Consider the following 57,671-nt stretch of genomic DNA (forward strand, 5'->3'; position numbering starts at 1 on the left):
AAGTGGATTTTGTATGCTTAAATTTTGCTAACGGAGATATGGTTGGACATACGGGAGTTTTTGAAGCTGCAGTGAAGGCTTGTGAAACAGTAGATACTTGTGTTAAAGACGTTGTTACATCTGCTTTAAATAATGACTATACCACTATTTTAATTGCCGATCATGGTAACTGTGAAACAATGATAAACCCTGACGGAACTCCACACACAGCGCACACCACTAATCCAGTGCCAATGATTTTAATTGACAAAGAATTAAAATCTATAGAAAATGGAGTATTAGGCGACATTGCTCCAACAATATTAAAACTAATGGGAGTAAATCAACCAAAAGAAATGACACAACATTCACTTATTTAAAACAATAATGATGAGAAAAATCGCATACATACTTTTTACAGCTTTTATAGTTTCATGTGCTTCTGCTCCTAAACAAAAACAATTAGCTACTAAAGATAAAGACGGAAATTTAGTTGGTATTGCTACTAAAAAAGACTTCCAACAAGAACCATACGGTTCAGAATGGTTTAATGATTTTTATAGTTATTATGAAACAGATCAAAACACCATTAATAAATTAAAACCATATTTAAAAGATGTAAAAATTAAAGGTTTTATGGGAACTTGGTGTGGAGATAGCAAAAGAGAAATTCCTAACTTCTACAAACTACTAGACGAAGCTGGATTCAACTATAAAAACTTAGAATTGGTAACCGTTAATCGAAGTAAAAAAGCAAATGGTTTGGAAGAAGGATTCAATATTCTTAGAGTCCCAACTTTTATTTTTTATAAGGACGGAAAAGAGATTGGTAGATTTGTAGAACATGCTATAGATGGCAGTACAATAGAAGACGATATTTTAAAAATCGTTTCTGGACAACCTTACACACATCCATATCAAAAATAACCGTAAATTTGCGCTTCAATATTTTTAACATGATCAAATCAAAAACTAGAGAAGAAATAGAATTAATGCGCGAAAGCGCATTGGTAGTGTCTAAAACTTTAGGAATGCTTGCTAAAGAAGTAAAACCTGGAGTAACTACTTTATATTTAGATAAACTTGCTGAAGAATTTATTCGTGAGCAAGGTGCTATCCCTGGTTTTTTAGGACTTTACGATTTCCCTAACACACTTTGTATGAGCCCAAACTCGCAAGTTGTACATGGGATTCCAAACAAAACTCCTTTACAAGAAGGAGATATTATTTCTATTGATTGTGGCGCTATTAAAAATGACTTTTATGGAGATCACGCTTACACATTTGCTGTAGGTGAAATAGCTCCTGAAACTCAAAAATTATTAGACGTAACAAAAGAAAGCTTATACGTTGGTATTCGTGAATTAAAAGTTGGAAATCGTGTTGGAGATGTAGGTTTTGCTATTCAAAACTACACAGAAAAACACGGATACGGTGTTGTTCGTGAATTAGTTGGTCACGGATTAGGAAAAGTAATGCATGAAGATCCAGAAATGCCAAACTATGGTCGTAGAGGTCGTGGTAAAAAATTTATTGAAGGAATGGTAGTTGCCATAGAACCTATGATAAATATGGGAACTCAAAAAATACTACAACATAAAGATGGATGGACAATTACCACTTTAGATGGTAAGCCTTCTGCTCACTTTGAACATGATGTAGCAATTGTAGATGGTAAACCAGAATTACTTTCAACTTTTAAATACATTTACGAAGCTTTAGGTATTGAAAGCAATGAAGAGGATGAGTTTAGACAACAACCTTTAGTTTTATAAAGTGTCCTTATTTAAAGCCATACTAAACACAATACCTAGACCCATTTTAATAAAAGCTAGTTATTGGGCGCGCCCAGTAATAGCTTGGTGGTTAAAAGGTGATAAATTTACCGATCCTATAGACGGTAAATCATTTCGCAAGTTTTTACCATATGGATATGGTATACAAAGAGAAAATGCATTATCACCATCAACCCTCTCACTAGAAAGGCATCGTTTGTTATGGCTCTATTTACAAAACGAATCTGATTTTTTTTCTTCCGAAAAGAAATTAAAAGTACTTCATATTGCTCCTGAACAATGCTTTCTCGATATTTTTAGAAGGCAAAAAAACTTAGAATACATTACTTCAGATTTAGAATCGCCAATAGCAGATGTAAAAGCAGATATTTGCGACTTACCTTTTGAAGAAAATTCTTTTGATATTATTTTCTGTAATCATGTTTTAGAACATATTCCAAATGACACCAAAGCAATGCAGGAGTTATACAGAGTAATGAAAAGTGGTGGTTTCGGAATTTTTCAAATACCACAAGACCTTAATAGAGAAACTACTTTTGAAGACGATTCTATTACCGATCCAAAAGAACGCGCAAAAATATTTGGACAATACGATCATGTACGAGTGTATGGACGTGACTATTTTAACAAACTTCGCTCTATAGGATTTAAAGTCGATGAAATTGATTTTACAAAAAAAATCGCTCCAGAAAAACTAGAACGATTTGCTTTAATGAAAGGCGAAATTTTACCTGTTTGTTTCAAGAGTTAATTTACATACTCCTGTAATTCATTGTTTTTATCGTTATACAACAAAACAACTTTCAACTCAGGATGTTTTGTTAAGAATTCTTTAGTTTTTTCTAATCCCATAGCTAAAAAAGCAGTCGCATAAGCATCTACATCAGCACAATCCCCCTTCATTCTTACTGATACACTTAATAAATTACTTTCTTGAGCCAATCCTGTTTTAGGGTTTACTGTATGTACAATCTTCTCTCCCTTATCGTTAATTTTATACTTTCTGTAATTTCCAGAAGTAGCCATAGACTCATCTATCAAATTAATTTCTTTTTGAACAGACCTCGTACCATCTACATTTGGTTTTTCTATTGCCACTCTCCAAGGCTTACCTTTTTTACTACCACGAGCTCTAATTTCCCCACCAATTTCAACAATGTAGTTCTTAATATTTTTTTGTTCTAAAAACCTTCCTATAACATCAACTCCATAACCTTTTGCAAAAGCATTTACATTCAATTCAATATTAGAGTTATCTCTGTAAATCTTTCTCTCTTTTAATGTAACCTTATCAAAACCTACTCCAAACATAAGCTCTTTAATCTCTTCTTCAGACAAGTTTTTCTTTTCTTTCCCAGAACCAAAACCATACGCATTAATTAATCTACCAATAGTAGGATCAAAATACCCATCAGTTTCATTATAAATCTTTCTAGCTTTTTCAAAAACTTCTACAAAAAAATCATCAACAACTACAGTGCTATCGCCTTTATTAATTTTAGAAATATCTGAAGTCGGCATATAAGTAGATAATGACTTATTTATCAAATTAAACAAACTATCGATTGATTTCTGGTGATTTATCTCATTCAAATAAGTAATATGATATGTTGTACCAAAAACATTCCCTTGCAACCTTGTTTTATTTAACTTCTGTTCTTGCTTACATGAAACAAGCAAAAACATTACTATACTAGCTGTGTAAATTATATTTTTTAACATCTTTCAAATTTAACTGCAAAAATAATTCATTCTTACTTCATAAAAGATTGTTAATTCTCTTTTTTGTATCATCATTTTTTTAAATTTGCTTTATCATTATATGTAACATTACATCTGAAAAATCAGAATAACATGAAGAAAATATTTTTATTTCTTACCGCAACTCTTTTATTAGCATCTTGTGCTTCAACAAAAGAATTAGATGCTTTGAAAACAAAGCACGAAAAAACAAAAGAAGAATTATTAGCTGTAAAAGCTAACTTAACAAAATGTTTAGTTGAAAAAGAAGGTTTCCAAGATAAGGTTTCAAACTTAGAAGCTACAGTTAGTGACTTGAAAAAAGACAAACAAAACACATTACAACAAGTTGAAAATCTAACTGTTTTAACTAAAGGAGCAACTGACAACATCAAAGAAACACTAACTCAATTAAGTAAAAAGGACAAATACATAAACAGAATTAGAGCAGCTGCTTCTAAAAAAGATTCATTAAACTTAGTTGTAGCATTTCATTTAAAGAAAGAATTACAACAAGGTATTGATGATCAAGATATCGAAGTAAATGTTGAAAAAACAGTTGTTTTCATTTCTATTTCTGATAAGTTATTATTCAAAAGCGGAAGCTATACAGTATCAGACAAAGCTTCAAAAGTTTTAGAAAAAGTAGCTACAGTTGTAAACGGACAACCAGAAATGGATGTAATGATTGAAGGGCATACAGACAACACACCTGTTGCTTCTGGATCTTCTCTAAAAGACAACTGGGGATTAAGTGTTTTACGTGCAACTTCAATTGTTCGTGAATTACAAGACAAATACAAAGTAGCTTCTAGTAGATTAATTGCTGCAGGTAGAGGAAGTTTTGCTCCATTAGTAGCAAATGACACTCCTGCCAACAGAGCAAAAAACAGAAGAACTAAGATTATTATCTTACCAAGATTGAACCAATTTTTTGAATTACTAGAACAAAAAGCAGAGTAATTTAAAAGTTCTATTTATATAAAATAAAAAACGTGCAATTTGCACGTTTTTTTTATATCCAAAAATTAAACTAACCTACTATTTGTCAATCAAATAATTAATCGTACATTTGCACACCTTTTTTAAGGATTAAATTATATATTAATAAACAAAAACTAATCGTGTAATTATGAACACATTAAGTTACAAAACAGTATCGGCTAACAAAAACACTGTTAACAAAGAGTGGGTTTTAGTTGATGCGGACGGGCAAACGTTGGGTCGTCTAGCTTCTAAAGTAGCAATGCTAATTAGAGGTAAATACAAACCAAACTATACTCCTCACGTAGATTGTGGAGATAACGTGGTTATTATCAACGCAGAAAAAATTAACTTAACTGGAAAAAAGTGGACTGACAAGTCTTACATCCGTCACACAGGATATCCAGGAGGTCAAAGATCATTAACTGCTACAGAAATGTTCGAAAAAGATCCTACAAGATTAATCGAAAAAGCAGTAAAAGGAATGTTACCTAAAAACAAATTAGGTAGTGCGTTATTCAGAAATTTATATGTTTACGCAGGTACAGAGCACAAACAAGACGCTCAAAACCCAAAAGCTATTAACCTTAACGATCTTAAATAATGGAAACTGTTCACAAAATAGGTAGAAGAAAAACAGCTGTTGCACGTGTTTACGTTTCTCAAGGAAGTGGAAACATCACTGTTAACAAAAAAGATTTAAATAACTATTTAACAACTCCTACTTTACAATATAAAGTAAAGCAGCCTTTAATGTTAACAGACAACTTAGAGTCTTATGATATTAAAGTAAATGTTTATGGTGGAGGTGTTACTGGTCAAGCAGAAGCTATCCGTTTAGCAATTACTAGAGCATTAGTAGCTATCAACGAAGAGCACAAAGCAATCTTAAAACCAGAAGGATTATTAACTCGTGATCCAAGAATGGTTGAGCGTAAGAAATTCGGTCAGAAGAAAGCACGTAAGAAATTCCAGTTCTCTAAACGTTAATCGTTTATCAGAGCTGTTATTTATAAAACAATTTATAACAAACAGTTTAGTATCTAAATATTTCAGACTTTATAAACTACTGAAATATTGCGAAAACAGAACGTAAACACATTTATTAAAATGGCAAACATTCAAGAATTATTAGAAAGTGGCGTTCACTTTGGTCACTTAACAAGAAAATGGAACCCAAACATGGCTCCATACATTTATACAGAACGTAATGGTGTTCACATCATCGATTTGTATAAAACATCAGCTAAAATTGAGGAAGCAGCAAATGCTTTACAAAAAATAGCTAATTCTGGACGTAAAATCTTATTCGTTGCTACTAAGAAGCAAGCTAAAGATATCGTTGCAGATCGTGCAACAAACGTAAACATGCCTTACATTACTGAGCGTTGGCCAGGTGGTATGTTAACTAACTTTGTTACTATCCGTAAAGCTATTAAGAAAATGGCTACTATTGATAGAATGAAGCAAGATGGTTCTTTTGATGCATTATCTAAAAGAGAAAAATTACAAATCAACCGTCAGAGAGCTAAATTAGAAAAGAACTTAGGATCTATTTCTGATATGACTCGTTTACCTGCTGCTTTATTTGTAATTGATGTAAAGAAAGAGCACATTGCAGTTGCTGAAGCACAAAAATTAAACATTCCAATCTTTGCAATGGTTGATACGAACTCTGATCCAAGACCAGTAGATTACGTAATCCCTGCAAATGATGATGCTTCTAAGTCTATTGATAAAGTTTTATCATATGTAACTGATGCTATCGCTGAAGGTTTATCAGAAAGAAAAGCTGATAAAGAAAAAGCAAAAGCTGAAAAAGCCCCAGCTAAAGAAGAAACAACTTCAACTGAGGTTAAAGAAGAAGCAAAATAATTTAAATTTAAAGGTTTCATTACATTGGAACCTTTAAATTTTTACAACTTTGTACAATAAAATATTTACAACTAAAAAATAACAATAGAGATGTCAGTAAAAATTAGCGCTGCAGACGTAAAAAAATTAAGAGAAAGTACCGGAGCTGGTATGATGGATTGTAAAAATGCATTAGTAGAAGCTGGTGGTGATTTCGATAAAGCAATTGAAATTTTACGTAAAAAAGGACAAAAGATCGCTGCTAAAAGAGCAGATAGAGAGTCTACTGAAGGTGTAGCAATTACTAAAATTAGTGATGACAACACTTACGGTGTTGCTATTGTATTAGCATGTGAAACAGATTTCGTTGCTAAAAATGATTCTTTCAAAGATTTAGCTTCTCAATTTGTTGATATTGCTTTTAACACAAAAACTAAAGAAGAATTTTTAGCTGCTGACTTCGGTGGAATTACTGTTGCTGAAAAGTTAATCGAGCAAACTGGAGTTATCGGTGAGAAGATTGATATCACTTCATTCGAAAGAATTGAAGCACCATTCGTAGGAGCTTATACTCACGTTGGTAAGATTGCTGCAATGGTTGGTTTAACTGCACCAGTTGAAAACTCTGCTGTTTTAACTAAAGATTTAGCTATGCAAGCTGCTTCAATGGGAGCTACTTCATTATCTTACAAAGATTTTGATCCTGCATATGTTCAGTCTGAAACTGAAGCAAGAATTGCTGCTATTGTAAAAGATAACGAAGAATTAGTTCGTTTAGGTAAAACTTTAAAGAACGTACCTCAATTCGTATCTAGATTACAATTAACTGATGAAGCTTTAGCTAATGCTGAAGAAGCTGCTAAAGAGCAATTAAAAGCTGAAGGTAAACCAGAGCAAATCTGGGATAAAATCTTACCAGGTAAAATGGAAAGATTTATTTCTGATAACACAACTTTAGATCAAGAACAATGTTTATTAGATCAAAAGTTTATCAAAGACGAAAAGAAAACTGTTGCTGAATACGTTGCTTCTTTTGGTGATGTAGAAGTTAAAAACTTCGTAAGAGTTACTTTAGGATAATTCTCAACAGAAATTTTATATAAAACCATCCATTTTTTGGATGGTTTTTTATTTTATAAAAAAACAAACTCAAAAAAAATACGTAGTTTTGCACAACTTTCAACAAGACTATGCAATATAAAAGAATCCTTTTAAAATTAAGCGGAGAAGCTTTAATGGGAGAACGTCAATATGGTATTGACCCAAAAAGACTTAAAGAATACGCTCAAGAAATTAAACAAGTAGTAGACAGAAACATTCAAGTTGCCATTGTTATTGGTGGTGGTAATATTTTTAGAGGTGTTGCTGGTGAGCTTAACGGTATGGATCGTGTACAAGGAGATCATATGGGGATGCTTGCAACCTGCATTAATGGTTTAGCACTACAAAGTGCTTTAGAAGACGAGGGTATTCAAACAAGATTACAAACAGCTATCGAAATTAAAGAAATAGCAGAACCATACATTAAAAGACGTGCAAATCGTCATTTAGAAAAAGGTCGTGTTGTTATTTTTGGAGGAGGAACTGGAAATCCTTATTTTACAACAGATACTGCTGCTGTTTTAAGAGCTATTGAAATTAATGCAGATGCTATCTTAAAAGGAACTAGAGTTGATGGTATTTACAATACCGACCCAGAAAAAGATAAAGACGCAATAAAATACAACAATATATCTTTTAAAGATGTTATTGAAAAAGGCTTAAAAGTAATGGATATGACAGCCTTTACTTTAAGTGAAGAGAACAAATTACCAATTATTGTTTTTGATATGAATACTAACGGTAACTTATTAAAGTTAGTTTCTGGTGAACAAATTGGAACAATAGTTGATAACGAATAAACCGAAATAACCTCTTTCAAAAACAGAGGTCAATAAATACGAACAAAATGAACGAAGAAATTGATTTTATTTTAGATTCGGCCAAAGAGGCAATGAATAATGCTATTGAGCACTTAATAAAAGAACTACGTAGTATTAGAGCTGGTAAAGCTTCTCCATCGATGTTAGCTAACGTACAAGTTGACTATTATGGTTCTGCTACTCCTTTAGGACAAGTTGCTAATGTTAGTACTCCTGATGCGAGAACAATCACTATTCAACCATGGGAAAAAAACATGTTGCAAGAAATAGAAAAAGCTATTATGATTGCAAACTTAGGCTTTAACCCTATGAATAATGGTGATAACATTATTATTAGCGTTCCTCCATTAACTGAAGAGCGTCGTAAAGATCTTGCAAAACAAGCAAAGGCTGAGGCAGAACATGCTAAAGTTGGTGTTCGTAATGCTCGTAAAGACGCTAACAATGAAATCAAGAAAACTGAAGCTTCTGATGATATGAAGAAAAATGCAGAAGCAAGCGTTCAGGATTTAACAGATAGTTTTGTTAAAAATATTGATGAAAAATATTCTGTAAAAGAAAAAGAAATTATGACTGTTTAGGTCTCTTTATAAACATTATAAAAAAGAGTGTTTTTAAGACACTCTTTTTTTTCGTTTAATTGTTTCATTTACCCTAACTTTGCTAAAATTTTTTTGAATGACTTTTTGGACTAAAATCGCAGGATTTTTACTACGAAACCGATACTTGGTTTTAATTACTATAGCTGTTATTACGGGACTTTTAGTCACTCAGATGAAGTATATGCGTTTTTCATATACTGAGGCAAATTTGCTTCCTAAAGATCACGAAGCAAACATTCAATACGACAAGTTTTTAGAAATTTTTGGTGAGGAAGGAAATTTAGTTATCCTAGGTGTAAAAGATTCAACAATTTTTACCCCTAAAAAGTTTAACGCTTGGAATAAACTTGTAAAGAGTTTAGATAGTGTAAAACAAGTTGATTTTACTGTTTCAATAGCTGATGTAAAACAACTAAAAGCAGATAGAAAAAAAAGAAAATTTGTTTTAGAACCTTTATTTGACAAAGTTCCTTCAACTGATGAAGAAGTTAATAAAATAAAGAAACAATTATTTGAAAAACTTCCTTTTTACGATAATTTATTATACAACGATCAAGGTACTTTACAAACTGCTATTTATATTAATAAAGACATTGTAAATACTCCAGCTAGGAGAGATTTTATCGCTGAAATTTTAATTCCTACTATAGACAAATTTGAGAAAGATAATAACATAGATGTTCGTGTTTCTGGAATGCCTTATATACGTACAGTAAATTCCCAAAACATTATTAATGAAATGGGAATATTTGTAGTTGGTGCACTACTAATTACCGCTATTATATTCTTTTTCTTTTTCCGTTCGTTTAGAGCAACGTTCATAACCCTATTAGTAGTAGGTATTGGTGTAGTATGGGCATTTGGATTTATTGGTTTATTCAGATATGAAATTACGGTACTTTCTGCATTAATTCCTCCATTAATTATTGTAATTGGTGTACCAAATGCGGTATTTTTAATTAACAAATACCAGCAAGAAATAAAAAAACACGGTAATCAAGCAAAGTCTTTACAACGTGTAATTTCAAAAATTGGTAATGCTACCTTAATGACAAACATAACAACGGCTTCTGGTTTTGCAACCTTTGTTTTTGTTAAGAGTCAATTATTAAGAGAATTTGGTATTCTAGCATCGGTTAATATTATCAGTATTTTCATACTTGCTTTATTAATTATTCCAATCTTATACAGTTTTATGCCTCTTCCAGAGAAAAAGCATTTAAACCATTTAGAAAAAAGATGGATGGGGAATGTAGTTTCTTGGATGGAACGCATGGTAAAGCAACAAAGAATTGCAATTTATATTACTACAGTAATCGTTATCATATTAAGTATGATAGGATTATTTCAAATCCGAGTTTCTGGTAGTTTAATTGAAGACATGCCAAAAGGTATGCAGTTTTATAAGGACATCAAATTTTTTGAAAGCGAATTTGGAGGTATTATGCCTTTAGAAATTTTAATAGACACCAAAAGAGAAAAAGGTGTTATGAAACTTTCTACTTTGAAAAAGATGGAAAAGTTAAATGAAACTATTGAAACTTTCCCTGAGTTATCAAAACCTATTTCAGTAACTAACTTAGTTAAATATTCTAAGCAAGCATATTATAAAGGAAATCCAAAATATTATCAACTACCAACGAGTCAGGAAAAAGCACACATTTTTGCTTATACTAAAAACTCAAATAGTAACGCTGGTATGTTGAAAAACTTTGTAGACGAAACTGGTCGTTATGCACGTATCACTACTTTTATGAAAGATATTGGTACAGATAAAATGGACATTATTCAGGATCGTTTACAAGCTGTTATAAAGAAGCAGTTTCCAGACGAAAAGTTTAACGTTTCTATGACTGGTAAAGCATTGGTATTTTTAAAAGGAACTAACTATTTAATTAAAAACCTAGTTATTTCTTTATCATTAGCCATATTATTGATTTCAATCTTTATGGCATGGATGTTCCGTTCTTACAAAATGATATTTATATCATTAATACCAAATATACTTCCTTTATTAATTACTGCTGGATTAATGGGATTCTTTAGTATCCCTATTAAACCTTCAACAATTTTAGTATTTAGTATTGCTTTTGGTATTTCAGTTGACGATACAATTCACTTTTTAGCTAAATATCGTCAAGAATTACTAGCTAACAACTGGAAAATAAAGCCAGCGGTGTATGCTGCTCTCCGCGAAACAGGAGTTAGTATGTTTTATACTTCAATAGTATTATTTTTCGGTTTCTTAGTTTTTACAGTTTCTAGTTTTGGAGGAACAATTGCCTTAGGAGGTCTTGTCTCTGTTACTCTTTTATTAGCAATGGTATCAAACTTATTATTACTACCTTCTCTATTACTTTCTTTTGAGAAAAAGATTGCGAATAAAAAGGTTTTAAAAGAAACTAACTTTAAAATTTTGCCTCCAAAAGAAGACAAATAAAAGTTTACTCGCATTTTATAGATCAACATTGCTCAATTCTTTGTAAAAAAGTATCTTTGCTCTTCAATTTTTAAAAGATGAAAAGAAGTAGCGTTAAAGAATTATTACATTCTGAAAAATTTTTACAAGAAGTACATGTAAAAGGATGGGTTAGAACTTTTAGAAGCAATCGTTTTATTGCTCTAAATGATGGTTCTACTATTAATAATATTCAATGTGTTGTCGATTTTGAAAATACAAATGAAGAACTTTTAAAAAGAATAAATACTGGCGCTGCAGTTAGCATTACAGGTACCTTAGAAGAAAGTCAAGGAAAAGGACAAAAAGTTGAAATTCAAGTAACAGATTTAGAAATCTTAGGTGATTCTAATCCTGATGAATATCCAATTCAACCAAAAAGACATAGCCTTGAGTTTTTACGTGAAAATGCACATTTACGCATTAGAACAAATACATTTAGTGCTGTTATGAGAGTACGTTCAGCTTTATCTTTTGCTGTTCACAAATATTTCCAAGAAAATGGTTTTAACTATGTAAATACACCAATTATTACTGGATCTGATGCTGAAGGTGCTGGTGAAATGTTTCATGTTACAAACTTCGAAGCTAACAAAGCTCCATTAAATGAAGATGGTAATGTAGATTATACTCAAGATTTTTTTGGTAAGGAAACAAACTTAACAGTATCTGGTCAATTAGAAGCTGAGACTTATGCAATGGCATTAGGTAAGGTATACACTTTTGGACCTACATTTAGAGCTGAAAATTCTAATACAACACGTCACTTAGCTGAATTTTGGATGATTGAACCTGAGGTTGCATTCAATGATTTAGATGCTAACATGGACCTATCTGAAGATTTTATCAAGTCAGTTTTAAAATATGTATTAGATAACTGTAAAGATGATTTAGCCTTTTTAGATAGCCGTTTAACTCAAGAGGAGAAATCTAAGCCTCAAGCGCAACGTAGTGAAATGACTTTAATTGAAAAGTTAAACTTCGTTGTAGATAATAACTTTAAACGTGTTTCTTATACAGAAGCCATAGATATATTACGTAACTCTAAGCCTAATAAAAAGAAAAAATTCCAATTCCCTGTGAACGAATGGGGTGTTGATTTACAATCGGAGCACGAGCGTTATTTAGTTGAAAAACACTTTAAATGTCCAGTAATCTTATTTGATTACCCTGCAGATATTAAAGCATTCTATATGCGTTTAAATGAAGATGGAAAAACTGTACGTGCTATGGATGTTTTATTCCCTGGTATTGGAGAAATGGTTGGAGGATCACAGCGTGAGGAGCGTTTAGATGTATTAAAAGAGAAAATGGCTGCTTTAGATATTCCAGAAGAGGAATTATGGTGGTATTTAGATACTCGTAAATTTGGTACAGCTGTGCATTCAGGTTTTGGTTTAGGATTTGAACGTTTAGTATTATTTACTACAGGTATGAGTAATATTAGAGATGTTATACCATTTCCTAGAACACCTCAAAACGCAGAGTTTTAAAAAAATCATAAAACTTATAAACACAATCGTCATTCCTTATAGAATGGCGATTTTTTTTTAAGCCTTTTCTTATATTTGTAAATATGCTAAAACAAGGTTTACATCATAAATTATTACAAAAATTATCTCCTCAACAAATTCAGTTGATGAAACTAATTCAATTGCCTACGCAAGCATTTGAAGAACGTTTAAAACAAGAAATAGAAGAAAATCCAGCTTTAGATACTGGTAAAGAAGAACCTGAGAGTTTTGAAGATACTTTATCTAATGATTCTGACTATGATGATACTGGAAACGAAAAAATTGAAACAGACGATATTAATATCGATGAGTATTTAAGTGACGATGAATTTCCTAGCTATAAAACTCAAGCAAATAACTATTCATCTGATGATGATGAGAAACAAGTTCCTTATGCAGCTGGAACTACCTTTCATCAATCCTTAAAAAATCAATTAAACACTTTTAGAATTGACGATGAGGAACGTGCTATTGCTGAATTTTTAGTTGGAAGTATTGACGATAGTGGTTATATCCGTAGGGATATTATTGATTTAGTAGATGATTTAGCTTTTACTCAAAACGTATTTACTACCGAAGAAAAAGTAACAACTGTTTTAAAAACTGTAGTTCAACGATTAGACCCTATTGGTGTTGGCGCTTTAGATTTGAAAGAATGTTTAATTATTCAACTTAAATCTAAACCAGAAAAGAAAAGTATTTCATTAGCGATAAATATTCTCGAAAATGCTTTTGATCATTTTGTAAAGAAGCATTACAAAAAGCTTCTCGAAAAATTTGACATCGATGAGGAACAATTAAAAGAAGTAATTGCTGAAATAAGTAAATTAAATCCAAAACCTGGAAGTTCTTATGCTGGTAATAATAAAATAGCAGAACAAATTGTTCCAGATTTCTCTATACGCATTATTGACGGTAATTTAGAACTTACTTTAAATTCTCGAAATGCTCCTGAATTACATGTTTCTAGAGAATACAACAATATGTTAAAAGGATACAGTAAATCTAAAGAGAAAAGCAAAGCTCAGAAAGACGCTGTATTATTTATAAAACAAAAATTAGATGCTGCTAAATGGTTTATTGATGCTATAAAACAACGTCAACAAACACTTTTAGTTACTATGAATGCTATTATGCATCGCCAAGAAGAGTATTTCTTAACTGGTGATGAACGTAAGTTAAAACCGATGATTTTAAAGGACATTGCTGATGAAATTCAAATGGATGTATCAACAGTATCGCGAGTTGCTAATAGTAAATATGTTTCTACGCCTTATGGAACTAAATTAATTAAAGATTTCTTCTCTGAATCAATGAAAAATGATCAAGGAGAAGATGTTTCAACCAGGGAAATTAAAAAGATTTTAGAAACTGTTATCAATGAGGAAGAAAAAAGGAAACCTCTAACTGATGAGAAATTATCAAAACTTTTGAAAGAAAAAGGATACCCTATTGCTAGAAGAACTGTAGCTAAATATAGAGAACAGTTAGATATTCCAGTAGCTAGATTACGTAAAGAAATATAATGGAACGTTGGCATAAATTCATATCAACCATTCTTCACCCAATTGTAATGCCTACGATTGGGATTATTCTTTATTTTATCTTAACCCCAATTAATTTAAGTTCGCGACAACAATATACCATATTGGGAATTGTTTTTATTGCTACTTATATTATCCCACTTCTTTTATTAGTTTTTTTAAAACGTATAAACTATATAAAATCATTTCAAGTACATGGAATTAAAGAACGACGAATTCCAATATTTTTTATGATGACATTATTGTTTATGGTTGGTAAGTTCTTTGCTGAAATAAGTATTATAAGGGATTTATCTTATTTATTTTTTGGTGTTGTATTAGGATTAATTGTAATTTATTTACTCTTTATATCAAAAATAAAAAGCAGCTTACATTTATTATCAATGGGAGCAGCAACCGGTTATTTTTTATTATTCCAACAAATACATAGTATCAATATCCTACCTTTAATTATAGTTTTTATTTTACTTTCTGGGATATTAGCAGCCTCAAGATTGCATTTAAAGGCTCATACTAGCAGGGAAGTGTATATTGGTTTTTTTATTGGCTTAATTAGCCCTTTTTTAGCTTTCTATATTTTATAACAGGTAAAAACTCAATCCAAACTTAATTACCTTAGTATTTATTGGATTTCCGTTTAATACAGCATTTTTAAACATAGATGTTAAGCCATAATAGGCATGAAAGTTAAAAGTACCATATCCAGCTGATAATATTAAACCTGCTTGAAATTTATTGAACTGAGAAATGTTTGAAAAACTTACAGTAGTACCAGCTGCATTATTATAACGAAAAACATTACTAAAATTATAACTTAGTTTAACACCTGTATAAACTCTCCAAAAAGAATAAGTTTTAGCCGTTGAAGTTCTCCATCTAAACTGAATAGGCATTTCAACAGCATGTGTTTTTAATTTATTAGCTGTTATTGTATTGTTAACTTCAAACACATTCCTATCAGTTTCAGAAATATTCAAACTATGATTAAAAGAATCAAAAGCATATCCTAAACCTACTCCAATAGCTATTTGTCCACTTTTAACAAGGGGAATATCTTTTATATAACCTCCAGAAAAACCAAAAGAAAAACCACTTTTAGCTACTTCTAATGGCTGTTTATTTAACACATTATATGTTACATCAATATACAACTGATCTTCCCAATACTTATCTCCAACTTGTAAAGAATCCTTTTGAGAATAAGCAGTGATAGTTAAAAATAGTACAAAAAATATTTGAATATAGTTTTTCATAATTATCTAACGCTAAATATAGTTTTTTGGTATAAAAAAAGAGCAACCATAGGATTGCTCTTTTTTAATTTATTTAAAAGTAATTACTTTTGAATTTCACTTGCTTTGTGAGTAGATAAACTTAATTTAAGAGCATTAACATCTCTTAATTTCTCACGAATATCAGCTAAAGTACCAACACTCGATTCTTTATCTGCCTTAATAGAAGTTGTCATAAAAGGAACTTCAGCTTCTGATACATTACCTCTTTCTAAGAAAATGAAAGCTGGTACGTCATCAGGTGTAGCGATTTTATCATTTAACTGAATTCTGTTATAACTAGTTCCATACTTAGCATCTTTTGCCTTACCTACGTAAATTGTACTTACCAAACTTTTACGTTCAAGCTTTTTAACTTCACTTGCGCTTGGTAAACGAGGTGCTTCAATAGATAAATCTGTTTCTCTCATTACAGTTGTTACCATAAAAAAGAATAATAACATGAAAACAATATCAGGAAGTGAAGAAGTATTCACTGCTGGCATCTCTTTTTTCTTCTTTTTAAACTTAGACATACTTATATTGTTTTATTATTATTGAACATTAGTTGGTTCACTATCAGATATAATCTGTGGATAACTACTTTTTATATCTTCAACCTTCTTTCTTAATGACTCATCTTTTCTTGCACTCGCTTTAAAAGCTTTATCTAATTCTGTAAAACTCATACCATATTTTTGTTGGCATAATTTATTACGTAATTCAGAATAAGCTTTTAATAACTCGTTTTGTACAGCTACATAAATCCCATATTCAGTACCTCTATCACTCTCTACAGAAATAATAGCCTTATTAGGGTGATCTGAAGATGTTGGATCTTTAGCTCCATTACAGTAGTTACAAGGTGCTCCTGCATCTTTCCCAGGCATTGGATTACCAGTACCTCCACCATTGTCTATAAATTTAATAGCAGCATCTTTTAAGTCTTTTAACTCCATAGCCTCATCCTCTACAAGTAATTGGTTATTTCTGTTAATACTAACTTGAAAAATATTTTTTTGCTTTACAATTGGCGGTTCAACATCCGTTTTTTCAGCTAACTTTTTAGGGATACCTGAATCCACATCCATTGTTGTTGTTACAAGGAAAAAGATTAGTAGCAAGAATGCAATATCTGCCATCGAACCTGCATTAATTTCTGGGCTTTCTCTTCTTGCCATAATTTTTTATGATTTAACGATTCCTTTTAATAAATCCACTACAAAAAAGCCTCCAGCGATAACTCCTAAAATCATGCTAAAGCTAATTCCTGTTCCTACCCATTTAGAAGTTCCTCCTTGCGCTGCTAATACACCACCATCTGCACCTATAACTTGTGCATCTGAAGACATAAAGTAAGAAATTGCAAAAAGTACTCCTAAAGCTACTAGTCCTAATAATGTTTTCTTTAATGCTGCAGGGTTTTTAAACATTCCCCATAAAGAAGCAACTATAGCCACTACAACTACTCCTATTAATAACCAAGTTGAATAACTAACCAACGGTCCAACAGCACCAGAAAGCGCCTCGACGTCTTCCTTATCTATTCTAACAACGTTTACAAATAGCCCTGCACCAATAATTGATATCGCAGCTATAAGTAATGTTAATACTTTACTATTCATATGATTTATTATTTTTTATACTTAGCTAATAAGTCGATTAAAGAAATTGAAGCATCTTCCATGTTGTTTACGATACTATCAATTTTAGATACGATATAGTTGTAAAAAATCTGTAATATAATTGCTACAACAAGACCAAATACTGTTGTTAAAAGTGCAATCTTAATACCACCTGCTACTACCGCTGGAGAAATATCGTTTGCTACAGCAATCTTATCAAATGCTTCAATCATACCAATTACAGTTCCCATGAATCCTAACATTGGCGCTAATGCGATAAATAAAGATAACCAAGAAACGTTTTTCTCTAATAATCCCATTTGAACTCCACCATATCCAACTACAGCTTTCTCAGCAGCTTCTAAACCTTCGTCTGCTCTTTCTAATCCTTGATAAAAGATAGATGCAACAGGTCCTTTTGTATTTCTACAAACTTCTTTTGCAGCTTCTATACCTCCTGAACTTAAAGCATCATCAACACTAGCTACTAATTTTTTAGTATTAGTTGTAGCCATGTTTAAGTAAATGATTCTTTCAATTGCAATAGCTAAACCTAATATTAAAGCTACCAATACAATCCCCATAAATTTAGGATCTCCTTCAATAAAACGTTGCTTTAACTCTTGGTGAAAAGTTTTTTCAGCATCAGCTGCCTGAGCATAAGTTGACTGAATAGCTCCTAAAAACATAAATCCTGTAATAGTTAGGATATTTACTACTTTTTTCATTTTGTTATAATTAATTTTAAATAGTTAACGGTTTAAAAATACAAATTTTACTGTGAACTACTTATTTTTTTATCAATAAGTAATTCTTTTCTTGTACTTATTACACTTTTTTATTTTTTCAGAGTGCCAAGTAACAAAAAATTGTTGGGACATTAAAAAAAAACAGTAGTATTTATATACTTACGGCTCATTTTTATTCTTTTAACTACTATTTCAAGCAGTTATAACGGTAAATTTAACGATTTATTTACAAATTAATCAATTTCTCCTCTTAATGAAGTTTCGAAATAGTGCTTAAATTCGTCTTTTGACAACTTTTCACCTAGTAAATACATCATTTTTGCAACCGCCGTTTCGGTTGTAATGTCTTTTCCGTCTACAATTCCTATACGTTTTAACTCTGAACTTGTCTCATAATGCCCCATAATAATGCTTCCCCCAGCACATTGGGTTACGTTTACAATATAAATGCCTTTATCAACAGCTTTTTCTAGTAAGTTTACAAACCATTTTTCTGTTGGTGCATTACCAGATCCATATGTTTCTAAAATAATCCCTTTTAAATTAGGTATATCTATAAAACTGTTTACAACTGACTCTGTAATACCTGGAAATAACTTTAAAATAGCAACATTATTGTCTAGCTTCTTTCTAAAAACCAATTTCTCTTCTTTCTTATTAGGTTTTAGTAAGAGAGGATAATTAAAATTTAAATGAACTCCACTTTCTGCTAAAGGGGGATAATTCATAGATGCAAATGCTTCAAATTGTTCTGCATTAATTTTTGTTGTTCTATTTGCTCTATACAATTTATATTCAAAATACAACCCTACTTCCTGTATTACAGGCATGTTATTTTCAAAAGTAGAAGCCACCTGTATAGATGTAATTAAGTTTTCTTTTGCATCTGTTCGTAAATCACCTATAGGTAATTGCGACCCAGTAAAAATTACAGGCTTTTGTAAATTTTCAAACATAAAACTAATAGCTGATGATGTGTACGACATCGTATCGGACCCTGTTAATATCACAAATCCATCAAACTTATCATAGTTATCAGAAATAATTTCAGCTATATTTATATAATAATTCACATTCATGTTTGAAGAATCAATAGGCTCTTCAAAAGATATAGTAGAAATATCGCAATGTAATTGTTGTAATTCTGGAATCTTACTTGAAATTTGACTAAAATCAAAAGCTTTTAGAGCTCCTGTTTTATAATCTTTAACCATTCCAATAGTTCCCCCTGTATATACAATTAAAATTTTAGGCTTATTTGTCATTTTGACATCTTATATTATTAAATTCTAAAATGGAATAATTTATGTTGTAAATTTATCAAACAAAAATGACACAAAAATTTTAAACAATACTATATTATGATAGGTTTTTATGCAATAATTGGTGTTATTACATTATTTAGTTGGCTAGTAAGTAATACGCTACAAAGAAAGTTCAAAAAATATTCTCGAGTACACTTAAGAAACGGGATGAGTGGTGCTGAAATTGCTGAGAAAATGTTAGCTGATCATGGAATTTCTAACGTAAGAGTAATTTCTACTCCAGGTAGACTTACCGATCATTATAATCCAGTAAACAGAACTGTTAATTTAAGTGAGGCTGTATATAATCAAAGAAATGCTGCTGCTGCTGCTGTTGCTGCACACGAAGTTGGCCATGCTGTACAACATGCTCAAGCATATCAATGGTTACAAATGCGTTCAAAACTAGTACCAATAGTTAGCATTTCATCTCGATTTTCTCATTGGATGATTGTAGGTGGTATTTTATTAGGTGCTGGTGCTGGTCAGCCAGGTATTGGACAATTGATAGCTGTAGGTGGTTTAATATTTATGGCTTTAGGTACTTTATTTAGCTTCATCACTTTACCTGTTGAATATGACGCTAGTAATAGAGCCTTAGCATGGTTAGAAAATAAACATATGGTAACAAGAGAAGAATTAGCAGGATCTAAAGATGCTTTAAAATGGGCTGCTAGAACTTATTTAGTAGCCGCTTTGGGGTCTTTGGCTATGCTATTATACTGGGCACTAAGAATATTAGGCAACAGAGATTAACAAAAATTAGACTTATTAAAACATCCAAAGCTTCGAATATATTTCGAAGCTTTTTTTATGACTTCAGAAAACCTTTTTTTATCTAATTGCGTCTTTAAGGTTATAGGAAATAAAAATCTATTCATCGGAAATTTAACCCGTTTTATCAGATTTCTATTTTTTAATTTTCAATAAGAATACACTTTTGAAGTGTTAAATAAAAAAGATATGAAAGCTATTACCACTATTTTATTCGTATTAATTACAATAATCACTGCTCATGCTCAATATAGCATAAGTGGAAAAATTGTTGATAATCAGAAAAACCCATTACCCTATATTAATGTTATACTATATAATGTAGATAATCCTGGACAACCTAAAGGGACTATTTCAGGTGAAGATGGAAATTATTCTATAAAAAACATAGAAAAAGGAAAGTACCGAATAACTGTTACTACTTTAGGATTTAAAAGTGAAAAAGTAGCGGAATTTCAGCTATCAGCTAATAAAACTTTCAACTTTACTTTGCAAGAAGAAAGTCAAACTTTAAATGAAGTTGTTGTAAAATCTAAAAGACCTGTAATAAAACAAACTGCTGAAAAATTGGTAGTTGATTTAGAAAAAACCGAAATGGTTAATTCTAACTTACAAGATGTAATGCGTAAAGTTCCTGGGGTATTAGTTACAAACAATGGAATTACAATAGCTGGAAAAAGCGGTGTAAGAATTCTAATTAACGGAAAAACTACCGAATACATGGATGTTCAGAGTTTACTTCGTGATTTTCCTGCTGATAATATTGCTAAAGTTGAAGTAGTAGAACAGCCCGGTGCCGAATATGATGCTTCTGGTTCTGGAGCCATCATAAATATTATTTTAAAGAAAAATGTTCGTTTAGGTACCCATGGAAGTTTAACTGGATGGATTGGTGAAGACGAAGGTTTTGAATATGGAACTAGAGCCTCTATAGCTAGTTATAAAAACAAATTAAATTGGCAAACAAGTATTAGTCATTCACAACCTACATGGAGAGATGATTTGTTTTTAGTTAGAACTGTTGAAAACGAAACCTATGACCAAGTAACTAAAGAACCCTACAAACCAAACAACCTTACTTTTAGTGGTAACATAGATTATTACATAAACGACAAACATTCTTTTGGGATTGGTGGACGTTGGAACAACAGAAAATCCGACAGAATTGCAACTAGTAAAACTATTATTTCTAGCAGTTCAACAACAAATACCCTTTTTTCAGAAAATACTTTTGACAGAGATAGAATAGATTTCAATATTAACCCATATTATGAATATAAATCTGATACCGATAAACTATTTATAGATTTTAATTACATCGATTATAAAAATGATAACACCAATACTTTATCTGACATAACAGGAAGTACGCTTCCTTTTCAAGACAGAAGATATATACAAGATGGAAAATATACTATTAAAACTTATAAAATAGATTATAGTAAAACTGTTTCTGATAATTTTAAATTCAGTGTAGGAAGTAAATATGCTATGGTAAAAACTGATAGTGATTTAAAGTCATTTTTAGAAAACAACTCAAATGGTTTTGATTTAGACCAAACCAACAGTAGTCAGTTTTTAGTAGACGAAAAAATATTTGCAATTTACTCAAAAGTTAATGCTACTGCAGGGAAATGGACCTTTTCTGGAGGATTACGTTATGAAGATAGTAACACTGACGGAACATCTATTTTTTTAAAAAACGGTCAAATGGTAAACGAAGTAAAGAAAAGACCTATTAGCAAACTATTTCCTAGCGCATCAGTTAGTAGAAAAATAACAGAAAGTATTGGAGCTAGTTTATCTTATAGCTATCGAATTAGAAGGCCTTCATATAATAGCTTGAATTCATTTGCTACTTTCTTAGACCCTTTTTCTGCTGGTGAAGGAAATCCAAGTTTAAGACCTGCTTTTACAAATAATTATCAATTTAACTTAACTTACGATGGACAACCGTTTTTTACAGTAGGCTACAGTAAAACAAACGATGTTATTTTCGACTTAATAAAGCAAAACAATACAACTGCTCAAATTAGACAACAGGCAGTAAATGTTGAAGATTTCACTAATTGGAACTTTAGATTATTCGCTCCTTTGAGTTTTATTAAAGGTTTAGAAGGTTATACAGGATTTATCGTTAATAAAAACTCTTACAACTCAGCAATACACAATGTAAACTTATCTAAATGGAACTTATTTTGGTTTGCTCAAGCAAATTATAAACTACCTTGGGATGTAAACTTTGAGGTAAGCGCGAATTATGGAACTGGAGCTTTAGAAGGTCAAATAGAAGTTGATTGGTTAGCTGGTTTAGATTTTTCTTTCGGAAAAAAATTCTTAGACAACAAGTTAAAAGTAAATCTTGGGTTTAATAAAATGTTAGACCGTGGATTTAACGGAAAAATCGATTACGGTAATGGTACAGCCAGAGTAGAAAGTAATGGGTCTCGTCAAAACATACAATTGAGACTTGTATATAGCTTTGGATCTAAATTCGGAAAGAAAAAATCAAAACGTAATTCTTCTAGAGATGAAGAAAATAGAATTCAAGACAATAATTAATTTCTTATACTTTTGTTTTTATATGGACATCACAAAATTCATAACTTGTGATGTCTAACTTAAATTTCTATGGATACTAAACTTAATAAATCAGACTGGACACTTATTATTATCCTATATTCTGTTACTATAGTTATAAACTCTATCGATTACTATAAAGATGGGAATATGCTTAAAGAATATATCGTTGATTTTTCTGTCTCAATAGTAATGTCTTTGTCTGCTGTGTTATTTTTTATGTATTGGTTAATACCAAACTATCTAGTACACAAACAAAAATATATTCATTTTGTATTCTTTGGACTTCTTAGTCTTTTTATAGGAGGATATATAGATAAAGTAGCAAGTTTTTGGAGTGGAGAAAATGATTGGTCTAAATTCCCTAAAGGAATAGATTTATTTCTACATTCAGTATTTAGACTTTTAGATAACATTGGTTTAATACTTGGTGTACTTTTGACTAAAAAATTTTATCAAGGCAAAACTGAATTAATTAATATTGAAAAAAAGCAAAAAGAAAACGAGTTAAAACTATTACGTTCACAAATAGAACCACATTTTTTATTCAATAATCTAAACACTCTTGATAGTTTAATTGATTCTGATTCAGAAAAAGCAAAAGAATATATTAATAGATTATCGTTAATTTATCGCTATCTAATTCAAACCAAAGATGCTGAAGTAATGGAGCTTTCAAAAGAATTGAAATTCGCTGAAAACTATATTTTCTTAATTGAAACTCGTTTTGGAAATGATTACAAATTCAATATTGAAAAAAAAGTAACTGTATCAAACAAATTTATTCCTACTGGTGCATTACAAACTCTTTTAGAAAACGTAGTAAAACACAACAAAGCTAATAAAGAGCCTATAGAAACAAACATTAACATAACTGAAGGTTGGTTAACTGTAAAAAACACCAAAACCAATACTCCAAACAAGGAAAGTTTAGGTACAGGATTAGAGAATTTACAAACTCGTTATGAGCTATTATCTGATAAAAAAATAGCCATAGGAAACAACACCAATAAATTTATTGTATCTATTCCTATCATTAAATTGAGTGATGAAAACTAACAATATGAATATTTTAATTTTAGAAGACGAAATACCTGCTTATCAAAAATTGGTAAACTATTTAAAAGACTCTTTTGGAGAAAATTTTTCTCATGATGTAGCTCGCACAAATTCAGATGGAAAAAAGCTCTTAACCGAAAACACTTATGACTTTATCTTATCAGACATTCAGTTATTAGATGGTATTTCTTTTGATTTATTTGATGAATTAAACATCAACACTCCTATAATATTTTGTTCTGCACATGACGATTATTTGTTTAAAGCTTTTAACACTAATGGAATTGCTTATATTTTAAAACCTTATTCTAAAAGCGACTTTAATAAAGCTATCAATAAATATCAACAACTATTTAAACAAGGAGATTATAACAAATTAAACCACGAGACCTTAACCAACTTAAAATCTGCTTTACAAGAAGAAAACAATTCTTATAAGAAACGATTTGTTATAAAGAAAACTAAAGGAATCCAGCTCTTAAATGTTATAGACATTAGTTTAATAGAAGCTTCGGGAGATTTCTGCATTGCTACCGATTTTAATGGAAAATCCCACAACATCTCTCAAACATTGGGTGGAACATTTAAACAATTAAATCCTGCAAAATTTTTCAAAATCAATAGAAGTGAAATTATCAATATAGATTATATCGAAAGTATTGAAAATCATTTTAAAAACCGTCTACTAATTAGTATGAAAGGTATTAAAGAAAAACCAATGACTAGTTCTTCAACTACTGCCGATTTTAGAAAATGGTTGGAACAATAGATTGAAAAAAATATATTTGCAGCCTAATCATTAACTTTTAAACTATGAAAAAAATTATTTTGTCTGTTGCTATGCTAACTTCCATAGCTTTTGTTGCTTGTTCTGACAACGATGATAATCAAAAAAAATGTATCTCATGTGAATATTCAGGAGCAGGTACTACAAAGCCTATCAAAACTGAATATTGCAATAATGGTGATGGAACAATGACAATTACTGTTGAGGGAATTCAAACTGTTACTTCTGATATTCCAGAAGGTAGTACTTTTGAAGATGTTATAGAAGCAGCTAAAACACAAGGTACAACTTGTAAGTAAGAAAACACTCACTACAAAAACAAAGCCTCAGTTAATTTAACTGAGGCTTTTTTATTTTCAAATCTAATCGTTTAATTTCAATACTGCCATAAACGCTTGTTGTGGAATTTCTACATTACCAACTTGACGCATACGTTTCTTACCTTTTTTCTGCTTTTCTAATAACTTACGCTTACGAGAAATATCACCTCCATAACATTTAGCAGTTACATCTTTACGAAGTGCTTTCACTGTTTCACGTGCTATAATTTTTGCTCCAATAGCTGCTTGAATTGGAATATCGAATTGTTGACGTGGAATTAATTCTTTTAACTTCTCACAAATTCTTTTTCCTATAGAATATGCATTACTATCGTGTAATAAGGCAGAAAGCGCATCAACAGTTTGTCCATTTAATAACATATCTACACGTACTAATTTAGATTTTTGCATTCCAATAGGCGAATAATCAAAAGAAGCATATCCTTTAGAAACCGTTTTCAAACGATCATAAAAATCAAATACAATTTCAGCTAAAGGCATATCAAAAATTAACTCAACACGCTGAGGAGTTAAATAAGTTTGATTTACAATTTGTCCACGCTTTTCAATACAAAGGCTCATTACTTGACCAACAAAATCAGATTTTGTTATAATAGAAGCTTTAATAAACGGCTCCTCTACCCTATCTAATTTCGATGGATCTGGTAAATCTGTTGGATTATTAACAATAATAATATCATCAGGATTTTTCTTTGTAAAAGCATGATAAGATACGTTAGGTACCGTTGTTATAACAGTCATGTTAAATTCACGCTCCAAACGCTCTTGAATAATTTCCATGTGTAACATTCCTAAGAACCCACAACGGAAACCAAATCCTAAAGCTGCTGAACTTTCAGGTTGAAAAACTAAAGATGCATCATTCAACTGTAGCTTTTCCATTGAAGCTCTTAATTCTTCATAATCCTCTGTATCAACCGGGTAAATACCAGCAAATACCATTGGCTTTACATCTTCAAAACCATCAATAGTGTCTGTAGTAGGATTTGCAAAATCAGTAATAGTATCTCCTACTTTAACTTCCTTTGCTGTTTTAATACCAGTAATTAAATACCCAACATCTCCTGTTTTAATTTCTTTCTTAACAACTTGCTCTAACTTTAAAGTACCAACTTCATCAGCTCCATATTCTTTCCCTGTCGCCATGAACTTTATACGCTGGTTCTTTTTAATAGAACCATCTATTACTCTAAAATAAGTTTCAATTCCTCTATAAGAGTTATATACTGAATCGAAAATTAAGGCTTTTAAAGGCGCGTCTGGATTTCCTTCAGGAGCAGGAATTTTATCAATAATTGCAGCTAAAATATTATCAACTCCAAAACCAGTTTTACCACTTGCATGAATTACATCTTCTGGCTCACAACCTAATAAATCTACAATATCATCTGTAACCTCTTCAGGATTTGCTGATGGTAAATCTACCTTGTTTAAAACTGGAATTATTTCTAAATCGTTTTCTAACGCTAAGTATAAGTTAGAAATAGTTTGTGCTTGTATACTTTGCGCTGCATCTACAATTAACAAAGCACCTTCACAAGCTGCAATAGAACGAGAAACTTCGTAAGAAAAATCTACGTGCCCTGGAGTATCAATTAAATTTAAAATATAATCTTCTCCATTATATTTATAATCCATTTGAATTGCGTGCGATTTAATCGTAATTCCACGTTCACGCTCCAAGTCCATATTATCTAGTAACTGATTTTGCTTTTCACGTTCTGACACAGAACCTGTATAGTCTAATAATCTATCAGCAAGTGTACTTTTACCATGATCAATATGTGCAATAATGCAAAAATTTCTAATTTTCTTCATTCGTCGTATTTCTAACTTCTTATAATCGACAAAGATACTTTATGTAAAATGCATCCACAAATAAAAATTTATTCAATAAAAAAATAAAAAGTAACTTTGCAGCATGGTAAAAATTGGAGATATAGAACTTCCTGATTTCCCGCTTTTATTAGCGCCGATGGAAGATGTGAGTGACCCACCGTTTAGAGCTTTATGTAAAGAAAACGGTGCAGATGTGGTTTATACTGAATTTATTTCCTCGGAAGGACTAATTCGTGACGCAGCAAAAAGCGTAATGAAATTAGATATTTACGAGAAAGAACGCCCTGTTGGAATTCAAATATTTGGGGCTAACCTAGACTCTATGCTTAAAACTGTAGAGATAGTTGAAAAGTCAAATCCAGATATTATTGATATTAATTTTGGTTGTCCTGTAAAGAAAGTTGTTTCTAAAGGTGCAGGTGCTGGTATTTTAAAAGATATCGATTTAATGGTAAAACTTACAGAAGCTATGGTAAAACACACCAAACTTCCTGTAACTGTTAAAACTCGTTTAGGTTGGGATCATGATTCTATAAGAATTGTTGAAGTAGCTGAGCGCTTACAAGATGTAGGATGTAAAGCTATTGCTATACATGGTCGTACTCGTGCTCAAATGTATAAAGGTGATGCTGACTGGAAACCAATTGCCCAAGTAAAAAACAATCAAAGAATGCACATTCCTGTTTTTGGAAACGGAGATGTTACTTCTCCTGAAAGAGCAATGGAAATGCGTGATGAATATGGTTTAGACGGTTGTATGATTGGTAGAGCTTCTATAGGATATCCTTGGTTTTTTAACGAAGTAAAACACTTTTTTAAAACTGGTGAACATTTAGCTAAACCTACCATAGCACAACGTGTTGAAATGGCTCGTCGTCATTTAGAAATGTCTATTGATTGGAAAGGGGAACGTTTAGGTGTTGTTGAGACAAGAAGACATTATACAAACTACTTTAAAGGCATTCCTCATTTTAAAGATTACCGTATGAAAATGGTTACTTCTGATGACCCTAAAGATGTTTTTGCTACTTTTAATGAAGTGGAAGCTAAATTTGGAAACGCCACTATTCCTGAAATAAAATAAGCTTTATTTCTCAATAAATGCTTTTGATATTCTTGAGCTTGCAATTTTTGCCGCTACATAACCTAGTATTGAAATTGTAAGCATTACCAAGAATAAATTAAACCATCTAAACTCTACGGGATAAGCTAAGGTCTCTGTAATCATAAATAATTCGAATTTTTGCTGAATTAACACCAAAACAATTCCAATTAAAAGCCCAATTCCCATTCCTACTAGTGTCAATAAAAAGCCTTGTAAGACAAAAATTCTTTTTATTTTTTCTATTGTACTCCCTAAATCGACTAATGTTTTTAGGTTTTGTTTTTTATCAATTATCATCATAATAATTGAACCTATTACATTAAATAATGCAATAGCTATAATCAATGTAAAAATTAAATAAGAAATAAAATTTTCTGTATTTACTACTTTATAATATACTGTATTTAATTGTGCTCTCGTTTGCACTTTGAAAGCCTCTCCTAAACTTTCTTGCAAACTAGCTTGATAGTTATCTAAATCGACACCTTCCTTTAGTTTTAATTCTATAGCCGTAAACTGATTGTCTTTATAATTAAGTAATTTCTGAGCTAGCTCGACTTCTGTAAAAACAAACTTACCTTCAAACTCTTCTGAACCTTTATAAACTCCTATAATTTGAACAGGTATAGAATTGAAAGCATTGTTTGGATTTATTAATCCTTTTCCAGGTTTAGGAACTAAAATTTTTAAAGGTTCTCCAAAATTCATTATTCCTAATGATAGTTTATACCCAATACCATAACCTATTACTGCTGTATTTCTAAATTCAGGGTCTATCCAACTCCCAACTTTCAATAAGGAGTCTACAGGTAAAATTTGATTGTAGTTTTGTTCTACTCCTTTTATATATGCTATCTGATTTTTATCCTTATAATTTAAGAAAACACGCTCTTCTATTACTTTAGAAACAGCTAATACCTCATCGTTTTCTATTATTTTTTGATAAATTTCATCAGAATACTCAATGGTTTTACCTTTAACCTTTGAAATTTTAATATCTGGATCTGAATCTTGAAGTAATGAATCACTAAATGTTCTTAATCCTGAAAAACCAGATAAAATTACAAACAAAGCTAACGTTCCAACAACAACACCAAAAATGGTTATAAACGTTATAATGTTTATTGCATTGGTGCTTGCTTTTGAAAACAAGTATCTTTTAGCTATGTATAAAGAAAAGTTCAACTATTAATAAATCTAAGTATCAATGTAAACAAATTTATTAACGCTTTTGACGACGTGGTAAAATTTCTGGATTCTTAATTGGATCAACGTCTCCTCCTTTTAAAGACTTATCAATATCTTCAATATAATCTAAACTATCATCTCCAAAAAACAATAACTCAGGCATTCTCCTAAGTTGATTTTTAGTTCTTTGTGCTAATTCATGACGTATTAAAGGCGTATTAGATTTAACACCTTCAATAATTTCATCTCTTTTTTCAGAAGGAAAAACACTCAAATACACTTTTGCTACTCCTAAATCAGCAGTAACAGAAACTTTTGATACCGATATAATCACTCCCTTCATTCCATCTTGCGCGGCACGCTGCAAAACATCTACTAAATCTTGTTGCAGTACTCCTGCAATTTTTCGTTGTCTATTTGTTTCTTCCATGCTGCAAATTTAGGCATAAATTTACGGAGTGTAAATTTTATTTTTTATAGCATACATTACTAAGCCCACCCTGTTTCTAACATTTAATTTAGTAAACAAACTATCCCTATATCCATCTATAGTTTTTGGACTTAAAAACATTTTATCTGCTATTTCTTTATACGTTAATTCTGAACAGGCTAATTTCATAAAAATTATTTCGTTTTCTTTAAATCGAATAGAATTTTTACCATTCTTCCCTGACACTGAATCTAACAATAAGTTAGTAACATTTCTGGTATGAAAGAAACCATTATCCATCATTTCTAGAAGCGCTCTTTCTAAGACTTCTTTTTTTGTATCTTTTAGCAAATAACCAACGGCTCCTGCTTTTAACATTTTTAAAATAGTACCATCTGCATCTTCTACAGATAATGCCATAACATGTACATGTGGATGATTTTCTACAATCCATTCGGTAGTTTCAATACCATTCATTACTGGCATATTTACATCAACTAAAACAATATCTGGAATGTTTTTAGGTGATGCAGAGAACTTCTCCGAAACTTCTTTCCCGTTTTTACATGTATATAACACTTTAAATTTATCAAAGGTATTTACCATACCTTCAATTGCCTGTGATAATAGAGTGTGATCATCTACAACAACAACTGAGTATTTCATAATTACGTAGGTTAGGTTATTATCTTGTTGTGAGGGACAATATAATGAAGGGACAATGTACTACAATTCTTAAATATAATAATTTATTATTAAACTGGTTCCTTTTTGAGGTTCCGATTTAAATTTTGCTTCGGCATTGATAAGCTTCGCTCTTGCTTTAATATTCTGTAAACCAATACCTTTTAGTCTTACTTTTTTCATTTCAAAACCAACACCATTATCTTTTGCTTCAATCTCAATAGCATCTTCTTTGTAATTTAAAAACACCTCAAGCTTAGTTGCTTTTGAATGTTTTATCGTATTTGAAAAAAATTCTTGTAGAATTCTGAAAATTATAATTCCGTGCTTTTGATTTATTTCTCTTTCTTCTCCTACAACTTCAAAACTAGATTCTATATAATTCAATCTATTAAATCTCCTTAACTCTAGTTCTATTGCTTCCTTTAATTTTATAGCATTTATAAAATCTGGGTTTATCGATTTAGACAAGGCTCTTATTTCTGTTAAACTTTTAGCTATGGTCTCAGCAATCTCTTCTATATTTTCAGGAGAAGCATGTTGCATTTGTATTTTAGCTAAAGTTAAGAGTTGTCCAATATTGTCGTGCAACTCCCAACTTATATTTCTTAAGGTTTCTTCTCGTATCTCTATTTGAGTTTCTGCTAATTCTCTTTCGTATCGTTTTCTATTTTCAGCACGCTCTACTAAAAGTTTGTTTTTACGTCGTTGAAAAACAGAAAAAAGAGTAACTAAAAAAGTTAACACTATTATTATAACTAATGTTGTTATTACTAATACTACTCCCTCTTGCTGCTCCATATTAAACCAAATGATATTATTAAATTCATTGTAACAATCAATGATTCTAAAATCGGGTATAAATCTTTATTTTTCATGTAAATCCAAATGCTAAAAAAAGGAATAGAAGGTAAATAATAAACCATAAAACCTACTGAAACCCAAAAAGGTAAAAGCTTTTTATAATTTATAATTTCATCTGATAACAATAGTTCTCTTAAGAATAAAAAGATTAAGACACCCACATTTAAAAAACTCACTATTACAGCTTTATAAAAATACGTTCTATCATAAAAAACCATTATCCATAAAATCAAAAAGACAATCAATAGAAGATAAGAAATATTTAAATATCTCTTATCTTTTATTAACTGTTTATAAATATATAGAATCAAAAAGTATTCTAGTAAAGTAGAGTATTGATAAACCAAAAAATTCCTAACTCCTAATTCACTTAAGTATCCTCCAGCAAAATCAACCAAAAAATTCATTAACATTAACAATGCTATTCCTTTTAAAAATTTTGTTTTCTTTTTTAGAAAAAAATAAAAACTTAAAAAAGCTACAAGTAATTGTGAAAATAAGGGAATATCAAATAAATCTACCATAAAATTAATCTGTACCGTATGGTGGTTCTAAATTTCCTTTATTTCCAGCTCCGCTTGGTTCATTTGATGGGTCAGTAAGTAGCTCAATACTATAATTATAATCTTCTCTTTTTCCTTTATTAAACTCCTCTAATGAATTATAAATCCAATTATACCCATTCTTAGCTAACATCTCTTTAAAAGTCACTAATTTCCCTTGCTTATATGATTGTAAAGGATCAAAAGCTACCTGCTTTCCTCCTATAGTCGTAGTAGGAATATAAATTAAGTCTTGATAACTTCTACCAGTGTTATTATAATTAGGCATTGCTGCAGAAATAAAGCTTATTCCTGAAACCTCAATTCCAACTTTTTTACTTAGATTCTTAACTCTTCCCAAATACTTTAAAAATTGTTTAAAATTATAAGTATTAATACGAGAATCCTCATAACCTAAAGCCTTTTCTAAGGGAGCTATCCTTGTAGTATCATACTCCTTTAACATACTTACAATTTCTGTATAATCTAACATCTCAAGAGTTCTTCCTTCATCAGAATAACAAAATGTACCTTCAGGAATTTGTGATTGCCAATCGTCATTATCACATTTACATTTGTGTTTTTCACATGAAGCCATGAAGTTCAATGTAAAAAAAATGATTAACAATTTTAGTAGGTTAGTTTTTTTCATAATAAAAATAATATTTAAATTCACTTTAAATATACTAGCTTATTTTCAATTATATTTATCTTAACCTAACACTTTTCTTATAAAACAATCTATCAAACACTTATGTTTTATTAATTTTTTAAAATACAGGAAAAACACCTATAAGATATAAATGAATACCCTATAGCTATTTCAATACTTTTACTGTTGAATATTTATTTCTTACATCTTTTAAAATAAAAAAGACTCACAATTAGTGAGTCTTTTCCTCATAATATATTTAATATGGCGGTGATAATTGTCCAAAATTCCCAGCATTACTTAATTTCCCTTCTCTAAAGCTTCTATTTTTAAAATTTTGCCTAATTTCTTCTTCTATAGTTTTTCTATTCTCATAATCTTCTTTACTATCGTACACCCAATTATAACCATATTCACCTAATGCCTCTTTCATAGTTACAATTTCTCCATTTTTAGAAGCATCTGGTGCAAAAGCTATATTTTTTCCATTAATTTCTGTTGTTGGCATAAACAGTACTGTTTGATAGTTTGGTACTCCATGCGAAGTATTTTCAGGATAAGAAGCAGATACTATATTGATACCTGTTAACTTTATTCCTTTTTCTTGAGATACTTCTTTCACATAATTTAAATAAGCTTCTAGAGTTTCAATTGTATAAAAGTTTATCCGAGTATCTTCTCTACCTAAAGCTTTTTCCAAAACTGGTTTTCTGGTTTCATCATAATGCTCTAACATAGCTACCATTTCTTTGTACATCAATAAATTTTTAGGTTTTGTTGTTGTTACCGTTTTTTCGATTAAAACTTCACTTGTTTTATCTTGCGTACAAGACAATAAACTAGCTGCACCTATAAATGCAACAAGCAATTTTTTTGTTGTTTTCATATGAATCACAATTTTTAAATTAATATTGGCTTCAATTTAGCATTTATTTTTTTTGCAAACCCAAACAGATACATTTTTCTTTTATACTTTTACCCTATGGATAAAATTGAACATATTGGTATTGCTGTAAAAGATTTAGAAAAATCAAATCAGCTTTTTGCATCACTCTTTGGAAAACCGCATTATAAAATTGAAGAAGTTGCTAGCGAAGGTGTTAAAACCTCATTTTTTAAAACTGGACCTAACAAGATAGAGCTCTTAGAAGCTACTAAACCCGATAGTCCTATAGCTAAGTTTATTGAAAAAAAAGGAGAAGGAATTCACCATATAGCTTTTGCAGTTACAAATATTGAAGCAGAAATAAAGCGTTTACAAAAGGAAGGCTTTACGGTATTAAATGAAACACCTAAAAAAGGAGCCGATAATAAATTAGTTGCTTTTTTACACCCAAAAACCACTAATGGAGTTTTAATTGAATTATGTCAGGAAATTGAATAATTAGCTCTATAGGAATTACCAAATATTTGTATCTTGCAATGTTAAATTTACAACATTAAATAATGACAACCTCTTTTGATTCTTTTCAAAAACGACGCTTACAATCATCTTATGTTTCCGTAGTAGTTAGTATTGCGCTAGTACTTTTTATGATTGGAATTTTAGGTTTGGTTTTATTAAAATCTACCAAAGTTGCTAATCACTTTAAAGAGAAAGTAGTAATGACTCTATTTTTAAAGGATGATGTTACTGCCAAGCAATCAAAAGATTTCAAAGAAACCTTAAAGAAAAAAGAATACACAAATAAGGTTATATACATAACAAAAGAAGAAGCAGCAAAAACGTACAAAAGAGATTTAGGTGAAGATTTTTTAAAATTTTTAGGTGATAATCCTCTTAAAAACGGATTAGATATTTACTTAAAAGCAGATTTCGTTACTCCTGAAAAAATGAATGAAATAGAAAACTCTTTTGAGAAAAATAAATTGGTAGCTGAAGTAAATTACGATAAACCTTTAGTTCGATTATTAACACAAAACATTCAAAAAATTAGTTTTTGGTTGTTGGTGCTAAGCGGTTTCTTTGGTATTGTTGCTATTATATTAATTAATAGCTCCATTCGTTTATCTATTTACTCTAAAAGATTCAATATAAAAACCATGCAAATGGTTGGAGCAACTAAAAGTTTTATTCGTAGACCATTTATATGGCAAAGCATTAAGCTAGGTCTATTAGGTGCTTTTATAGCATTATTTGGAATAGCTCTTTTAATTTACTATATAAACAAATATATCCCTACGTTAGAAATGTTATCAGACTACACTCCTTTGGCTTATGTTGCTGGAGGTGTATTATTTGTATCTTTCTTTATTACTTGGATAAGTACATTTTTTGCTACTCAACGTTTTTTAAACTTACAAACTAATGATTTGTATTACTAAGATTTTATGAAAAAAGATAATTCAACCAAACAAGAATTTTTATTCGGTAAGCGCAATTATATAATCATGTTAATTGGCTTAGCTGTTATAGCATTAGGGTTTATTCTAATGGCCGGTGGTGGTAGTGATGACCCAAAAGTATTTAATCCTGAAATTTATAGCTGGCAAAGAATTCGTTTAGCACCAACTCTTGTTATTATTGGATTGGGTATTGAAATTTATGCTATTTTTGCCAATCCAAAAAAATAAGCATGGGATTATTAGAGGCTATTATCTTAGCCATTATTGAAGGTATTACTGAGTATTTACCTGTTTCTTCAACAGGACATATGATTATCGCTTCTTCTTTTATGAGGATTGCAACAGATGATTTTACAAAACTATTCACCATAGTTATTCAACTAGGTGCTATTTTATCGGTTTTAGTATTGTATTGGAAACGCTTTTTTCAAAGTTTCGATTTCTATTTAAAACTGTTAGTAGCATTTATTCCAGCTGTTGTTTTAGGATTGCTCTTAAATGATGTTATCGATAGTTTATTGGAAAGCCCAGTAACAGTTGCTATTTCTCTAATCATTGGAGGGGTTATTTTATTAAAAGTTGACGATTGGTTTAAAGCCAACGAGGAGTTTGATGAAAAAAACCCAACAGCTCATACAGAAATAAGTTATGCTACTGCTTTAAAAATTGGTTTTTTTCAATGTTTAGCTATGATTCCAGGAACTTCTAGAAGTGGTGCTAGTATTGTAGGTGGTATGACTCAAAAAATAAATAGAAAAACAGCTGCTGAATTTTCTTTCTTCTTAGCGGTTCCTACCATGTTAGGTGCTACTGCTAAAAAAACCTATGATTATTATAAAGCTGGTTTTGAATTATCTTCTGAACAAGTAAACTACCTTATTATTGGTAATGTTGTTGCTTTTATTGTTGCCTTAATAGCTATCAAATCATTCATCGATTACTTAAGTAAAAAAGGATTTAAAATCTTCGGATACTACCGTATTATATTTGGAGTTGCCTTATTACTAATTCACTTTTTCGTGTATAAACTTTCTATATAATGCTGACTGCTGAAGACTATAAAAACGGACAAGTTTTATTAATTGATAAACCTTTAGAATGGACTTCTTTTCAAGTTGTCAATAAATTACGTTGGCATATTCGTAAACGTTTTGATATTAAAAAAATTAAAGTTGGTCATGCAGGAACTTTAGACCCTTTAGCTACTGGCTTGTTAATTATTTGTACTGGAAAACAGACTAAAAACATCAACGAATACCAAGGTCAAGCAAAAGAATATACAGGTACAATAACTCTTGGTGAAACAACCCCTAGTTACGATTTAGAAACTGAAGTAAACGAAACTTTCCCTACTGAACATATTACTAAAGAATTGATTCATAAAACAACAGAACAATTTATAGGAAAAATTCAACAAAAGCCACCTATTTTTTCAGCAATTAAAAAAGATGGTAAACGTTTATATGAATTAGCTCGTAAAGGAGAAACTACCGAAATTAAATCGAGAGAAATTACTATTTCTGAATTTGAAATTACCAATATTAATGCAAACAAAGTTGACTTTAGAGTTGTTTGTAGTAAGGGTACCTATATTCGTTCCTTAGCTTACGATTTTGGTTTAGCGTTAAATTCTGGAGCTCATTTATCTGCCTTAAGAAGAACCAAAATTGGAAATTTCTCTGTTAGTGACGGACTAAGTATTGATAATTTTATAGAATCGTTAGAAGTGGAATAGTTTTTGTCTCATAGAGCAAAAAACATTTACTTCTATGAAAAAAACTACACTACTATTCTTTATAACTTTAGTCATTAACTTTAAAATTAATGCTCAAAATGAAAGTAAACGTCCTTTCTTTACTGGGTCTTTGAGTACTACTTTTGGAATTAATCAGAAATACAAATTAGGAGAAGAAGGAAACGGCCCTTTAATTGTACCTAAATCCATTTTATTAAGAACTGGTTTTGGATATCAATTTAATGATCGTTGGGCATCTACTTTTAATATCGGTTACGACCATCATTTTACGTACGCTATCAACTCTATTCCAATGTACGCTAGTGTTCGTTATAATTTTATTAAAAAAGCCAGTAGCGCTTATTTTATTGAATCTAGCTACGGACAAATGTTTCGTCCTTCCAATCGATTTTCAAATGGTAACTATTACAAGATTGGCTTAGGAATCTTATCTCTTAGCAACAGTAGTTTTAACGGAATGATACGCTTAGATTTTCAAAGAAAAAAAATAGCACAATTTAAAAATGGAAATCTAGACAGTATTTCTCTTGGTATTGGTTTTACCTTGTTCTAATTTTTAAAGAAAACGACTATACCAGCTCTCTGTAATTGGTACTTCCCAATAGTTATTTAACTCGTGTTTTGTTTGCACTAAGTTATCAAAAACAATGGTTTTACCAGTTACAGATTTATTTTTTATTAGTTTTTTAAAATCTTTTAGCTCTTTATACTGAGTATACTCTCCTTGTTTAAAACACACATTCATTTTATCTAATAACTCAATATCGTATTCTTGCTGTAATTGCAATACAAAAGCTACTTGCTTATCAATTTCTGCATTAGATAACTGTATATTATCTTCTACAGAAAAAATAATAAATCGATTGTATCTTAACTCAAAAGACACTTTAAAATCTTCTTCAGACTTCCACTCTTCTGAAAATGTTTTTAGCTTTTCCTTTAACCCCTCTATTTCTTGTGGATAAAACTTTCTACTAGATGGATAAATCCAAACTTTAGCTTCTTCTGATAACGTATTGAAATCTACTAACATAATTATTCTTTCTGTGCGGCAAATATACAGAAAACAAAATCCTCTTCTTGTTAAGATTCAAGAAGAGGATTTACTTTATAAAAAAGGATTTTATTTTAATAATGTAAGAATATCTTCTTGCACATTATTCCCTTTATTTTTATTGTACCAAACTTGCAAATCTTTTTTAAAGTCTGCATCTAAACTTCCATGTTCAGTCTTATAATCAGCAACCATTTTAGTAGCTACTGATGGTCTTGGCCCCCAAGTTTCAACTACCTCATTTTCTTTATCTAAGGCAATTAATTTAGGAATAGACCTTCCTCCGTTAGTTAAAAACTTATCCATTAATTCTAAGTTCTCATCTCTCAATACTAACTTTAATTGAATGTTAGGGTTTTCTTCTGCTATTTTATTAATAACAGGTAAATTCTGAGCAGCATCTCCACACCAACCTTCTGTTAAAACCAACCAAGTCTGTGGCTCTTTTACATCCTTAACCTTAGCTATAGTTTCTTCAGAAATTTTTATAGTTTTATCTAAACGCTTCATTCTTTTATCGTTTAGTAAACTATAATTTAATAAGGCATCAGATTGAGTTAATCCAGTTGATTTCCCTTGCTCTAACAAATCTTTTACTAGAGTTCTATATTCAGAATATGAAATGGCTTTTTGTAAACTGCTTTCTATAATTTCTTTCATCTTAATAATCTTATTATACTACAAATGTACTAGTTCCTCTTAATGTATACAGTAACCTAAGTTACGAACTACAAAAACGGAATAATATAGACGTAAAGATGATCAGAAGCTTACACTTCCTCTAATTTTTGACTTTCTAAAGATTTTAAATTACTAATAATATCCTTAGTCATCGATGCTAAATCGTATTCATGTTGCCATCCCCAATCTTTTCTAGCTTCTGTATCGTCAATTATTTGAGGCCAGCTATCAGCAATCGCTTGTCTAAAATCTGGGTTATAAGAAATTGTAAATTCAGGAACGTATTTTTGAATTTCTTCAGCTATTTCTTTTGGTGTAAAACTAATAGCTGATAAATTATACGAAGTTCTAGTTTTTATTTTTTCAACATCAGCTTGCATTAACTGTATTGTTGCTTTAATAGCATCATTCATATACATCATTGGCAAACGAGTATTTTCTGATAAGAAACATTCAAAAGTTCCCTTTTTTAATGCTTCAAAGTAGATATCAACTGCATAATCCGTTGTACCTCCTCCTGGTAATGTTTTCCAACTTATAATTCCAGGGTAACGAATACTTCTTACATCTACTCCATATTTATCATGATAATAATTACACCAGTGCTCTCCAGCCACCTTACTAATTCCATAAACGGTTGAAGGCTCCATAACTGTTTGTTGTGGTGTATTTATTTTGGGTGATGTAGGTCCAAAAGACGCCATTGAACTTGGCCAGTATACTTTTTCAATATGCTTTTCTCTTGCTAACTCTAAAACAGCTAATAAAGATGTCATATTTAAGTCCCAACCCTTTAATGGATATTTTTCTGCGGTTGCTGATAACATTGCTGCCATCAAGTATACTTGGTTTACCTTATATTTTTGAATTACTTTTAAAATATCTTCTTGGCTAGTTGCATCAATTATTTCAAAAGGACCTGAGCTCATCATTTCTTTTCCTCCTTCTCTAATATCGGAAGCTATTACATTATCATTACCGTAAATAGAACGTAATTGTTGCGTTAATTCTGTTCCTATTTGCCCGCAAGCTCCTAAAACTAATATCGTGTCATTCATTTCTAATAATTCAAAAATATAGTGCGGCAAAGTTATTAAATTTCATATTTCACAAAAAATATTTATCCTTTTTTAACTATCAACAAAACAAGAGCTTAATCACCTGATTACAAACTTATAATTCTATTTTCATTCTTAAATCAAGTAAAATATGTACTTTTATGCTTTTAATTTATCGTTTAATGAAACCTTTTCAAATTCTTATATTTTCTTTTTTAGTTATTTTTCTTTCTTGTAAAAAAGATGGTAATCAAAATAAAGAAACTGTTCAGAAAACAGATATCAACACTTCTGTAAAACATCCTGAATATACAGTACTTGACAAAGAATCTATACAGGAAATTAGAAATTGGAAAGAGTATTTTATAACTGACGAATTTTTAGCTCAATTTAAAACCATTAGCCCAACCGATGCTTTAAACAATGCTCTAGAATTAAAAGACCTAGCCAAACAATTAAAAGATAGCTTAAATATAGAAACTCTAAAAACACCTTCTTTTAAGGCTCGTGTAAATGTTTTTGAAAATGAAGTTTTAAGACTTGCCGATATGACATACATTCCTTCTATATCTTCAAAGAATGTTAATAGTCAAGTTGAAAAAATGCTTTCTCTTTTTAGCAGTATGAATGATAAAATAAATGCTGTTTACGCTAAAAAACGTTTTGATAAAGCGGTTAAATTAGATAGTTTATTTAACAGTTTTGAATAGTATTGATAGCTTCGTACACTAAGTTACTTTCGAAACCTCTGTATAGTAAATAATCGGCTACTTTTTTTCTTCTTTTAAACAAGTTTTCTTCGGACACTAATTTGTTTTTCTTTTCCACTAAAGAATAGAGTGTAGTTATATACTCTTTTTCATCGATTTCATTTAATGCTATCTTAATATTATATACAGAAATATCTCTCATTTGAAGTTCACGAGTTATTCTTTGCTTACCCCATTTTTTAATTCTGAACTTACCTCTAGCAAAACTTTTAGAAAATCGTTCTTCATTTAAAAAATTTTCTTGGAGAAGATGTAATAAAATATTGTCCTTAGCCTCTGGAATTAAATTATATTCTGATAGTTTTTTTTCTACTTCTTTATGACATCTATCTTGATATACACAAAAACTCTCCAACTTTCTTTTTATTTCTTCAACCGAAATAACCTGTTTCTTCATAAAACAAAAGTACTACCCTATTTCCAGTTATTTAAAAAAGATACCACCTTTTCTTTATAACTTGCTCCTATTGGAATTTCTGTTGAATTTACCTCTATATCATTAACCGTAAAAGCAGATATCTTATTAATATTTATAATGTAAGAACGGTGAACTCTTAAAAAATTCTCTTCTTTTAATTCTTGTTCTATTTCACTAATCCTATATTTAGAAACTATTCTTTTATTATCAACTGTATGTATTTTTATATAATCTTTTAAACTTTCTATAAATAGAATATCATTAATAACCACTTTATGATGTTTATTTCCCGACTTCACCAACATAAAATCATCTGTTTCTTTTTCTTTATGTTGAATTGATTGTGATTGTGTTTTTTGTTCTCCTAAAAAACGATCTACCGATTTAAAAAAACGTTCGAAAGTAATTGGTTTCAATAAATAATCTATAACACCTAAATCATAACTTTCTATAGCATAATCTCTGTAGGCTGTAGTAAAAATGGTTTTTGGTGGATTCTTTAATGTTTTTAAAAAATCTATCCCTGTTAAGTTTGGCATTTTTATGTCTAAAAACAACAAATCTACTTCTTGAGTATTCAATATTTCAAATGCTTTTATAGCATTGTTACATGTAGCTACTATTTCTAATGCATCAATTTTAGAAATATGTTTTTCTAGCAATTTTATTGCTAAAGGTTCATCATCTACTAGCAAACACTTTACTTTCATATTTCTTATTCTTGATTAATTTTTAAAGTTACAGTAAATCTATTTTCACTAGGTTTAATATCTAGCTCATAATTATTTCCACATATTAAATCTAATTGTTTTCTAATATTAGACAAACCTATGCTATCTTTTCCTTTAACTTCATAATCGCCAGCTACCGTATTTGTTATTACAAACTGAAATTTTGAACCTTTACTTGAAATATCAATATCAATTTCTGGAGAACCACTATCTTCTCCTGCGCCATGTTTAAAAGCATTTTCTACTAAAGACAACAGTATTAAAGGAGGAATTTCGATATCATAATCTATATTTTCTGTAAAACTGACTTTTAATCTTTCATCATAACGTAACTTTTCTAATTCTATAAAATTTTTCAACAAGTCTATTTCACTAGATAACAACACATATTTTCCATTGCAACGATATAATACATGATCTAAAATTTCAGATAATTTACTTATTGATGTAGATGTTTTAGGAGAATTAATCACAGAAAGCGAATAGATATTATTTAATGTATTAAATAGAAAGTGAGGATTCAATTGTCCTTTTAAAGTCTTTAATTCTATTTCAGATTTCTCTTTAGCTAAAGCTAGTTTTTTTGACTTTTCTCTTTCATCTTCAAAATAATATTTCACCGCAACAAATACTAAAACATTTAATAAAATAGTAGGAATGTATTTTGCCATTAGCCATCTATAGTCAGAAAATATTTCCTGAATAGACTCTTGTTCGAATGGGGGTGTTCTTACTAAAGGTTCTGCAACGTGCACCACTAAGACCCTACTTAAAACCCCAAATAAATAAAACGCCAATAAAAAGGTTACTACTGATAACAAGTATTTTTTGGTTTTTATGAATTTAGGTATCCATAAATACGCCACAAAATAAGATGCTAATATTTGAGTTAAAAAGCTTATACAATTAAAAATCAAAGCTTCAACAACTGTAAAATGTTGATTTTTATCATTAATAATTACATCTCTTAAGAGATCAAGACTAAAAAGTATTAACCAAAATAATACATGACGAGAATATTGATTCTTCCTTATATGTTCTGAGAATTTATGTAGTGCATCCATATTTCACAAAAGTAAAAGCTATTCTATCAATTTCTAACACAAATAGACGAAACTTGTTTTTAAACACCTAAACAAACGTTTTTTACTCCTAAACCCTTCTACTTCTTTAAAACAGTTATAAACGTCGATTTTTCACACTCATTTGTCGATTATAAAACTTTAGCTTCTTAATCCAATTCATATTTGCATCATAATACAAATAACAAACAAAATGAAAAAAATACTGTTCCTTCTTTTATTAATAAGTACTATTGGTACTTCTGCTCAAATAAACCTTACCGGTAAGGTGGTTGAAAAAAACACGCAGCACCCCTTGGAATTTGCCACTGTAATTTTAACCAATCCTAAAAACAATAATGTTATTGCTGGCGAATCAACTAATAGCAAAGGAGAGTTTTCTATCAAAGCTAAAAAAGGAATCTACAATGTTAAAATTGAATTTATTGGCTTTAAAAGTCATACTATAAATAATTATTCACTTACTAAGAATCAATCAATTCAAACTATATTTTTACAAGAAGATTCTGAAGCGTTAGACGAGGTTGAAGTAGTTGCTGAAAAATCTACAACCGAATACAAATTAGACAAACGTGTTTTTAATGTTGGAAAAGATTTAATATCAAAAGGAGGCTCTGTAAACGATATTTTAAACAATGTTCCTTCTGTTAATGTTGATATTGAAGGAGCCGTAAGTTTACGTGGTAATTCTAATGTTCGTATTTTAATTAATGGTAGACCATCTGTTTTAACAGCTAATAACGGATTAGAATCTATTCCTTCTGAAAACATTGAAAAAGTAGAAGTAATTACCAACCCATCTGCTAAATATGATGCTGAAGGAACAGCAGGAATTATCAATATTATTTTGAAAAAGAATAAAAAGGGACGCTTTGGAAGCTCACTTCAACTAACCACTGGTATACCAGATAATCATAGTATTAATTACAATGTTAATTATAAAAAGGAAAAGTTTAATTTGTTTTCTAATATCGGGTATCGTTATTTATCATTCGATGGAAACGGTTACTTAAACAGAACCAACTTTACGAATAATGTACCTGTATCTTTTTCTAACAGAACTACTAATAGCACTAGAAGTCGTAGAACATTCAATCTTTATTTTGGAAGTGATTATTACATTAACGATAAAAACACTCTAACCTTAAGTTATTATTACCGAAATAACACAAGCAAAAATAATGTTGATTATACCTTTAACTTTTTAAACGCTCAAAAACAAGTTGACAATATTCTTACTTCAAACGAATCGTATAGAGAACCTCAAAAAGCAAATCAAATTGAACTTAACTATGTAAAAACCTTTGATAAAAAAGGACAAAAACTTACAGTTAATTTCCAATATGACTTTTGGAATGATGATGAAAACGAATCGGTAGAAGAGCAACAACAATTTCCAACTACCTCAGCAATCAACTTATTAAGAAGTAGAGATATAGAAAGTAGTAAAGACTTCTTATTTCAATCTGATTTTAAATTACCAATTACAAAAAAATCACATATTGAAATGGGGATAAAAGGTGAAATAAGAAACATTGATAGCGATTATAAAGTTTGGGATAACAATGTAGTGGTAGATACTTTAAATAATTTATTAAAATATAACGAACGTATCTACGGTGCTTATATTCAATATGGAAATAGAAAAAACAAATTACAGTATTTACTAGGTTTACGTGCCGAACATGCAAACACAGGAAGTACTGATAGAAGAGATGAATTTAGAACTTCTAAAAGTTATACCGATTTATTTCCAACTGCTCATTTAACTTATAACTTTAATCAAGCTACCAATGTACAAGTAAGTTACAGTAGAAGAATTAGACGTCCTAGCTTTTGGCACTTAAATCCTTTTGGAGGAATTTCAGACAGAAGAAACATTCGTGTTGGTAACCCAGATTTAAATCCTATGTACACAAACTCTTTTGAGTTAGGTTTATTAAAACGATGGAAAAAATTCACTTTAAACCCATCTATTTATTACCAAAGAACAACTAATGTTTTTGAAACTTTAATAACCCCTAATCCATTTGGAGCTTTAGTATCAAAACCAATTAACTCAGGTACAGAAAAAAGGTTTGGTGCTGAATTAGCTATTCGATATTCTCCTTTTAAATGGTGGCGATTATCAAGTGAATTTAATTACTTTTCTTTTGACCAAAGAGGTTTATATACTGTAGATGATAGCACATGGTCTACACGTTTAAATTCAAGAATGAAGTTTTCTAAACTAACTATTCAATCTAGTTTTAATTATCGTGGAGAAAGACAAAGTGGGCAAATATTTACTGAAGCTCAATACAGAGCAAACATTGGAATTAGTAAAGACTTTTGGGAAGACAAAGCTACCGTAACTTTAAATATGAATAATATTTTAGACTCTAGAGTAAGTAGACAATTAATTACTGGTGAAAATTATACTACCAATAACTATAGTAGACCTATTGGTAGATTTACATCAATCACTTTTACATATCGATTTAACAGAACTAAAAAAGATAGGGATCGTTTACCTGACTAAAAACAATTAAACCAAAACTTTAAAAGCAAGAAGAGCTAAAAGTAAAATACTTTTAGCTCTTCTTTATTGTTAATAAAAATTAATTATAAACTACGTAACCACATTTTAAACTTAGTAATTAAGTAGAATAAAATAGGGACTACAATTAAAGTTAAGAATGTTGCAATGAATAATCCGTAAATTACTGTCCATGCTAATGGTCCCCAGAAAATTACGTTATCACCTCCCATATAAATATGTGGGTTAAACTCACTAAATAATGTAAAGAAATTAATATTGAATCCAGTTGCTAATGGAATTAACCCTAAGATTGTTGTAATTGCTGTTAATAATACTGGACGTAAACGAGCTTTACCTCCTCTAATTACAGCTTCTCCTAAAGTTTCAACATCTACATAATCGCTTTCAGCAATTCCATGTTCTACTTTCTTTCTATCAATTAATAGCTGTGTATAATCTAGTAATACCACTCCATTGTTCACTACAATACCTGCTAATGAGATAATACCCATCATTGTCATCATAATTACGAATGGCTTCGCTGTAATGATTAACCCTCCAAATACACCAATTAAACTTAAGAAAATCGCTAACATGATAATTCCAGGTTTAGAAACTGAATTGAATTGGAAAATTAATATTAAGAAAATTAATCCTAATCCAGAGAAAAATGCTCCCATTAAGAATGCCATCTGCTTGTTTTGCTCTTCAATTTGTCCTGTGTAATTAATCTTTACTGTAGCTGGTTTTTCGGTAAATGATTTCATCTCATTCTCAATCTTAGCTACAATCGCTGCTGCATCTGTATATCCTGGTGCTAATGCAGAATACACTGTTACCACACGCTTTACATCTTTATGTTTAATTGCACTAAATCCAGAAGTATTTGTTTGTTTAGCAATTGCCGATACAGGAATTTCTTTAACCTGACCTGAAGCCATATCTCTAAACGTTATTTTCTGATTAAAAATAGCACTCTTATTATATCTAATATCTTTGTTAAAACGTACATAGATATCATAATCTTCTCCATCTTCTTTATAAATACCTGCTTTAGAACCGAAAATTGCATTACGTAACTGACCTCCAACTTGAGATGCACTCACCCCTAATTCACCGGCTTTTTTACGATCTACATTTACTAACATTGATGGTTTAGACTTGTTTACATCAATCTTTAACTCATCAATACCTGCAATACTTTTCGAATTGATAAAATCACGCATTTTTTCAGCAGTATTAATCAATTCTGAATAATCTTTTCCTTCTAACTCAATATTAATAGGATATCCAGCTGGTGGTCCTACCGCTTCTTTCTCTACTGAAATTGCTAAACCTGGATAAATTCCTTTTAATGCCTCTGTTACTTTCTTTTGTAATTCTTTACTATCTGCCCCTTCACGGTATTTATACTCTCGCATTGAAGCAGTAATTTTTCCTCTATGTGGCATTTCTGCTGTAGAACCTCCATCTGTTTGTGGATTTCCAGATCCTGCTCCTACTTGTGACACAGCACTTTCTACTAAGAAATTATGGTCTCCATGCATATATTCTGGTGAATTCAACACATTGTATACACGCTCTTCCAAATCTTTCATAATCAGATTTGTTTTCTCAATATCTGTTCCTTGAGGATACTCTATATAAACAATAATCTGGTTAGGTGTATTGTCTGGGAAGAATTCTACTTTTGTTCTTTGACTTGCTACAGACGCACCAAAACCACCAAAAGCAAAGAATAATAAAAGAACAGTTGCTATAGTTATTACATAAGGTCTCCATCCTTTTAATGCAGCTCTTAACACTCTTTCATAAAAACGCTCCCATCTTGGTAACACGTTATTTTGAAAAGCATTTGCCCAAGGTCTTAATGCAATTCTATATACCCATAACATAATAGCTGTAAATACCATAATTGTACCTAAAGCTCTGTAAGCTCCTCCAAAAATAACAATTAACAATCCTATTATTGCCATGATAGATGATAAGGTAATAATTCTCTTTAATGGCATATTCTTATCTTCTACACTCATAAATTGAGATACCATTACTGAGTTAAAGAAAATTGCAACGAATAAAGACGAACCTAATACTACCGATAATGTTACTGGGAAATAAATCATAAACTGCCCCATAACTCCTGGCCACATTCCTAATGGAATAAACGCTGCTACTGTAGTTGCTGTTGAAATGATAATAGGAAAAGCAATTTCTCCAATACCCTTTTTAGCCGCTTCAATTCTTGGCATTCCTTCATCCATTAAACGATATACGTTTTCTACAACTACAATACCGTTATCTACTAACATTCCAAGCCCCATAATTAATCCGAAAAGAATCATGGTGTTCATCGTATAACCTAACCAACTTAAGATCATTAACGACATGAACATCGACATTGGAATTGCAAATCCTACGAATAATGCATTTTTAAACCCAAGGAAAAACATTAGTACTAATACTACTAAGATTACCCCGAAAATAATATTGTTTACTAAATCATCTACTTGTCCTATGGTTTTTGATGACTGATCATTTGCAATGGTAACTTTTAAGTTGCTTGGAAATACATTTTCTCTAGCCTCTTTTACTATCTTCTGAATTTTTTCAGCTGCTTCTACCATGTTTTTACCAGAACGCTTCTTTACATCTAGCATTACTACAGCTTCCCCAAACTCACGTGCATAGGTAGTTTTATCTTTATCTTTAAAAGATACTTTTGCGATATCTTTTAAATAAATAGAGTTTCCTTTTTCAGATTTTACTACAAAGTTTTGTAATTCTTGCGGATCTTCTATTTCTCCTAAAATTCGGATAGTACGACGTTGACCACTTGCAATTAAGTTACCAGCTGACATTGTTAAATTCCCTCCATTTACCGAGTTGATAATATCTTGGAAACTTACCTGAGCAGCCATCATTTTATAAATATCTACTGCTATTTCTACCTCTTTCTCCTCTGCACCACGGATATCTACTTTTTTAATCTCACCTAAATCCTCTATTTCATCTTCTAAATACTCACCAAATTCTTTTAATTTATCTACTGGATAATCACCAGAAATATTAATATTTAAAATTGGCATTTCTTCAGACATACTCAACTCAAACACATTAGGCTCTACTTTAGCCCCGTTAAAAGTTGGCCAGTCTTCACCAGAAGTTTCTTGATCAATCTCATCTTTTACCTTTTGTTTAGCTTGATCTACTGTAATATTTTCATCAAACTCAACAACTACCATCGAATAATCTTCTTGCGAAGTTGATGTAATTTCTACTACATTACTTACCGTTTTTAATTTATCTTCTAACGGATCGGTAATTAGTTTTTCTATATCTTCTGCTGTATTTCCTGGATATAATGAACTAATATAAATTTTAGTTTCTCTAATTTCCGGAAAGTTCTCTCTTGGCATACTTAAAAAGGCAGAAATACCCATAATAAGTATCATCACCATCATTACATAAATGGTTGTCTTATTATTAATTGCCCAAGAGGATAAACCGAATTCTTTATCGACTTGTTTTTTTTGTTTCTCAGTCATGTTAACTTGTAATCTTTAGTTGATTATTTTGCTTTAGTAGCAGCTAAGATTTTTACTTCTTGCCCATCTTTTACACTACGAGCACCTTCTTCTACAATTTGAGCTCCGTTTTCTACTCCTGTTAAAACTTCAATTACATCTCCTTGAGTTTTTCCAGTAGTAATAATTGCTTGTTTAGCAGTTCCTTTTTGATCTTTTATTCCTTTAACTACATAGATATACTGCTCTCCTTTTGCATTTTCTGAAATAATACTTTGTGGTATTAAAATAGCTTTTGGATTTGTATAATCGTTGATTTTTAACTTCGCAGTTAAGTTTGGCTTGATGCTTCTATCTTTATTTGGAACTCCAATTTCCACTTTAAAAGTTCTGTTTGCTGGATTGATAAAGTTTCCTGCTTGACGAATTTTAGAGTGTAATGATTTTCCTAAAATTGGGAATTCAACCTCAACGCTTTTTCCTTTTTTGATTGAAGTAATATAGCTTTCAGGAACATCAGTTTCAATATACATATCACCTAAGTTCACGATTCTAAATACTTCAGACCCCATTCCTGGTGCTACTACTGTTCCTTGCTCTTTAATTACATCGTCAATAACTCCTGTAAATGGTGCTTTGATTACAGATTTTCCTAATTGTCTTTTTAACTGATCAACAGCATTCTTTTGTGCTTCATATGAAGTTTTTGCTTGTAAATACTGAATTTCAGAACCAATCTTTTGTTCCCATAATCTTTTTTGACGCTCGTAAGTTGTCTTAGCTAAAGCAGCTTGCGCTTCTACTTGTGCTACTTGATTTCCTAAACCTCCATCATCTATTTTAGCTAAAGCTTGTCCTTTAACTACTCTTTGACCTTCTTTTACATAAATGCTTACTAATTGTCCTGCCATTTCTGGATACACTAAAACATTTTGCTTTGTTTGAACATCTCCCTGTAATTCTAAGTAGTGAACAAAATCTTCTGTTTTAGCAGAAAACACTGTAATTAAAGGTATTTTTTTGTTCGTATCTAATTCAGAAATTTTATCGTTTAACTGCTTTATCTCAGCAGCTAACTCTTGTTGCTTTGTATCTAACTCAGCCTTTTTTGTTCTTATTTGAGCTAAATCATTGGTAGCAATTACATCTTGAATAGACTGCCCTTTATTTCCTCCACAAGAAGTTAAAAGTGCGGTTAGTAATACTATTGAATATATTTTTCTCATTATAGTTGACTTTTTATTTTATTGGTGTGTTTAATGCGTTATCTAATTTAGCTTTGTTGCTAATAATATTTAATATTGATTGTAAGTAGTTGTTTTGTTGAGAGTACAACTGATTACGTGCCGATAATAAATCGATACTTGTTGTAACCCCTTCATCAAACTTTATTTTTTGCTTACGCTCAATACGTGATGCTAATTCTAAGTTCTTCTTAGCAGTTTCATAGTTTTCTATGCTTAATTCATAGTTACTTTGAGCTTGCTCTGCTTGTAAGTTTAATCGTTGCTTAGTTTCTGCTAAACGAATGTCGGCGCTTTCTAATGCTATTTTTGCTTGCTTTACTTTTGCTCTTCTTCCAAAAGAACTAAAAATCGGCACATTTAAAGTTACCCCTAATAATGAGCTTCCAAACCACCTTTGATCTCCATCAACAAACGTAAATGAATTAGAATTCGCTGTAGTTCCGTAATTTATAAATGCAGATAACGTAGGTAAATACTTGCTTTTTTCTAATTTCATTAGTAGACGTTTACTCTCTCTATCATTTTCAGCCATTCTAAAATCGATATGATTATCAAGATCAAACTTTTGTGATAGTAAATTCAAATCTGAATTATTCACTACTAAATCGTCTAAACTATCTGTTAATTTCAATTTCGTATTGATAGGATTCCCTAACGATAAGTTTAACATCTGATAAGCAATTTCTCTATTTCTATCAGCATTACGTTGTTGACTAATAATGTTTCCTTGTGTAATTTTAAATTGCTCTACAGTTTCCTCCTCTGTTAATCCTTCTTTAAACCCTTCAACTGCTCCTTTTAATTGACGGTCTACTGTTTTTTTATTTTCTTTTAAAATTTCAATACGCTCTTCAGCAACTAACACATTTCCATAAGCATTAATAACTGCTTCTCTGGTAGCTAATTCTGTTTTCTCCTTTGCTTGTTCAGAAATTTTTAAATAAGTTTTTGCTGATTGTAATCCTACTAAATAAGAACCATCAAACAACAATTGATTTAAAGTAACTGAAGCGTCCATTGTTTGTTGAGTACCGAAAGTAACAGGTACAAAAGTTCCTGGAGTTCCTCCTGCTATTTCTCCAGGCAATATTGAAACTTGTTGTTTCAACCAATTTTTATAATCTACCTTACCACTTATTTGAGGCAGTCCAATGGTAGTAGTTTCCCATTTTCGGTTTTTAGCTGCCTCAATATCGTTCAAAGCAACTTTGTTATTATAACTATTCTTTATTGCAAACTGTATGGCTTCTCTCATAGATAAACTCATTTCTTTTTCTTGAGCGTTCAAACTCATTGCAAAAAAGAATATGCAAACTGCATAAATTATTCTTCTCATGTATTCCTAATAGTTTTGTATTTGGTGTTTAACTTTTAATTCCTCTTTTACAAATACTTTTAAGTAATCCCCTTTAAAGTATTTATTGATAAGTATACTTCTTGTTATTGCCTTCTTTTAGCTATATTCAAAAAGAACACTTAGATTTATTAATCTTCTTTTATTTAATGTATTTATATGGTGTTATTTTTTAATTCCCTTTCTAAAACTTCCAATCCTTTTTTAGTAGCAATAGCTCGTATATGATATTCTAATACTTCATATTCTATTTTCATTAATTCCTCCATTCTTTCTCCGTAATAATCGCTATCAAAAATTCCGAATATTAATGTGAAATAGAAATTTGTTACTAATTCCTTTTTTATTTCAGCTCTATATAAACCTTGCTCAATCCCCTTTTCTAGATTATCGCTATTACAATCTCTGAACATACACACTTCTCTTTCTATAAGATTTGTATACGATTCTGGATAATATTTTTTTAACTGAAACATTGGTGAGGTCTTCGCATTTTTAAACATTTCTTTAAAAACCTTCTTTACAGCAAATTCTTCTTCAATTGCATTATACTTTTGCTCTTTTATTAACATAATAGTATCGTCAATTGCTTTCTGAACTGCTTCTATAGAAGCATCTACCAAATCTGATTTGTTTGAAAAATACTTATATAGCGTCTTCTTTGATATTGCTAAATCGCCCGCAATATCATCCATCGTTACACTTTTGAACCCATAGTTCAAAAACATTTGTCCTGCCTTTTCTAATATTTTATCTCTCATAATTCTGGGCAAAGGTACGTCAGGAAACTTTAGAAACAAAAAAAGTTTCCTGAGTTTTAAAGATTTTTTAACATTCTCTTAAGTATAGAATTTAAGTTTACCTTATTTTTACAAAAATTTTTAGATTTGGACATATTACAATATCAATCAGACTTTTTAAATTATTTAGAATCTCAAAAAATTGTTAGAGAACCAAAGAATCTTTACGAACCAATAGACTATATACTTCAATTAGGCGGTAAAAGAATTCGCCCTATTCTTACACTTATTGCTTCTGATATTTTTTCTGGGAATTTCTCTCAAGCTATGCCAGCTGCTTTAGCTGTTGAAGTCTTTCATAACTTTACTTTAGTTCATGACGATATTATGGACGACGCACCTCTAAGAAGAGGAAACGAAACTGTTCATGAAAAATGGGATATTAATACAGGAATTTTATCTGGAGATGCTATGCTTATTTTAGCATATCAGTATTTTGAAAACTATCCTCCAGTTATTTTCCAAAAACTAGCTCAACTTTTTAGTAAAACTGCTCTTGAAGTTTGTGATGGACAACAATTAGATGTTGATTTTGAAACCAGAAATGATGTTACTATTGAAGAATACATCAAAATGATTACTCTAAAAACTTCTGTTTTAGTTGCTGCAGCATTAAAAATGGGAGCTATTGTTGCTGAAGCCGATGAAGAACAAGCACAACACTTATATAACTATGGTTTAAATTTAGGTATTGCCTTTCAATTACAAGACGATTATTTAGATACCTACGGAGATCCTAAAACTTTTGGGAAACAAGTTGGTGGAGATATCATTGAAAACAAGAAAACTTTTCTTTATTTGAAAGCTTTAGAAGTGGCAAATGACGATGATAAGCAGAAACTTTTTGCACTTTACAACGAAAATCAAAAAAATATTTCAGAAAAAATAAAGACAGTCACTAACATTTTTTCTGACAATAATATTCCTAAACACACTCACGAACTTATTGAGTATTACACTAATAAGTCTTTTGAATGTTTAACTCACTTAAACATTAGTGAGGATGCTAAAGAGGGGCTACGCATGTTTGGTGAAAATTTAATGAACAGAAAAGTGTAAAAAATTGCATTTTATTCAAAAAAGTTTTTATTTTTGCATCCCAATTTAACCGGTCCTATAGCTCAGTTGGTTAGAGCACCTGACTCATAATCAGGGGGTCCATGGTTCGAGCCCATGTGGGACCACCTTTAAAGCTTCACTTTTTGTGAAGCTTTTTTGTTTCTTAATACTACTATAAAACAGCAACTTAGCCTAAATATCTCTTTTAAAAAAAACACCTTTTTTTTAACATCAATCAATCAAGTCAAAACGATAAAAAAAAAGGAATTTCATGGTGAAATTTCCATTTTTTACGAATTTTTTACGAATTTTTTTTGCCACACATCGTATTTCTTAACTCAGAAACTACTTTTTAACTCATTACTTAAGAATTTTAATTTTGCTTCTTAAGACAACAACCATCTATTTATCAACTTGATATACTTAAAAATTAAATTTATACTTTCTAAAAAAGTATGAGTTCCTTTTTAAGCATGAGCCTCCTGATTAAATGTAAGGAAGTCATAGCTATTTTATTATCACAGGACAAATAAAGTCTTCCAAAATATTTTTCTTTTTTACAAGATTTTTTCATCAGTAAAATCAAGTAATAATATTGATATTTTAATATGTAAAATTTATATTTACAGAAAAGTATAAAATGTATTAATACATTGATTATACACCCATATAGTTGTATAATGATGTATTATACACGTATATAAACAAGTTAGCCTCCATATGAATAACTGCCTCATTTGCAATATAAATCCTGCTGATAAAACAGGTTCTCACATAATTCCACATTTTTTATTAAAGCGAATTGATAATGAAGAAGGCTCAAAAAAAAGAGACAAAGAAGTGGGATTCTTATTATCTGAATTTCATCCATCTTCATATTTTGGAAGAGCAACAAAACCAGAAACACTTGAGAAAGTTTATGGAGAAGTTACTGAAGAAAGAATTGAGCAAAATGAGATTCCTTTAGTCGAAGATAATATTTTTTGTAGTACTTGTGAAAAAAGACTTGGCGAAATTGAAAGTGCATATGCTAATACTTTAAAAAATGGTAGCGAACCAAATAGTAACTATCAGAATTTAGAAGATTCTTTCTTAGCATTTATTTTTTGGACATCTATTGTTTGGAGACTCTCGATTGCACAAAAAAGTGGATTTAAACTTAATGCATCTGATGAAGAAAAACTACAAATAGTTTTATCACAATTTCTTTCAATCGAAAATTATGATTTAGATAATTTAAAGAAAGAAGGAATATTAGAGAACATTTCTTATAAAATTTTGAGGTCAATAAATTATTCCGATGAAAAATCAACGGTTTTATTTTGCCATCCAGATATTCAAAACCCATATTTCTTTGTTATTGACGAATTTATTTTAGTTTTCTCAATTGAGAAAACTAAAAACCAAACGGGATTTGAATCTATAGATGAACAACTAAACAATGTAGAAATGAATACTGCTTTTGATGGAGAAATGATTAGAAGTGTTGAACCTAAAATCATTGACGGAATTCAAGAATATTTTTACTCTGAATTATCAAAAAGGTATCTTCTAAATTTGAGTAAAGAAATAGACATTATCCATCGAAAACTTGGAGGAAGAGGACAAATACCAATGCCTATAAAAGAAGAAATCGCTAAAAAAATCATCAATGATGATGACCAACCTTCTGGAGTTAAATATACATTAAAGCATAAAGCGAAAATAATATTTGAAGTCCTGAAAAAATACGGTGGCTAACACCGTGTAAACGCAATAATGGCTGAATTTTCTAATCGGAAATTCCAACCTTTTTAATAAATTAGTTGCGTCAGCGGAAAGTACTCGCGCACTTTCCCATTACTGACGCTTACACAAAACCGTTAGCCTTAATTAGAGAAAAACTAAAAATGATATTCAATAATAGAAAAAGAAAACAAGCGGTAAAAGACTTTTTTGATTATGTAGAATCTGAATTATTAACTAATGAAGAAGATTCAGATGTCATTGATGGGATAAAAAAACAGCTTAAAAGCGGACTTGAACTAATAGAAAATAATGAATGGGGAATTGCTTTTGAAAACCTTTCATCAGAATTAGTTGATAATTACTTTATAGTCGACAGAAAAGGGAATGACTTGGTTAAAAAAGTAATTAAACTCTGTAAATTAAATAAAAAATGGGAATTTGATTTAAGGAGAATAAATTCACTTGGCTACAAAATGGGAAGTTGGAAACTAACTGACTCTGAAAAGTTAGCTAAAGAAAATAAATACACGTTTTACAAACCAAGCAGAGAGATATTAAGAAATCTTAAGGTGGGTAATATTGTGAAACTCACATTTGAATTTGAATCTTCTAATTCTGAACATCCAGGAGCAGAAAGAATGTGGGTCGAAATTACAGAAATTAATAATGGAAAGTTTAAAGGAACTTTAGACAATCATCCATTTTACCTTCACGAATTATATGCAGGAGACGAAATAGAATTCGAGTATAAACATGTAATTGATCATGATTTAGGATTATCCGAGCCCAATTTGGTAGACAAATATTATGATAGATGCTTTGCTACAAATAAAGTATTGTATGAAAATGCACCTATAAATTATATGTATAGAGAAGAGCCAATAGAAAAGGATGAAAATAGGGACTATATAGATACTGGTTGGAGAATATTGTCAGGTGATGAGTCCGATGAATATATGGAAGATGAAGACAATATTAGTTTAGTTTCAATTGGTTCAGTTTTATCAAGAGATGATTCTTTTATTCACCTACTCGATTCTGAAATTGGAACAAGTTTTGAGCGAAATGAAAATGGAATATTTGAACAAATTAATGAATAATCACAAAGGCTAACAACACCTAAACTGCATTAAAACGCAGCTTAGCCAAAACGTTACCAAACATAACTACTCATACGAATATTAGCAAACGTAATTTATTTAAATAAAAAAGCACAACAAATTGATTATAAAACAACTAATATCATCAATTTTTTTACGAATTTTTTACAAATTTCATTTCCGATAAAAACCATAAACCACTAAAAACAAACACATTACACCCTGAAATAATAATTACTCATAATCAGGGGGTCCATGGTTCGAGCCCATGTGGGACCACCTTTAAAGCTTCACTTTTAGTGAGGCTTTTTTGTTTTTAAGTGTTAAACAGACAACAATTCACCTTAACTTTTCCTTTTACAGAATAAGATTTATTTAACACTCTTTTATTTTTGTATTCGTTAAATTGGTTGCCCTAAACACACAATTACCTTACACAAATTCTTTTATGAGAATATTCTTTTCATCTTTTTTGATTCTATGGACATTAAATCAAGTCGTTGCACAAAATGCAACAAAAGCACATAAAGACTCACTAAACACTATAATTCAGAAATACTATGATTTAAACCTAAAAGTATTTCAAGCCAATTCAAAAATTGAAGATATCGATAAAGTTTTTGAACTTTTCTCTTACGATTTCACTTATATACATCCAAAATACGGAGGCACCTATACCCGTAAAGATTTATACAATGGATATATTAAAAATCAAAAAAATGGTGGTTACAACGGGGAAGAAACAGCTGTAAAAATTATAAATAGAATAACTGGTTTAAACGCTGTAGTTGTCCATAGAAGCTATGTTATTAGTAAAAACGGTGAACTTAAAGATGAAAATCCAAAAATGACGCTTTTTGAGTTTAAAAAAGGAAAAATTTTTAGAATATTTGAATATTGGTAATTACAAAAGCAAAAAACACTGTACATCTAACAATAAATTTCATGAAAAAACTACAAGAAAACACTAACCGTAGAGACTTTATTAAAAAATCATCTTTATTTACCCTCGGAGCAGGTAGTTTATTAGCATTTCCACAAGACATTTCAGCAGCCCCTCTAATGAGTTATTCAGACGACATTAATGTTATTGGTCCTAAAAAAGGCTTTACTCCTCAAATAGGAACACTTGTTTCTATGATGGACTGGATGCGAATGGTAATATTAATGCCAGTAAAAGGAATGAGTGTAAGTGATTTGGATTTTTTAGTTGATGATAAAGCCAATTCAATTGGTGCAATGCTATGGCATTTGGCTGCTACAGAAAGATTTTATCAAATCCATACATTTGAAGGAAGAAAATGGGGTGATTGGGACCAGGAAGATAAAGATAACTGGAGCATTGCTTCAAGACTTGGCGATAAAGCTCGTAAAAAGATCAAAGGAAACAACTTAGAATTCTATCTTGAAAAGCTAGAAAAAGTAAGAGAGCATACGCTTAAAGAATTTGCAAAACGTGATGATGAATGGCTAATGAAAATAGACAAAAACTGGCCATGGGGACCAACAAATAATTACTGTAAATGGTTTCACGTGTGTGAACATGAATCAAATCATAATGGGCAATTTAAATTTATAAAAAGTAGACTTCCTTCTAAAAAGTAAAAACTGATTTTACAAAAAACACTCAACAAACAACAATTGTTCTTTTCACGCTTTTTTTCATCAAAATATCATCATCTAATCGATTAAAAAGAAGATAAAAAAGCAACTATTTTTAATAAAAAGAGTGTTATTAGACTAAAAAACTTGTTCTATATTCAATAGAATTGTATAAAATAAGTCTTTGAATTTGTCCTTCAGATAAAACTATATCCACATAAAATTACACAAAAGCTTTACTAGTTCTAGTAAAGCTTTTTAACAATCATAGAGAACTACAAATAAACATATTACACATAAAAGAATTTATTTTCTTCATAAAAAACTGTAGTCTAAATCCAAACATTTTAAAGGTATATGTTTAATATAAAACATTTACCTCTTCCAACTATCTTAAAAATTTTAACATTATTTTTTTTAAAATAAGTTTTTTCTGAACTGGATAAAAGAATACATTTGCAACTTATTTTTATTTAATCTAAATAAATGAGAAGAGTATTTTCCCTTATATTAATGCTCATTGCAATTAATATTACCGCTCAGAAATTAGTAAAAGGTACGGTAATAGATGCCTTTAGTAAAGAACCCCTAATTGGTGTAACCATTGTTAACGAAAACAAAAAAACTGGTACTTCAACAGATTTAAATGGTGA

The 57,671-nt window shown here is 30.4% G+C and carries 60 protein-coding genes and 1 tRNA gene (2 of these 61 running past the window's edge); 36 read left to right on the plus strand and 25 right to left on the minus strand.

The window, feature by feature from the left end; genetic code table 11:
• The 4 genes in view from gpmI to Q0958_RS00550 are tightly spaced (at most 29 nt apart) and all read left to right on the plus strand, a layout consistent with a single transcriptional unit that may run on beyond the window.
• Positions 1-359: the end of a 2,3-bisphosphoglycerate-independent phosphoglycerate mutase gene (gpmI, locus tag Q0958_RS00535; RefSeq protein WP_299118352.1), read on the plus strand. The gene continues 1,159 nt to the left of window position 1, outside the view; 359 of the gene's 1,518 nt are visible here — the last part of the coding sequence; the start codon falls outside the window, past its left edge; it ends in the stop codon at positions 357-359.
• 10 nt (positions 360-369) lie between these two features.
• Entirely contained in the window at positions 370-906 is a 537-nt protein-coding gene (locus Q0958_RS00540) for a thioredoxin family protein (protein WP_150899902.1), read from the plus strand.
• Positions 907-935: 29 nt separating this feature from the next.
• Positions 936-1,754 (plus strand): type I methionyl aminopeptidase, encoded by an 819-nt coding sequence (gene map / locus Q0958_RS00545; RefSeq protein WP_150899901.1) that lies wholly within the window; start codon positions 936-938, stop codon positions 1,752-1,754.
• Between the two features lies 1 nt (position 1,755).
• Positions 1,756-2,526: a class I SAM-dependent methyltransferase gene (locus tag Q0958_RS00550; RefSeq protein WP_299118353.1), complete on the plus strand. Its 771-nt coding sequence runs from the start codon at positions 1,756-1,758 to the stop codon at positions 2,524-2,526.
• On the opposite strand, the gene Q0958_RS00555 is transcribed toward Q0958_RS00550, so the two are convergent.
• Entirely contained in the window at positions 2,523-3,497 is a 975-nt protein-coding gene (locus Q0958_RS00555) for an FAD:protein FMN transferase (RefSeq protein WP_299118354.1), read from the minus strand. The two genes, Q0958_RS00550 and Q0958_RS00555, sit on opposite strands and share 4 nt — an antisense overlap.
• Positions 3,498-3,629: 132 nt before the next feature.
• On the opposite strand from Q0958_RS00555, the gene Q0958_RS00560 reads away from it, so the two are divergent.
• The 11 genes from Q0958_RS00560 to Q0958_RS00610 all read left to right on the plus strand — a co-directional run bounded on the left by Q0958_RS00560 (position 3,630) and on the right by Q0958_RS00610 (position 14,977).
• Entirely contained in the window at positions 3,630-4,478 is an 849-nt protein-coding gene (locus tag Q0958_RS00560; protein WP_299118355.1) for a flagellar motor protein MotB, read from the plus strand.
• 169 nt (positions 4,479-4,647) lie between these two features.
• Positions 4,648-5,103, plus strand: coding sequence for a 50S ribosomal protein L13 (gene rplM, locus Q0958_RS00565; protein ID WP_150899898.1), 456 nt, complete (start codon positions 4,648-4,650; stop codon positions 5,101-5,103).
• A complete protein-coding gene (rpsI, locus tag Q0958_RS00570) occupies positions 5,103-5,489 on the plus strand; it encodes a 30S ribosomal protein S9 (protein ID WP_150899897.1) in 387 nt (128 codons plus the stop codon). The genes rplM and rpsI overlap by 1 nt, the downstream gene beginning before the upstream one ends.
• Positions 5,490-5,609: 120 nt before the next feature.
• On the plus strand, positions 5,610-6,374 hold the full coding sequence (gene rpsB, locus Q0958_RS00575) for a 30S ribosomal protein S2 (protein WP_150899896.1): 765 nt from the start codon (positions 5,610-5,612) through the stop codon (positions 6,372-6,374).
• A 90-nt stretch (positions 6,375-6,464) separates the two neighbouring features.
• Positions 6,465-7,433, plus strand: a complete 969-nt coding sequence (gene tsf, locus Q0958_RS00580; RefSeq protein WP_299118356.1) for a translation elongation factor Ts — start codon at positions 6,465-6,467, stop codon at positions 7,431-7,433.
• Positions 7,434-7,543: 110 nt separating this feature from the next.
• Entirely contained in the window at positions 7,544-8,254 is a 711-nt protein-coding gene (gene pyrH, locus Q0958_RS00585; RefSeq protein WP_299118357.1) for a UMP kinase, read from the plus strand.
• Between the two features lie 47 nt (positions 8,255-8,301).
• Positions 8,302-8,856: a ribosome recycling factor gene (gene frr / locus Q0958_RS00590; RefSeq protein WP_299118358.1), complete on the plus strand. Its 555-nt coding sequence runs from the start codon at positions 8,302-8,304 to the stop codon at positions 8,854-8,856.
• Between the two features lie 97 nt (positions 8,857-8,953).
• Positions 8,954-11,317, plus strand: coding sequence for an efflux RND transporter permease subunit (locus Q0958_RS00595; RefSeq protein ID WP_299118360.1), 2,364 nt, complete (start codon positions 8,954-8,956; stop codon positions 11,315-11,317).
• A 77-nt stretch (positions 11,318-11,394) separates the two neighbouring features.
• Positions 11,395-12,828: an asparagine--tRNA ligase gene (gene asnS / locus Q0958_RS00600; protein WP_299118361.1), complete on the plus strand. Its 1,434-nt coding sequence runs from the start codon at positions 11,395-11,397 to the stop codon at positions 12,826-12,828.
• A gap of 83 nt (positions 12,829-12,911) precedes the next feature.
• Entirely contained in the window at positions 12,912-14,375 is a 1,464-nt protein-coding gene (gene rpoN, locus Q0958_RS00605; RefSeq protein WP_299118362.1) for an RNA polymerase factor sigma-54, read from the plus strand.
• On the plus strand, positions 14,375-14,977 hold the full coding sequence (locus tag Q0958_RS00610; protein ID WP_299118363.1) for a hypothetical protein: 603 nt from the start codon (positions 14,375-14,377) through the stop codon (positions 14,975-14,977). The genes rpoN and Q0958_RS00610 overlap by 1 nt, the downstream gene beginning before the upstream one ends.
• On the opposite strand, the gene Q0958_RS00615 is transcribed toward Q0958_RS00610, so the two are convergent.
• The 6 genes from Q0958_RS00615 to Q0958_RS00640 all read right to left on the minus strand — a co-directional run bounded on the left by Q0958_RS00615 (position 14,972) and on the right by Q0958_RS00640 (position 19,303).
• Positions 14,972-15,646 (minus strand): porin family protein, encoded by a 675-nt coding sequence (locus Q0958_RS00615; RefSeq protein ID WP_299118365.1) that lies wholly within the window; start codon positions 15,644-15,646, stop codon positions 14,972-14,974. The two genes, Q0958_RS00610 and Q0958_RS00615, sit on opposite strands and share 6 nt — an antisense overlap.
• A gap of 83 nt (positions 15,647-15,729) precedes the next feature.
• Positions 15,730-16,200 (minus strand): biopolymer transporter ExbD, encoded by a 471-nt coding sequence (locus Q0958_RS00620; RefSeq protein ID WP_299118367.1) that lies wholly within the window; start codon positions 16,198-16,200, stop codon positions 15,730-15,732.
• 18 nt (positions 16,201-16,218) lie between these two features.
• The gene (locus Q0958_RS00625) at positions 16,219-16,845 is read right to left on the minus strand and encodes a biopolymer transporter ExbD (RefSeq protein ID WP_299118369.1); all 627 of its coding nucleotides are present in this window, start codon (positions 16,843-16,845) and stop codon (positions 16,219-16,221) included.
• Between the two features lie 6 nt (positions 16,846-16,851).
• Positions 16,852-17,289, minus strand: coding sequence for a hypothetical protein (locus Q0958_RS00630; protein ID WP_299118371.1), 438 nt, complete (start codon positions 17,287-17,289; stop codon positions 16,852-16,854).
• Between the two features lie 8 nt (positions 17,290-17,297).
• Complete coding sequence (locus tag Q0958_RS00635) at positions 17,298-18,017, minus strand: MotA/TolQ/ExbB proton channel family protein (RefSeq protein ID WP_150899885.1); 720 nt, start codon at positions 18,015-18,017, stop codon at positions 17,298-17,300.
• 254 nt (positions 18,018-18,271) lie between these two features.
• Positions 18,272-19,303, minus strand: coding sequence for an asparaginase (locus tag Q0958_RS00640; protein WP_299118374.1), 1,032 nt, complete (start codon positions 19,301-19,303; stop codon positions 18,272-18,274).
• 96 nt (positions 19,304-19,399) lie between these two features.
• Here Q0958_RS00640 and Q0958_RS00645 point away from each other — a divergent pair, with 96 nt between their 5' ends.
• From Q0958_RS00645 to Q0958_RS00665, 5 genes are all read left to right on the plus strand, one after another.
• Positions 19,400-20,098 (plus strand): zinc metallopeptidase, encoded by a 699-nt coding sequence (locus Q0958_RS00645; RefSeq protein ID WP_299118375.1) that lies wholly within the window; start codon positions 19,400-19,402, stop codon positions 20,096-20,098.
• A gap of 207 nt (positions 20,099-20,305) precedes the next feature.
• Complete coding sequence (locus tag Q0958_RS00650; protein WP_299118377.1) at positions 20,306-22,678, plus strand: TonB-dependent receptor; 2,373 nt, start codon at positions 20,306-20,308, stop codon at positions 22,676-22,678.
• 69 nt (positions 22,679-22,747) lie between these two features.
• A complete protein-coding gene (locus Q0958_RS00655) occupies positions 22,748-23,755 on the plus strand; it encodes a histidine kinase (RefSeq protein WP_299118378.1) in 1,008 nt (335 codons plus the stop codon).
• Positions 23,756-23,759: 4 nt separating this feature from the next.
• On the plus strand, positions 23,760-24,524 hold the full coding sequence (locus Q0958_RS00660) for a LytTR family DNA-binding domain-containing protein (RefSeq protein WP_299118380.1): 765 nt from the start codon (positions 23,760-23,762) through the stop codon (positions 24,522-24,524).
• Between the two features lie 44 nt (positions 24,525-24,568).
• Positions 24,569-24,841 carry a hypothetical protein gene (locus Q0958_RS00665; RefSeq protein ID WP_299118382.1) on the plus strand — a complete coding sequence of 91 codons (273 nt, stop codon included), beginning with the start codon at positions 24,569-24,571 and terminating at the stop codon, positions 24,839-24,841.
• A 63-nt stretch (positions 24,842-24,904) separates the two neighbouring features.
• On the opposite strand, the gene lepA is transcribed toward Q0958_RS00665, so the two are convergent.
• Positions 24,905-26,701 (minus strand): translation elongation factor 4, encoded by a 1,797-nt coding sequence (gene lepA / locus Q0958_RS00670; RefSeq protein WP_299118384.1) that lies wholly within the window; start codon positions 26,699-26,701, stop codon positions 24,905-24,907.
• Between the two features lie 103 nt (positions 26,702-26,804).
• Between lepA and dusB the strand changes: the two genes are divergently transcribed.
• Complete coding sequence (gene dusB, locus Q0958_RS00675; protein ID WP_150899877.1) at positions 26,805-27,806, plus strand: tRNA dihydrouridine synthase DusB; 1,002 nt, start codon at positions 26,805-26,807, stop codon at positions 27,804-27,806.
• Positions 27,807-27,809: 3 nt separating this feature from the next.
• Here dusB and Q0958_RS00680 read toward each other — a convergent pair whose 3' ends face one another.
• The 7 genes from Q0958_RS00680 to Q0958_RS00710 form a co-directional block, all read right to left on the minus strand.
• Positions 27,810-29,012 carry an ABC transporter permease gene (locus tag Q0958_RS00680; RefSeq protein WP_299118390.1) on the minus strand — a complete coding sequence of 401 codons (1,203 nt, stop codon included), beginning with the start codon at positions 29,010-29,012 and terminating at the stop codon, positions 27,810-27,812.
• 37 nt (positions 29,013-29,049) lie between these two features.
• Positions 29,050-29,445: a 30S ribosome-binding factor RbfA gene (gene rbfA, locus Q0958_RS00685; protein ID WP_235273612.1), complete on the minus strand. Its 396-nt coding sequence runs from the start codon at positions 29,443-29,445 to the stop codon at positions 29,050-29,052.
• Positions 29,446-29,466: 21 nt separating this feature from the next.
• Positions 29,467-30,111, minus strand: coding sequence for a response regulator transcription factor (locus Q0958_RS00690; protein ID WP_255689061.1), 645 nt, complete (start codon positions 30,109-30,111; stop codon positions 29,467-29,469).
• 69 nt (positions 30,112-30,180) lie between these two features.
• The gene (locus Q0958_RS00695; RefSeq protein ID WP_299118393.1) at positions 30,181-30,930 is read right to left on the minus strand and encodes an ATP-binding protein; all 750 of its coding nucleotides are present in this window, start codon (positions 30,928-30,930) and stop codon (positions 30,181-30,183) included.
• Positions 30,909-31,517 (minus strand): hypothetical protein, encoded by a 609-nt coding sequence (locus Q0958_RS00700; protein WP_299118395.1) that lies wholly within the window; start codon positions 31,515-31,517, stop codon positions 30,909-30,911. The genes Q0958_RS00695 and Q0958_RS00700 overlap by 22 nt, the downstream gene beginning before the upstream one ends.
• Positions 31,518-31,521: 4 nt before the next feature.
• Positions 31,522-32,187, minus strand: coding sequence for a hypothetical protein (locus tag Q0958_RS00705; protein ID WP_299118397.1), 666 nt, complete (start codon positions 32,185-32,187; stop codon positions 31,522-31,524).
• A 259-nt stretch (positions 32,188-32,446) separates the two neighbouring features.
• Positions 32,447-33,073 carry a hypothetical protein gene (locus Q0958_RS00710; RefSeq protein WP_299118399.1) on the minus strand — a complete coding sequence of 209 codons (627 nt, stop codon included), beginning with the start codon at positions 33,071-33,073 and terminating at the stop codon, positions 32,447-32,449.
• A gap of 96 nt (positions 33,074-33,169) precedes the next feature.
• On the opposite strand from Q0958_RS00710, the gene mce reads away from it, so the two are divergent.
• The 6 genes from mce to Q0958_RS00740 all read left to right on the plus strand — a co-directional run bounded on the left by mce (position 33,170) and on the right by Q0958_RS00740 (position 36,842).
• The gene (mce, locus tag Q0958_RS00715) at positions 33,170-33,571 is read left to right on the plus strand and encodes a methylmalonyl-CoA epimerase (protein ID WP_299118401.1); all 402 of its coding nucleotides are present in this window, start codon (positions 33,170-33,172) and stop codon (positions 33,569-33,571) included.
• A gap of 62 nt (positions 33,572-33,633) precedes the next feature.
• Positions 33,634-34,512, plus strand: coding sequence for a permease-like cell division protein FtsX (locus Q0958_RS00720; protein WP_299118403.1), 879 nt, complete (start codon positions 33,634-33,636; stop codon positions 34,510-34,512).
• A gap of 6 nt (positions 34,513-34,518) precedes the next feature.
• A complete protein-coding gene (locus Q0958_RS00725; protein WP_299118405.1) occupies positions 34,519-34,761 on the plus strand; it encodes a DUF3098 domain-containing protein in 243 nt (80 codons plus the stop codon).
• Between the two features lie 2 nt (positions 34,762-34,763).
• On the plus strand, positions 34,764-35,573 hold the full coding sequence (locus tag Q0958_RS00730; protein ID WP_299118407.1) for an undecaprenyl-diphosphate phosphatase: 810 nt from the start codon (positions 34,764-34,766) through the stop codon (positions 35,571-35,573).
• Positions 35,573-36,268, plus strand: coding sequence for a tRNA pseudouridine(55) synthase TruB (gene truB, locus Q0958_RS00735; protein WP_299118409.1), 696 nt, complete (start codon positions 35,573-35,575; stop codon positions 36,266-36,268). Before Q0958_RS00730 ends, truB begins: the two co-directional genes overlap by 1 nt.
• Positions 36,269-36,302: 34 nt before the next feature.
• A complete protein-coding gene (locus Q0958_RS00740; protein WP_299118411.1) occupies positions 36,303-36,842 on the plus strand; it encodes a hypothetical protein in 540 nt (179 codons plus the stop codon).
• Between the two features lie 3 nt (positions 36,843-36,845).
• Here the strand turns inward: Q0958_RS00740 and Q0958_RS00745 are convergent, their stop codons facing one another.
• The 3 genes from Q0958_RS00745 to Q0958_RS00755 form a co-directional block, all read right to left on the minus strand.
• Positions 36,846-37,322: an ABC transporter ATPase gene (locus Q0958_RS00745; protein ID WP_299118412.1), complete on the minus strand. Its 477-nt coding sequence runs from the start codon at positions 37,320-37,322 to the stop codon at positions 36,846-36,848.
• A gap of 90 nt (positions 37,323-37,412) precedes the next feature.
• Positions 37,413-38,003, minus strand: coding sequence for a thioredoxin family protein (locus Q0958_RS00750; protein ID WP_299118414.1), 591 nt, complete (start codon positions 38,001-38,003; stop codon positions 37,413-37,415).
• A 110-nt stretch (positions 38,004-38,113) separates the two neighbouring features.
• Complete coding sequence (locus Q0958_RS00755) at positions 38,114-39,082, minus strand: NAD-dependent epimerase/dehydratase family protein (RefSeq protein ID WP_299118416.1); 969 nt, start codon at positions 39,080-39,082, stop codon at positions 38,114-38,116.
• Between the two features lie 182 nt (positions 39,083-39,264).
• Between Q0958_RS00755 and Q0958_RS00760 the strand changes: the two genes are divergently transcribed.
• Positions 39,265-39,792, plus strand: a complete 528-nt coding sequence (locus tag Q0958_RS00760) for a hypothetical protein (RefSeq protein ID WP_299118418.1) — start codon at positions 39,265-39,267, stop codon at positions 39,790-39,792.
• Here the strand turns inward: Q0958_RS00760 and Q0958_RS00765 are convergent.
• The 3 genes from Q0958_RS00765 to Q0958_RS00775 are packed head-to-tail and all read right to left on the minus strand — an operon-like array spanning position 39,776 to position 42,065.
• A complete protein-coding gene (locus tag Q0958_RS00765) occupies positions 39,776-40,249 on the minus strand; it encodes a regulatory protein RecX (protein WP_299118420.1) in 474 nt (157 codons plus the stop codon). The genes Q0958_RS00760 and Q0958_RS00765 overlap by 17 nt on opposite strands.
• A gap of 17 nt (positions 40,250-40,266) precedes the next feature.
• Positions 40,267-40,980 (minus strand): LytTR family DNA-binding domain-containing protein, encoded by a 714-nt coding sequence (locus Q0958_RS00770; RefSeq protein WP_299118422.1) that lies wholly within the window; start codon positions 40,978-40,980, stop codon positions 40,267-40,269.
• 5 nt (positions 40,981-40,985) lie between these two features.
• Positions 40,986-42,065 carry a histidine kinase gene (locus Q0958_RS00775; RefSeq protein WP_299118424.1) on the minus strand — a complete coding sequence of 360 codons (1,080 nt, stop codon included), beginning with the start codon at positions 42,063-42,065 and terminating at the stop codon, positions 40,986-40,988.
• A 211-nt stretch (positions 42,066-42,276) separates the two neighbouring features.
• On the opposite strand from Q0958_RS00775, the gene Q0958_RS00780 reads away from it, so the two are divergent.
• Positions 42,277-44,604 (plus strand): outer membrane beta-barrel family protein, encoded by a 2,328-nt coding sequence (locus tag Q0958_RS00780; RefSeq protein ID WP_299118426.1) that lies wholly within the window; start codon positions 42,277-42,279, stop codon positions 44,602-44,604.
• An 83-nt stretch (positions 44,605-44,687) separates the two neighbouring features.
• Here Q0958_RS00780 and Q0958_RS00785 read toward each other — a convergent pair whose 3' ends face one another.
• The 4 genes from Q0958_RS00785 to Q0958_RS00800 form a co-directional block, all read right to left on the minus strand.
• Entirely contained in the window at positions 44,688-48,149 is a 3,462-nt protein-coding gene (locus tag Q0958_RS00785; RefSeq protein ID WP_299118428.1) for an efflux RND transporter permease subunit, read from the minus strand.
• 23 nt (positions 48,150-48,172) lie between these two features.
• On the minus strand, positions 48,173-49,354 hold the full coding sequence (locus Q0958_RS00790) for an efflux RND transporter periplasmic adaptor subunit (protein WP_299118430.1): 1,182 nt from the start codon (positions 49,352-49,354) through the stop codon (positions 48,173-48,175).
• Positions 49,355-49,367: 13 nt separating this feature from the next.
• Positions 49,368-50,711: a TolC family protein gene (locus Q0958_RS00795; RefSeq protein ID WP_299118432.1), complete on the minus strand. Its 1,344-nt coding sequence runs from the start codon at positions 50,709-50,711 to the stop codon at positions 49,368-49,370.
• A gap of 173 nt (positions 50,712-50,884) precedes the next feature.
• Complete coding sequence (locus tag Q0958_RS00800) at positions 50,885-51,490, minus strand: TetR/AcrR family transcriptional regulator (RefSeq protein WP_299118434.1); 606 nt, start codon at positions 51,488-51,490, stop codon at positions 50,885-50,887.
• A 126-nt stretch (positions 51,491-51,616) separates the two neighbouring features.
• Between Q0958_RS00800 and Q0958_RS00805 the strand changes: the two genes are divergently transcribed.
• The 7 genes from Q0958_RS00805 to Q0958_RS00835 form a co-directional block, all read left to right on the plus strand.
• Positions 51,617-52,588, plus strand: a complete 972-nt coding sequence (locus tag Q0958_RS00805; RefSeq protein WP_299118436.1) for a polyprenyl synthetase family protein — start codon at positions 51,617-51,619, stop codon at positions 52,586-52,588.
• Positions 52,589-52,639: 51 nt separating this feature from the next.
• Positions 52,640-52,713 (plus strand) — tRNA-Ile (locus Q0958_RS00810).
• 595 nt (positions 52,714-53,308) lie between these two features.
• Positions 53,309-54,328: a hypothetical protein gene (locus Q0958_RS00815; RefSeq protein WP_299118438.1), complete on the plus strand. Its 1,020-nt coding sequence runs from the start codon at positions 53,309-53,311 to the stop codon at positions 54,326-54,328.
• 65 nt (positions 54,329-54,393) lie between these two features.
• Positions 54,394-55,416 carry a DUF2185 domain-containing protein gene (locus Q0958_RS00820; RefSeq protein WP_299118440.1) on the plus strand — a complete coding sequence of 341 codons (1,023 nt, stop codon included), beginning with the start codon at positions 54,394-54,396 and terminating at the stop codon, positions 55,414-55,416.
• A gap of 448 nt (positions 55,417-55,864) precedes the next feature.
• On the plus strand, positions 55,865-56,320 hold the full coding sequence (locus tag Q0958_RS00825; protein ID WP_299118442.1) for a nuclear transport factor 2 family protein: 456 nt from the start codon (positions 55,865-55,867) through the stop codon (positions 56,318-56,320).
• Between the two features lie 41 nt (positions 56,321-56,361).
• Positions 56,362-57,021, plus strand: coding sequence for a DinB family protein (locus Q0958_RS00830; protein WP_299118444.1), 660 nt, complete (start codon positions 56,362-56,364; stop codon positions 57,019-57,021).
• 483 nt (positions 57,022-57,504) lie between these two features.
• Positions 57,505-57,671 carry the beginning of a SusC/RagA family TonB-linked outer membrane protein gene (locus tag Q0958_RS00835; RefSeq protein ID WP_299118446.1) on the plus strand. It continues 2,923 nt past the right edge of the window, so only the first 167 of its 3,090 coding nucleotides appear in the window; its start codon is at positions 57,505-57,507; its stop codon lies beyond the right edge, outside the window.

The sequence above is a fragment of the uncultured Tenacibaculum sp. genome, assembly GCF_947499065.1.
In the GTDB taxonomy this organism is placed as follows: Bacteria; Bacteroidota; Bacteroidia; order Flavobacteriales; family Flavobacteriaceae; genus Polaribacter.

What these genes read in the sequence shown, in the direction of transcription:
- Q0958_RS00790 (WP_299118430.1), bottom strand. Translation starts at nt 49,354, where the DNA reads ATGAGAAAAATATATTCAATAGTATTACTAACCGCACTTTTAACTTCT.
- Q0958_RS00625 (WP_299118369.1), bottom strand. Translation starts at nt 16,845, where the DNA reads ATGGCAAGAAGAGAAAGCCCAGAAATTAATGCAGGTTCGATGGCAGAT.
- pyrH (WP_299118357.1), top strand. Translation starts at nt 7,544, where the DNA reads ATGCAATATAAAAGAATCCTTTTAAAATTAAGCGGAGAAGCTTTAATG.
- Q0958_RS00650 (WP_299118377.1), top strand. Translation starts at nt 20,306, where the DNA reads ATGAAAGCTATTACCACTATTTTATTCGTATTAATTACAATAATCACT.
- tsf (WP_299118356.1), top strand. Translation starts at nt 6,465, where the DNA reads ATGTCAGTAAAAATTAGCGCTGCAGACGTAAAAAAATTAAGAGAAAGT.
- Q0958_RS00690 (WP_255689061.1), bottom strand. Translation starts at nt 30,111, where the DNA reads ATGAAATACTCAGTTGTTGTTGTAGATGATCACACTCTATTATCACAG.
- Q0958_RS00560 (WP_299118355.1), top strand. Translation starts at nt 3,630, where the DNA reads ATGAAGAAAATATTTTTATTTCTTACCGCAACTCTTTTATTAGCATCT.
- Q0958_RS00770 (WP_299118422.1), bottom strand. Translation starts at nt 40,980, where the DNA reads ATGAAAGTAAAGTGTTTGCTAGTAGATGATGAACCTTTAGCAATAAAA.
- Q0958_RS00540 (WP_150899902.1), top strand. Translation starts at nt 370, where the DNA reads ATGAGAAAAATCGCATACATACTTTTTACAGCTTTTATAGTTTCATGT.
- Q0958_RS00815 (WP_299118438.1), top strand. Translation starts at nt 53,309, where the DNA reads ATGAATAACTGCCTCATTTGCAATATAAATCCTGCTGATAAAACAGGT.
- rpsB (WP_150899896.1), top strand. Translation starts at nt 5,610, where the DNA reads ATGGCAAACATTCAAGAATTATTAGAAAGTGGCGTTCACTTTGGTCAC.
- asnS (WP_299118361.1), top strand. Translation starts at nt 11,395, where the DNA reads ATGAAAAGAAGTAGCGTTAAAGAATTATTACATTCTGAAAAATTTTTA.
- Q0958_RS00640 (WP_299118374.1), bottom strand. Translation starts at nt 19,303, where the DNA reads ATGACAAATAAGCCTAAAATTTTAATTGTATATACAGGGGGAACTATT.
- Q0958_RS00765 (WP_299118420.1), bottom strand. Translation starts at nt 40,249, where the DNA reads ATGAAGAAACAGGTTATTTCGGTTGAAGAAATAAAAAGAAAGTTGGAG.
- Q0958_RS00705 (WP_299118397.1), bottom strand. Translation starts at nt 32,187, where the DNA reads ATGAAAAAAACTAACCTACTAAAATTGTTAATCATTTTTTTTACATTG.
- Q0958_RS00775 (WP_299118424.1), bottom strand. Translation starts at nt 42,065, where the DNA reads ATGGATGCACTACATAAATTCTCAGAACATATAAGGAAGAATCAATAT.
- Q0958_RS00635 (WP_150899885.1), bottom strand. Translation starts at nt 18,017, where the DNA reads ATGAAAAAAGTAGTAAATATCCTAACTATTACAGGATTTATGTTTTTA.
- Q0958_RS00700 (WP_299118395.1), bottom strand. Translation starts at nt 31,517, where the DNA reads ATGGTAGATTTATTTGATATTCCCTTATTTTCACAATTACTTGTAGCT.
- Q0958_RS00655 (WP_299118378.1), top strand. Translation starts at nt 22,748, where the DNA reads ATGGATACTAAACTTAATAAATCAGACTGGACACTTATTATTATCCTA.
- Q0958_RS00725 (WP_299118405.1), top strand. Translation starts at nt 34,519, where the DNA reads ATGAAAAAAGATAATTCAACCAAACAAGAATTTTTATTCGGTAAGCGC.
- Q0958_RS00740 (WP_299118411.1), top strand. Translation starts at nt 36,303, where the DNA reads ATGAAAAAAACTACACTACTATTCTTTATAACTTTAGTCATTAACTTT.
- Q0958_RS00630 (WP_299118371.1), bottom strand. Translation starts at nt 17,289, where the DNA reads ATGAATAGTAAAGTATTAACATTACTTATAGCTGCGATATCAATTATT.
- rplM (WP_150899898.1), top strand. Translation starts at nt 4,648, where the DNA reads ATGAACACATTAAGTTACAAAACAGTATCGGCTAACAAAAACACTGTT.
- truB (WP_299118409.1), top strand. Translation starts at nt 35,573, where the DNA reads ATGCTGACTGCTGAAGACTATAAAAACGGACAAGTTTTATTAATTGAT.
- Q0958_RS00695 (WP_299118393.1), bottom strand. Translation starts at nt 30,930, where the DNA reads ATGGAGCAGCAAGAGGGAGTAGTATTAGTAATAACAACATTAGTTATA.
- mce (WP_299118401.1), top strand. Translation starts at nt 33,170, where the DNA reads ATGGATAAAATTGAACATATTGGTATTGCTGTAAAAGATTTAGAAAAA.
- Q0958_RS00615 (WP_299118365.1), bottom strand. Translation starts at nt 15,646, where the DNA reads ATGAAAAACTATATTCAAATATTTTTTGTACTATTTTTAACTATCACT.
- Q0958_RS00755 (WP_299118416.1), bottom strand. Translation starts at nt 39,082, where the DNA reads ATGAATGACACGATATTAGTTTTAGGAGCTTGCGGGCAAATAGGAACA.
- Q0958_RS00610 (WP_299118363.1), top strand. Translation starts at nt 14,375, where the DNA reads ATGGAACGTTGGCATAAATTCATATCAACCATTCTTCACCCAATTGTA.
- Q0958_RS00620 (WP_299118367.1), bottom strand. Translation starts at nt 16,200, where the DNA reads ATGTCTAAGTTTAAAAAGAAGAAAAAAGAGATGCCAGCAGTGAATACT.
- Q0958_RS00555 (WP_299118354.1), bottom strand. Translation starts at nt 3,497, where the DNA reads ATGTTAAAAAATATAATTTACACAGCTAGTATAGTAATGTTTTTGCTT.
- Q0958_RS00780 (WP_299118426.1), top strand. Translation starts at nt 42,277, where the DNA reads ATGAAAAAAATACTGTTCCTTCTTTTATTAATAAGTACTATTGGTACT.
- Q0958_RS00710 (WP_299118399.1), bottom strand. Translation starts at nt 33,073, where the DNA reads ATGAAAACAACAAAAAAATTGCTTGTTGCATTTATAGGTGCAGCTAGT.
- rpoN (WP_299118362.1), top strand. Translation starts at nt 12,912, where the DNA reads ATGCTAAAACAAGGTTTACATCATAAATTATTACAAAAATTATCTCCT.
- Q0958_RS00830 (WP_299118444.1), top strand. Translation starts at nt 56,362, where the DNA reads ATGAAAAAACTACAAGAAAACACTAACCGTAGAGACTTTATTAAAAAA.
- Q0958_RS00800 (WP_299118434.1), bottom strand. Translation starts at nt 51,490, where the DNA reads ATGAGAGATAAAATATTAGAAAAGGCAGGACAAATGTTTTTGAACTAT.
- Q0958_RS00730 (WP_299118407.1), top strand. Translation starts at nt 34,764, where the DNA reads ATGGGATTATTAGAGGCTATTATCTTAGCCATTATTGAAGGTATTACT.
- dusB (WP_150899877.1), top strand. Translation starts at nt 26,805, where the DNA reads ATGGTAAAAATTGGAGATATAGAACTTCCTGATTTCCCGCTTTTATTA.
- frr (WP_299118358.1), top strand. Translation starts at nt 8,302, where the DNA reads ATGAACGAAGAAATTGATTTTATTTTAGATTCGGCCAAAGAGGCAATG.
- Q0958_RS00785 (WP_299118428.1), bottom strand. Translation starts at nt 48,149, where the DNA reads ATGACTGAGAAACAAAAAAAACAAGTCGATAAAGAATTCGGTTTATCC.
- Q0958_RS00750 (WP_299118414.1), bottom strand. Translation starts at nt 38,003, where the DNA reads ATGAAAGAAATTATAGAAAGCAGTTTACAAAAAGCCATTTCATATTCT.
- Q0958_RS00745 (WP_299118412.1), bottom strand. Translation starts at nt 37,322, where the DNA reads ATGTTAGTAGATTTCAATACGTTATCAGAAGAAGCTAAAGTTTGGATT.
- Q0958_RS00645 (WP_299118375.1), top strand. Translation starts at nt 19,400, where the DNA reads ATGATAGGTTTTTATGCAATAATTGGTGTTATTACATTATTTAGTTGG.
- Q0958_RS00660 (WP_299118380.1), top strand. Translation starts at nt 23,760, where the DNA reads ATGAATATTTTAATTTTAGAAGACGAAATACCTGCTTATCAAAAATTG.
- Q0958_RS00665 (WP_299118382.1), top strand. Translation starts at nt 24,569, where the DNA reads ATGAAAAAAATTATTTTGTCTGTTGCTATGCTAACTTCCATAGCTTTT.
- Q0958_RS00825 (WP_299118442.1), top strand. Translation starts at nt 55,865, where the DNA reads ATGAGAATATTCTTTTCATCTTTTTTGATTCTATGGACATTAAATCAA.
- map (WP_150899901.1), top strand. Translation starts at nt 936, where the DNA reads ATGATCAAATCAAAAACTAGAGAAGAAATAGAATTAATGCGCGAAAGC.
- rpsI (WP_150899897.1), top strand. Translation starts at nt 5,103, where the DNA reads ATGGAAACTGTTCACAAAATAGGTAGAAGAAAAACAGCTGTTGCACGT.
- rbfA (WP_235273612.1), bottom strand. Translation starts at nt 29,445, where the DNA reads ATGGAAGAAACAAATAGACAACGAAAAATTGCAGGAGTACTGCAACAA.
- Q0958_RS00760 (WP_299118418.1), top strand. Translation starts at nt 39,265, where the DNA reads ATGAAACCTTTTCAAATTCTTATATTTTCTTTTTTAGTTATTTTTCTT.
- lepA (WP_299118384.1), bottom strand. Translation starts at nt 26,701, where the DNA reads ATGAAGAAAATTAGAAATTTTTGCATTATTGCACATATTGATCATGGT.
- Q0958_RS00595 (WP_299118360.1), top strand. Translation starts at nt 8,954, where the DNA reads ATGACTTTTTGGACTAAAATCGCAGGATTTTTACTACGAAACCGATAC.
- Q0958_RS00720 (WP_299118403.1), top strand. Translation starts at nt 33,634, where the DNA reads ATGACAACCTCTTTTGATTCTTTTCAAAAACGACGCTTACAATCATCT.
- Q0958_RS00795 (WP_299118432.1), bottom strand. Translation starts at nt 50,711, where the DNA reads ATGAGAAGAATAATTTATGCAGTTTGCATATTCTTTTTTGCAATGAGT.